Raw genomic sequence first — 42,069 nt, forward strand, 5'->3', positions numbered from 1 at the left:
GCCCGGATTGGCACCTGGAAGTGCGGCTTCTTTCGTCGTCCGGGACAGGTAGGGCGCATAACGCCAACGGCGTTATCCGCCGTTTATCCCGCGCAGCGGTTATTCGCCCCACGCCTGGATCGGCGCGTGGAAGAGGGGTGTTATGCGCCGCCGTACGTTCAGTCCTGGCGGCTGGTGACTTCCAGCAGGTGGTAGCCGAACTGGGTCTTCACCGGGCCCTGGACCACGTTCAACGGCGCGCTGAAGACCACCTGGTCGAACTCGCGGACCATCTGGCCGGGGCCGAACGAGCCCAGGTTGCCGCCGTCGCGGCCGGAGGGGCAGGTGGAATGCTCGCGGGCGACTTCGGCGAAATCCGCACCACCTTCGATGGCGGTTTTCAGTTCGTTGCACTTGGCTTCGCTGGAAACCAGGATGTGGCGGGCAGTGGCTCGGGCCATGGGGAAATACTCCTAGGGTGAAACGGCAGAGCCTAGCAGACATCGACGCCAGCACCGACAGCCCACGATCGGAGGAGGCGCTCGACAAGCGTGGCGCGGGCTGCTTGACTCGCCGCCTTTGCGAATCCGGGAACGCCCTCCGATGAGCCAGACCTTCCACGGCAGTTGCCTGTGCGGCGCGCTGCACTACCGACTGTCCTCGCCCCCGCGCGCACTCTCTCACTGCCACTGCGGCCAGTGTCGCAAGGCCCATGGCGCGGCATTCGCCAGCTATGGCAGCGTCCCCGTCGCGGACCTGCACATCGACCGCGGCGCCGACCTGCTCGCCGCGTTCCGCTCCTCACCCGCCGTGCTCCGGCGCTTCTGCTCGCGCTGCGGCTCGCCGCTGTTCTGGTCGAGGAGCGAAGGCGAGTTCGCCGACTGGGTATCGGTCGCCCTCGGCAGCCTGGACACGCCCTTCCCGGCGGCGAAACAGAAGCATGTCCAGGTCGCATCGATGGCCTGCTGGTGCAGGATCGCCGACGACTGGCCGCGTTTCGACTGAAGTCCGCCCGCGATCCGCCGGCCGGTGCCTGTTTTTTCGCCGGCAAGGCCCGGGCCTGGGGTACCATGCCGCGCCCTTCGCCGCCGGTCCTTGCCGCCCATGTCCGCCACCGCGCTGTACACCGACCTGTCCCACTATTACGACCTGATGTGCGCCGACATCGACTACCAGGCGCAGAGCCACTGCGTGCGTCGCCTGCACCAGTTGTTCGGCAACCAGGGCCGGCGGCACCTGGACCTGGCCTGCGGTACCGGCCCTCACGTGCGGCACTTCCTCGATTTCGGCTATCGCAGCGCCGGCCTGGACATCAACCAGCCGATGCTCGACCTCGCCCGACAGCGCTGCCCCGAAGCGCACTTCAGCCGGCAGGACATGGCCGGCTTCCAGGTGGACGAGCCGCTGGACCTGATCACCTGTTTCCTCTATTCGATCCACTACAACGCAGGGCTGGAGCGCTTGCGCGCATGCCTGGCCAGCGTGCATGGCGCACTGGCGGATGGCGGCGTGTTCTGTTTCAACACGGTGGACAAGGGGCAGATCGACAATCGCGCGTTCGTCCGCCATTCCGTGGAGCATCGAGGCAGCCGCTTCACCTTCGGTTCCGGCTGGTACTACAGCGGCGAGGGCGAGCGCCAGGCGCTGCGCCTCGGTATCGAGAAAACCACGGACGGAACGACCCAGACCTGGGAGGACGAACACCCCATGGTCGCCCTCGGCTTCGCCGAGCTGCAGCACCTGTTGCAGACGCATTTCGAGGTGCAGGTCTTCGAACACGACTACGAACGGATCACGCCCTGGGCCGGCAGCTCCGGGAATGCCCTGTTCGTCTGCGTGAAGCGCTAGCCTCCGGAGATCCTGGCGCAAACGTGACGATCAGGCTGGCACGGGCGGGGCAGCGTTTCACAGGGGTCTGCGGAGGATTCTTCGTCGCTTTCGGCACGCTGCGTCCGACCCGCTAGAGGCCTGCCTGGCCGACGATCCGTGCGCGCCTTCTCGGCTAGACCAAGGTCGCAAAGACCCCGCCGGCCATCTGTGACACCTTCGCGCGCTTTTTTACCCCCCGCTGTCGAGAGTCACCGCATGTCCTCCCCGTTTTCCCCCCGTTCGCCCCGCACCCTTCGCGGCCTGGGCGCCCTCGCCCTGTGCGGCGGATTCGTCGCCCCGGCCCCTGCCGCCTTCCTCGAGGACGGCAGCGCGCGCCTGGAAGCGCGCACCGTCTACTTCAACCGCGACTTCCGCGACGGCAGCTCGGCCAACCCGCAGGGCGCCTCCAAGCGCGAGGAAGCCGCGCAGGGCTTCATCCTCGACCTGCGCTCGGGCTATACCGAGGGCGCGCTGGGCTTCGGCGTGGATACCCTGGCGATGCTCGGGATCAAGCTCGACTCCAGCCCCGCGGACAGCAACAGCGGCCTGCTGCCTTCCAGCGGCCACGATCCGCGTCGCTCGGTCGACCAGTACGCCAAGGCCGGCGTTGCCGGCAAGATGCGCTTCTCGCAGACACAGTTCAGGTACGGGGCGATGCTGCCGGACATGCCGTTGCTGAAATACAACGACGGACGCCTGCTGCCGACCCTGTTCCACGGCGCCCAGCTGACCAGCGAGGAGATCGCCGGGCTCAGGTTCTCCGCCACCCGCCTGGAGCGCTACACCGCGCGGGACTCCAGCGACGCCCAGGACATCCGCCTGCACTGCAAGAACAAACGCTACGCCTGCGACACCACCGGCAACCGCTTCGACGCCTACCAACTCGACTACCAGGTCAACGACGGCCTGCTGCTGCAATACGCCCAGGGCGGCCTGCGCAACGTCTATCGCCAGCGCTACCTCGGTGCCGTGGGCAAGCGGCAGGTCGGCGCCGGCAAGCTGAGCGCCGACCTGCGCTGGTTCGACAGCGAGGACGCCGGCGCGGCCCGCGCCGGCAAGATCGACAACCGCGCCCTCAGCCTGCTGCTCGCCTACGCCCAGGGCGGCCACACGCTCAGCGCCGGCTGGCAGCGGATGAACGGCGCCAGCTCGATGCCCTACCTCGACGGCAGCAATCCGTACCTGGCCAACTACCTGCAGGTGAACGACTTCGCCAACCCCGAGGAACGCTCCTGGCAACTGCGCTACGACTTCGACCTGCACAGCATCGGCGTGCCCGGCCTGAGCTTCATGACCCGCTACGTCAACGGCGACCATATCCGCCTGGCCAACGGCGACGAGGGCAAGGAATGGGAGCGCGACATCGAGCTGAAGTACATCGTGCAGAGCGGCCGCTTCAAGGACCTCAGCCTGCGCCTGCGCAACGCCACCTACCGCACCGACTTCGAGCGCTCGGCGCGCGACGTGGACGAGGTGCGCCTGATCGCCAGCTACAACCTGTCGCTGTTCTGAGCCGTCGCGCCGGAACGCACGCCGGCGCGACGCTCCGGCGGTTCAGACCGCCAGGGCGCGTTCGCGCAGCTCGACGTTGAGGATGCGGTCGTTCTCCGAGTAATCCACCGGGCAATCGATCACATGCACCCCGGGCGTGCCCAGGCAGCGCTCCAGCAGCGGCAGGAAGCCCTCGGCGCTGTCGACCCGGTGGCCGTGGGCGCCGTAGGCCTCGGCGTAGTGCACGAAGTCCGGGTTGCCGTAGTCCAGCCCGAAGTCGGCGAAGCCCATGTTCGATTGCTTCCAGCGGATCATCCCGTAGCCGTTGTCGCGCAGGATGATCACCGTCAGGTTCATCTTCAGCCGCACCGCGGTTTCCAGTTCCTGGCTGTTCATCATGAAGCCGCCATCGCCGCACACCGCGACGATCGGCCGGTCCGGGTAGACCAGGTGCGCGGCCATCGCCGAGGGCAGGCCAGCGCCCATGGTGGCGAGGGCGTTGTCCAGCAGCACGGTGTTGGGCATGTGTGCCTTGTAGTTGCGGGCGAACCAGATCTTGTACATGCCGTTGTCCAGGGCGACGATGCCCTGCGACGGCAACGCCCGGCGCACGTCGGCCACCAGGCGCTGCGGATAGAGCGGGAAGCGCGGGTCGTCGGCGCCTTCGGCGACCTGCGCCTCGTTGGCCTCGCGGATCGCCAGCAGGCGGGTGAAGTCCCAGTGCGCGGTATCGTCCAGCGCCTCGCCGATCTGCCAGATGGCGTTGGCGATGTCGCCCACCACTTCGATCTGCGGGAAATACACCGGGTCCACCTCGGCGGAACGGAAGTTCACGTGGATCACCTCGGTACCGCCGCGAACCATGAAGAACGGCGGCTTCTCGATCACGTCGTGGCCGACGTTGACGATCAGGTCGGCCGCCTCCACCGCGCGATGCACGAAGTCGCCGGCGGACAGCGCTGCGTTGCCGAGGAAGCGCGGGTGACGCTCGTCGACCACGCCCTTGCCCATCTGGGTGGTGACGAAGGGAATGCCGGTCTTGTCGATCAGTTGCTTGAGGACCTTGGCGGTCATCTTGCGGTTGGCCCCGGCGCCGATCACCAGGATCGGGCTGCGCGCGGCGCGCAGCTTCTCCACCGCGGCGCAGATCGCCTTGTATTCCGCCAGCGGCCGGCGGCTCAGGCTCGGCGGGATGGGCAGGCTGTCGGTCTGCTCGGCGGCGATGTCCTCCGGCAGCTCCAGGTGCACCGCGCCGGGCTTCTCTTCCTCGGCCAGGCGGAACGCCTCGCGGACCCGCGAGGGAATGTTGTCGGCGGAGGCCAGTTGGTGGGTGTACTTGGTCAGCGGCTGCATCATGCCGACCACGTCGAGGATCTGGAAGCGGCCCTGCTTGGACTTCTTGATCGGCTTCTGCCCGGTGATCATCAGCATCGGCATGCCGCCCAGGTAGGCGTAGGCGCCGGCGGTGACCAGGTTGGTGGCGCCCGGGCCGAGGGTCGACAGGCTGACCCCGGTCTTGCCGGTGAGGCGCCCGTAGGTGGCGGCCATGAAGCCGGCCGATTGTTCGTGGCGGGTGAGCACCAGCCGGATCTGCGACTTGCGCAGGGACTCCAGCAGGTCGAGATTCTCCTCGCCGGGAATTCCGAAGACGTACTGCACGCCCTCGTTTTCCAGGCATTGCACAACCACATCGGCTGCCTTGGCCATCTGCGTTCTACCTCGGGTGGTGGCGGTTCTGACCGCTCGAACACTGCGCCCCTCGCGTCTCGCTGTCCAGCCCCTCCCGGCCGGCGGAAGGCTCTGGCGCCGGCTTCGCCGGCAAGCGAACGGCGCTCCCGCCATTAGCGCAGCTGAACCCGACCACCTGATCATCAGCACAGCTAATAATTCATTCGCTGATTTCATGGTGAGGGCGGAGCCCGGATGGTAGAAATCCACCTACCGCTTTACGCGCCGGCCAAGCCGAATGCCCCGCCCCCTCCATCTCACCGAACCCTGAAGACGACCATGCCCGAGCACGCCCCGATCCTCCCCGTCATCGCCGCCGAGGTGGCCGCCCTCGCCCCCGGTTTCCGCGCCCTAAGCCTCACCGTCGAGGCGGCGCCGATCGTTCGTCCGGAAATCGCCGACCGCGCCGTAGAGCGCGCCTGCCAGGCGCTGGCGCGTGGCGAACCGGACTGGGCCGAGGCGCACCTGGCAGCCTGGGCCGAGGCGTTCCGCCGCTTCGGCGCCAAGCCGCAGCGTACCCCCTGCTCCGCCGAAGCCCTGCGCAAACGCGCGCTGCGCGACGGCGGGCTGCCGAGCATCGACCCGGTGGTGGACCTGTACAACGCCATCAGCGTGCAATTCGCCATTCCGGTAGGCGGCGAGAACCTCGCCGCCTATGCCGGCACGCCGCGCCTGGTGGTCGCCGACGGCAGCGAGACCTTCGACACCCTGAAGAACGGCGAGGCGGTCGACGAATCCCCCGACCCCGGCGAGGTGGTCTGGCGCGACGACCTCGGCGTCACCTGCCGCCGCTGGAACTGGCGCCAGGGCGTGCGCACCCGCCTGGATGCCAGCGCCCGGTGCATGTGGTTCATCCTCGAGAGCCTGCCGGAAATGCCGCTGGCGGCCCTGCACGAAGCGGGCGGCCTGCTGCTCGACGAATTGCGCCTGATGATGCCCGGCATGCGCGCCGACTCGCGCCTGCTGTGCGTGGCGACGGAACCCACCGACAGCGTATAAGGGCCGAGTCCCCGAGGAGAACAGAACATGTACCTGCCTTCGCATTTCGAAGAGTCCGACCCGCAGGCGCTGCACGCGCTGATCCGGGACTATCCGCTGGGCCTGCTGGTCAGCCACGGCGAAGCGGGCCTGGACGCCAACCACCTGCCGTTCGAGCTGAGCCCGGAAAAGGGCGCGCAAGGCACCCTGGAAGCCCATGTCGCGCGCAACAACCCGGTTTGGAGCGAGCTGCGCGACGGCGACGAGGTGCTGGTGGTGTTCCGCGCCGGCGATGCCTACATCTCGCCGCAGTGGTACCCGAGCAAGCAGGAGCACCACCGCCAGGTGCCGACCTGGAACTACCGGGTGGTCCACGCCCACGGCCGGGTGCGGATCCGCGACGACGAACGCTATGTGCGCGGACTGGTGGCGCGCCTGACCCGCACCCACGAGGCGACCCAGGAAACGCCCTGGAAAATGACCGACGGCCCCGCCGACTACATCGACGAGATGCTCCGGCTGATCGTCGGCATCGAAATCGAGATCACCCGCCTGGTCGGCAAGTTCAAGCTCAGCCAGAACAAGGAAGCCCGCGATATCCGCGGCGCCAGCGCAGCGCTGCTGGCGCGCGGCGAACAGGCGATCGGCGCGGCCATGGACGATTGCGCCGCCCGGCGCGACGGCTGAGGTTCAGGCCTCGCCCGGCTGCGGCCGGTGGTGGACGAACTCGACCACCGTGCCGTCCGGCAGCAGCGCATTGAAGCAGGCGCCGGTGGGCGCGCGCGCCGGCCCGAAGATGATCTGCGCGCCGGCAGCCAGCAACCGCCGGTGATAGGGCTCGATGTCGTCCACCAGCAGGGTGCCAGTGGTGCTGCGGAACGGCGCCAGCGCCTCGTCGCTGCCCTCCAGCAGGAGGAAGGCGCCGACCGCGGCGAGTGTCAGGCGTTTCTCGGGAAAGTCGAAGCGCATGTCGTGGGCGACGCCCTGCAGGTCTTCGTAGAAAGCGATGGCCGCATCGATGCTGCCCGGTTCCAGGTAGACACGGATGAACACCCGCGGCTCGGCGAAACCGGACGAGTCGTTGACGCGACGCCAGAGAAAAGGCTGGGACATGGCGCAGGACCTCCGCAGGCCAGGGCGAAAGGTCCGTTCTAGCATGCCGGCCGCGTCCGGCGAAACGCCCTCATTTCGTCGAGCGGACGTTGCCGTAGCGCACTTCTTTCGACGGTGGGTAGCCGTAGAAGGCGGTGTAGCACTTGCTGAAGTGGCTGGGCGAGACGAAGCCGCAGGCGACCAGGACCTCCAGCATGGTCAGGTCGGAATGTTGCAGCAGGCGCCGGCACTCGGTGATCCGCAACTCCAGGTAGTAGCGCACCGGCGTGGTTCCGAGCTGCTGCTGGAACAATCGCTCGATCTGCCGCCGCGAGCGCCCCACGTAGTGGGCGAGCTGCTCCTGGCTGAGCGGTTCCTCGATATTCGCCGCCATCAGGTTGATCACTTCGCGCAGCGGCTCGCTCATCTTCTCGTGCAGGGCGGGGCGCACCCGCCGGTAGCGCGACTCCTCGAAGGCGAGGATATCCACCACCGCCTCCACCAGGTCGCGCCCGTGGCGCCGGGCGATCCACTCCAGCGCCAGGTTGAAGGCGCCGGTGGGGCTGGCCGCGGTCAGGCGGTCGCGGTCGACCATATAGCTGTCGCTGGTCACCTGGCTGTTGCGGGCGATCTCGGCGAGGGCGGCGCGGTGCTCGGGATGGATGCAGCAGCGGTAGCCATCCAGCAGGCCGGCGTCGCCGAGGAACCAGGCACCGTTCCACAGCCCGGCCAGGGCGACGCCGCGCGACGCCACGTCCTGCAACGCTTCCCGCAGCGCGGCGGACGAGCGCAGGGGCGTGCGCAAACCGCCGCAGACCACCAGCAGGTCGAGTCCTTGCAACGCCGCCGAGGCGAGCGCCAGGTCCGGGCAGATCAGCAACCCGAGGTCGCTGGTCACCGGCTCGCCGCTCAGGCTGAAGTTGCTCACCGCGAAGGACTCGCTGCGGATCAGGTTGGCGGTCACCAGGGTGTCCAGCGCCTGGGTGAAGGCCGGCAGGGAAAAGTGTTCGAGCAGCAGGAAGCCCACCCGCGCCCGTGCCGAGCCCCCCTCCCCGGCCCCGGTGAACCTGAGGTTCTGCCCTTGCAGGGCGGCGCTGAAACGCCTTCTTTCCATCGATTCGTGCCTCTTGTTCTTCTTGTTCCCGGCCAGCGGGCCGCGACGCCTGCCGTCACGGCGAAAACCCCGGGCGCTCCATCATATGCGCAAGCCATGTGACTTGGCGCCTCCCTGGCGCGCCGGGGGAATGTGCTCAAATACGCCCTCGGGGGGCTGCCCCTTTCACACGCCACGGCGTCAGCGGAAACAGCGCGGACGAACGGTGCGGAGACGCCCCGAAACCTGTAGACATATTGTCTAACAGAACCCTATAGTCATTATACAAACTGTAGACAAAGCCCATGACAAGTAGAAAGGCCTCCATGAAAGCCCAACCCGACGTCGACTCGAACAGCGCCGATGCCCCCTTCGACCGCAAGGCGGTGCTGGGCGATGCGCTGCGCCGGCGGATCCTGAGCATGGAACTGGCGCCCGGCGCGGTCGTCGACGAACTCGCCCTGTGCGACGAGTTCGGCCTCTCGCGCCCGCCGGTGCGCGAACTGCTGCGGCAGATCGCCGCCGAGGGCTACATCGAACTGGAAGCCAACCGTGCGCCGCGCGTCGCGGCCATGAGCCACGACTCGCTGCACGCCTTCTTTCTCGCCGCGCCGCTGATCTACATCGCCACCACGCAACTGGCGGCCACCCATGCCAGCGAAGCGGAGATCGAGACGCTCAAGGCGATCCAGGAAGATTTCCGCAAGGCCATCGAAGAGAAGCATGTGGAAAACCGCGTCATCCACAACGACGCCTTCCACCTGGAGATCGGCAGGATGGCCCACAACGACTACCTCATGCCCAGCCTGCGCCGCTTGCTGATCGACCATGCGCGGCTGGGCAAGATCTTCTACCGCCATCCGACCACCGACGACATGCAACGCGACCTGGAACTCGCCTGCGACCAGCACGACCAGATCGTCGATGCCATCCAGCGGCGCGATCCGGATGCGGCGGCGGAGATCGTCCGTGCGCATTTCGAGCTGTCGCGCCGGCGCATGGCCGAGTACGCGGCGCCGGCCGGAGTGGAGGTGGCGCTGGTCTACGAGGGTTAGCAAGCCCCCCGCGCCACGGCCCCGCCCGAGAAGCGGAGGCGGTCACGCAGGGGATGGTTACCGGGTTCCAATAACAAGAGTCAGGTCCCTGCGATGACGAAAGTAACCCACCTCCCGGCCGACGACCGTTCCTGCGGCTGGTACCACCTCAGCCCGCCGCGGCGGCCGAAGCCGGCCCACTACGGCAGGAGCGCCGCCCGCTGGGTGGTGGTCGGCGCCGGCTTCACCGGCCTCGCCGCCGCGCGCCAGCTGGCGCTGCATTTTCCGGACGAGGAGATCGTCCTGGTCGAGGCCCAGGAAGTCGGCTTCGGTACCGCCGGGCGCAACGCCGGCTTCGCCATCGACCTGCCCCACGACATCGGCGCCGACGACTACATCGGCGACATAGCGACAGCCCGGATCGCCCTGAAGCTCAATCTCGCCGGCCAGTCGCTGCTCCGCGAACAGGTGCAGCGCCATGCCATCGACTGCCAGATGAAGGCCTGCGGCAAGTACCAGGCGGCCGTCGAGGCGCGCGGCGTGGCTGTGCTCGACGCCTACCGGCGCGGCCTCGATCGGCTCGGCCAGGCCTACGAGGTGATCGAGGCGGACGACCTCCCGGGACACATCGGCACCGCCTTCTATCGCAAGGCCCTGTTCACCCCCGGTACCCTGCTGGTGCAGCCCTCGGCCCTGGTCAAGGGCCTGGCCGACAGCCTGCCGGGCAACGTCAGCCTCTACGAACACACACCGATCACCGCCGTGGAATATGGCGACAGGACCCTGCTGAGCCATCCCCACGGCAGCATCCTGGCCGACCGCCTGGTCCTCGCCAACAACGCCTTCGGCATGAGCTTCGGCTTCCTCCAGGGGCGGATGCTGCCGATCTTCACCTACGCCAGCCTGACCCGGCCGCTCGATGCCGAGGAGCAGGCCAGCCTCGGCGGGCGCCCCTACTGGGGCCTGATCCCGGCCGACCCTTACGGCACCACGGTGAGGCGTACCCCGGACAACCGCCTGCTGATCCGCAACAGCTTCAGTTTCAACCCTGACGGACGCAGCGCCGGGAAGTACCTTGAGCGCTTCGCCGTACGCCATCGCGCCTCGTTCCGCCAGCGCTTCCCGATGCTCCCGGAAGTCGGCTTCGACTACACCTGGGGCGGCTCGCTGGCGCTGTCGAGGAACCACATGGGGCACTTCGGCGAGCTGGCGCCCAACGTCTATGGCGCCCTGTGCTGCAACGGCCTGGGGGTAACCCGCGGGACCGTCACCGGGAAGCTGCTGGCCGACTGGCTGGCGGGCGAACGCAACGAGCTGATCGACTTCCTGCTGCGCGCGCCCGGTCCCAGCGGCAATCCACCCGAACCACTCCTTTCCCTTGGCGTGAACCTCAACCTGAGGTGGGGGCAGTATCGAGCAGGTAGAGAAAGCTAGGCATCCCTAGGAACGCGCCCGCGGGCGCCGACTTCGATTCAGACGGCCATTGAAGACCGGAGCTGGAGAGCGTTCCAGCCTCGCGGATTCGCTCGGCCCGAATTCACCGGCAGCGGTTAGAACCAGGAGACAATAATGACAAATCCTACGACCTCGATCGAAGACGTACCCCTCAACGCCTTCCACCGGCTGTTGACCCTGCGCTCCGGCGGCGGCTCCTTCGTCGACGGCTACGTGCTGAGCATCATCGGCGTGGCGATGCTGCAGATGACCGCGGCATTGCAACTAAACAGTTTCTGGCAGGGCATGATCGCCGCCTCGGCGCTGGTCGGCATCTTCTTCGGCGGTTTCCTCGGCGGCTGGCTGACCGACCGCCTGGGCCGCCGCAGGCTGTTCTTCGTCGGCCCCAGCCTGTTCGTCCTCGCTTCCCTGGCGCAGTACGGGGTCGACTCGGCGGCGGCGCTGTTCGTCCTGCGCTTCCTGATCGGCGTGGCGGTGGGCATCGAGTACCCGGTCGCCACCGCCTTGCTGGTGGAGTTCCTGCCGAAGAAGTATCGCGGACCGCGCCTGGCCACCCTGACCATCCTCTGGTTCGCCGGCGCCGCCTTCGCCTACCTGGTCGGCGACCTGATCCTGCGCAGCGGCGGCGAGGACGCCTGGCGCCTGGTACTGGCCAGCACCGCGGCGATCGGTGCCGTGCTGTTCCTGCTACGCATCGGCACCCCCGAGTCGCCGCGCTGGCTGCTGAGCAAGGGCCGCGACGCGGACGCAGAGCGGGTCATCCGCCAGGTCTACGGAGAAGCCTTCTCGCTGGAGAACCTGCCCGAACAGGCGCTGGAACGGAAGGTCACCATCTGGCACCTGCTCTACGCCGGCTACGGCAAGCGCATGCTCTTCGTCACCCTGTTCTGGACCTGCTCGGTGATCCCCGTGTTCGCCGTCTACGCCTTCGCGCCCAAGGTGCTGCTGGCGCTGAACCTGAAGGGCGACTGGGCCTCCTACGGTTCGGTGGCGATCACCCTGCTGTTCGTCATCGGCTGCATCATCGCCACCCGCCTGATCAACCGCATCGGCCGGCGCTGCATGCTGCTGCACAGCTTCCTCTGGTCCGGCCTGGCGCTGCTCGGGCTGGGCGTCTTCCACGCCGGCTCGGAGGCGACCATCCTCGGCCTGTTCGGTGCCTACGCGCTGTTCATCGGCGGCGCCCAGGTGCTGCAACTGGTCTACCCGAACGAACTGTTCCCCACCGAGATCCGCGCCTTCGCGGTCGGCGTCGGCACCTCGTTATCGCGCGTCGGCGCCGCGGTGGGCACCTACCTGGTGCCGCTTTCCCTGGAAACCCTGGGTACCGCCCAGACCATGTACGCCGCCGCGCTGGTGACCCTGCTCGGGCTGCTCGTGACCTGGGCCCTGGCGCCGGAAACCCGTTCGCTGAACCTGCAGCAGGCGGCTTCGCTCACCTGAACCACCCGCCGCGGCAGCGTCCGCCGGGTGCGCCGCGGCCCAGCATCCCACAGGAGGAACCCCCGTGAAATTCGAAGGTATCTATACCCCCGCCATCACCCCGCTGAGCGCCGACGGCAGCATCGACACCCAGGCCTTCACCGAGGTCCTGGAGTTTCTCGTCGAGTCGAAGGTGCACGGCATCGTGATCGGCGGCTCCACCGGCGAGTACTACGCGCACACCGCCGAGGAACGCCTGGCCCTCGCCGCCCACGCCAGCGAAGTCATCGCCGGGCGCCTGCCGCTGGTGGTGGGAACCGGCGCGATCCGCACCGAGGACTCGCTGGCCTACGCCGAAGCCGCCCGCGCCATCGGCGCCGACGCCATCCTGGTCGGCTCGCCGCCCTACGCGCTGCCGACCTCGCGGGAGATCGCCGAGCACGTGCTGGCGGTGGATCGCGCCGCCGGCCTGCCGATCATGCTCTACAACTATCCGGCGCGGATGGGCGTGGAGATGGACGAGGCGTTCTTCGCCGCCGTCGCCGGCTGCCGCAACATCGTCGCGATCAAGGAAAGCTCCGGCTCCACCGCGCAATTGCACCGCCTGGCCTGCCGCCACCCGCGGATCGCCTTGTCCTGCGGCTGGGACGACCAGGCCCTGGAGTTCTTCGCCTGGGGCGCGCGCAGTTGGGTCTGCGCCGGCTCCAACTTCATCCCTGGCGAACACCTCGCCCTGTACCAGGCCTGCGTGGTCGAGAACGACTTCGCCAAGGGCCGGCGCATCATGGCGGCGATGATGCCGCTGATGGACTTTCTCGAAAGCGGTCACTTCGTCCAGTCGATCAAGCACGGCTGCGAGCTGGCCGGCCTGCGCACCGGCGGCGTACGTGCGCCGCTGAAGGCGCTGGACGAGGCCGGCAAGGCGGCACTGGCGGAGATCGTCGCCAGGCTCAAGGGCGAGGTCGCGCGGATCGTCGAGGGTGGCCGCCATGACTGAGCTGCTGAGCCGGGAGGAATACGCGGCCATCGCCGCGACGCTGGACCTTCCCCAGCGCGCCTTCATCGACGGAGGGTTCCGCGATGCCTGCGGCGGCCGCACCTTCGCCTCGACCAACCCGGCCACCGGCGAGCTGCTGGCGCAGGTCGCCGCCTGCGACGCGGAGGACGTCGGGCACGCCGTGGCCAGCGCGCGGCGGGCGTTCGAGGACGGCCGCTGGCGCTCGCGCACGCCCGCCGAGCGCAAGGCGGCGCTGCTGCGCCTGGCCGAGCTGCTGGAAGAGCACCTGCTGGAACTGGCGGTGATGGAGAGCCTCGACAGCGGCAAGCCGATCCGCGAATGCCAGCACACCGACCTGCCGGAAACCATCAATACCCTGCGCTGGCATGCCGAACTGATCGACAAGATCTACGACAGCACCGCCCCGGTCGGTTCGGCGGCGCTGGCCATGGTGGTACGCGAGCCGATCGGCGTGGTCGGCCTGGTGCTGCCGTGGAACTTCCCGCTGCTGATGCTCGCCTGGAAGATCGGCCCGGCGCTGGCGGCAGGCTGCTCCGTAGTGGTCAAGCCGGCCCCCGAGACCAGCCTGACCGCCCTGCGCGTCGCCGAACTGGCCAGCCAGGCGGGGATCCCCGCCGGGGTGTTCAACGTGGTCCCCGGCGGCGGCCGCGAGGCCGGCGAACCGCTGGGCCGCCACCCGGACGTGGCGATGGTCAGCTTCACCGGCTCCACCGCGACCGGCCGCCTGTTCCTCAAGTACGCCGCCGAGTCCAACCTCAAGCGGGTGGTACTGGAGTGCGGCGGCAAGAACCCGGCGGTGGTGATGAACGATGTCGAGGACCTCGACCTGGTGGCGCAACACGTGGTCAACGGCGCGTTCTGGAACATGGGCGAGAACTGCTCGGCGTCCTCGCGGCTGATCGTCCATGCCGAGGTCCGCGAGGCGCTGCTCGAACGCATCGGCGCGCAGCTCCGCGAGTGGCGCATGGGCGACCCGCTGGATCCGCGTAATCGCCTCGGCGCGCTGGTCAGCCCGGCGCACTTCGAGAAGGTCCGCGCGTACCTCGACCAGGCCAGGACGGAGCGGTTGGCGGTGCGCTTCGGCGGCGCCACCGAGGCTGGCATCTTCGTCGAGCCGACCGTGGTCGATGGCGTCTCGCCGCACAGCCGGCTGTTCCGCGAGGAAATCTTCGGCCCGCTGCTCTCGGTCACCTCTTTCGACGACATCGACGAAGCCATCGCCCTGGCCAACGACACCGTCTACGGCCTCGCCGCCTCGGCCTACACCGGCAGCCTGCGCCACGCACTGCGCCTGTCGCGAGAGATCCGCGCGGGGATCGTCACCGTCAACTGCTTCGGCGAGGGCGACGCCTCGACGCCCTTCGGCGGCTACAAGGAGTCAGGCTTCGGCGGTCGCGACAAGTCGGTCTGGGCACACGACCAGTACACAGAGTTGAAGACCATCTGGATCGACGCTTCCTGAAGCTGTCCGGCCCGCAAGGGCCGGCACTCCCGCCTGGCGGCGAGACCGGACAACCAGGCCGGACAGGCGACCAAGTGCAGACAACACCCATTCTGCATAACGTTCCGTCGCTATGCTGCTGCCTCCACCCTTCCCTTTTCCGCCAGGAACGACACGGAGACTCATCCATGACGGACAACCATATCGATGTACTGATCAACGGCTGCGGCATCGGCGGGGCGATGCTCGCCTACCTGCTCGGCCGCCAGGGCCACCGCGTGGTGGTAGTGGAGCAGGCACGGCGCGAACGCGCGATCAACGGCGCCGACCTGCTCAAGCCGGCCGGCATCCGGGTGGTCGAGGCGGCCGGGTTGTTGGCCGAGGTGACCCGTCGCGGTGGGCGGGTCCGCCATGAGCTGGAGGTCTATCACGACGGCGAGCTGCTTCGCTATTTCAACTATTCCAGCGTCGACGCGCGCGGCTATTTCATCCTCATGCCCTGCGAGTCGCTGCGCCGCCTGGTACTGGAAAAAATCGACGGCGAAGCGACCGTCGAGATGCTGTTCGAGACCCGCATCGAAGCGGTGCAGCGCGACGAGCGCCACGCGATCGACCAGGTGCGCCTGAACGACGGCCGCGTGCTGCGTCCGCGGGTGGTGGTGGGAGCCGACGGTATCGCCTCCTACGTGCGCCGCCGGCTGCTCGATATCGATGTGGAACGCCGCCCCTACCCGTCGCCGATGCTGGTCGGCACCTTCGCCCTGGCGCCCTGCGTGGCCGAGCGCAACCGCCTGTACGTGGACTCGCAGGGCGGGCTGGCCTACTTCTATCCGATCGGTTTCGACCGCGCGCGACTGGTGGTGAGCTTCCCCAGGGAGGAGGCGCGCGAGCTGATGGCCGACACCCGCGGCGAGTCGCTGCGCCGGCGCTTGCAACGCTTCGTCGGCGACGAGAGCGCCGAGGCGATCGCCGCCGTCACCGGCACTTCGCGCTTCAAGGGCATCCCCATCGGCTACCTGAACCTGGACCGCTACTGGGCGGACAACGTGGCGATGCTCGGCGACGCCATCCACAACGTGCATCCGATCACCGGCCAGGGCATGAACCTGGCCATCGAGGACGCCAGCGCCCTGGCCGACGCCCTCGACCTGGCCTTGCGCGACGCCTGCGCGCTGGAGGATGCCCTGGCCGGCTACCAGGCCGAGCGCTTCCCGGTGAACCAGGCGATCGTCTCCTATGGCCATGCGCTGGCCACCAGCCTGGAGGATCGCCAGCGCTTCGCCGGGGTCTTCGACACCGCCCTGCAGGGCAGCAGCCGTACGCCGGAAGCCCTGGGCGGCGAGCGCTCCTACCAGCCGGTGCGGTCGCCGGCGCCGCTCGGCTGAACCCGCCAGCGCGGCCGGAGCGTAGCGTCCGGCCGCGCGCCTAGAGCAGGTCGCGGCGCAACTGCGGGAATACCTTGGCCACCTTGTTCAGCAGGTAGTCGCCGTACTCGCCGTGGAAAGCGTGGACGTTGGCCTGGTCCCAGCGACGGGCGCTGTCATCCTGTTCCGGCACCTCGGGCAGCCCTTCGATGGGCTGCACGCGGGCATGGAAGTTCGGATCGAAGAACAGCGGGAACGACAGGCGGTCTCGCCCCGAAGTGTTGCGTGCCACCCGGTGCGGCGTGCTGCGGTAGAGGCCGCCGGTCATGCGTTCGAGCATGTCTCCGAGGTTGCAGACGAACGAGCCCGGTATCGGCGGAGCCTCCAGCCAGCCCTGTGGGGTGCGCACCTGCAGGCCGCCGATGGCGTCCTGGTGGAGCAGCGTGAGCAGGCCGTAGTCGGTGTGTTCGCCGACGCCCCACTGCACGTCGAGGCCCTCCGGCACTGGCTGGCTCGGATAATTGAACAGGCGGAAGAGGATCAGCGGATCGCCGGTATAGCGCGCGGCGAAGTAGTCGGCTTCCAGTCCCAGACCGAGGGCGATGCCCTCCATCAGCCGGTGGCCGACGCGGGTGGTTGCGTCCAGGTACTCCAGCAGCGTCTCGCGCAGGCCGGGCACCTCGGGGAACAGGTTGGCGCCATGCAGCGGCGTCCCGGCGCGCACTTCGGGATGCTCAGCGTCCAGTTCGCTGCCCAGGTACAAGCCTTCCTTCCAGTCCGGGCGGTTGGAGGTCAGTTCGCCGCCAAGAGGGAAATAGCCGCGCCAGGCGCGCCCGCCAAGCTCCATGCGCCAGCGCAGCTTGCTCGTCTCGTCGAGGGCGAAGAACTGCCGCGCCAGGCGCTCCAGGCGCTCGACCAGTTGCGCCTCGACGCCGTGCCCGACCACGTAGAAGAAGCCCTGCTCGCGGCAGGCGCGGTCGATTCGCACGGCGACCGACCGTCGCGCCGCCGGGTCGCTGCCGGCAAGGGCGGCGATATCGATGATCGGCAGACTCGGAGTGCTCATGGCGTTCCTCACAGGGGTTGGGCGAAGGGGGTGCGGATGTCGGCGAGGAACTTCCGCGCACGCGGGTGCTGCGGGCGGTTGAAGAAATCGTCGGGGCTGGCGCGCTCCAGCACCCGGCCGGCGTCCATGAACAGCACGCGGTCGGCGACGTCGTGGGCGAAGCCCATCTCATGCGTTACCACCACCATGGTCATGCCGTCGCGGGCCAGGTCGCGCATCACCAGCAGCACCTCGCCGACCATCTCCGGGTCGAGGGCGCTGGTCGGTTCGTCGAACAGCATCAGCGGCGGCTCCATCGCCAGCGCGCGGGCGATCGCCACGCGCTGCTGCTGGCCGCCGGAAAGCCGTGCGGGGAACGCCGCCGCTTTGTCCGCCAGGCCGACCCGCTCCAGCAGCGCCATGGCCTGGCGGCGTGCCTCCGCGGGTTTCAGGCCGCGCAAACGGAGCGGCGCCAGGGTGCAGTTGTCCAGCACGTTCAGGTGCGGGAACAGATTGAACTGCTGGAACACGAAGCCGATGTGCGAGCGGAAGCGATTGAGGTCCAGGCCGGGAGCGTGGATGTCCTGGCCATCGATCAGGATGCGCCCGCCCTGGATCGGTTCCAGGCGGTTCAGGGTACGGATCAGGGTGGATTTTCCGGAGCCCGAGGGTCCGCAGACCACCACCACCTCACCGCGGCCGACCTGTTCGTCGACATCCGCCAGGGCGTGGTAGGCACCGTACCATTTGTTGACCTTTTCCAGCCGGATCATCGGGCCTCCTTGGGATTGCCACGCTGCGCCTGGCGGCGTTCGAGCCAGAAGGCGAAACGCGACAGGCCGAAGCACAGGATGAAATAGGTGAGGCCGAGGATCAGGTAGACCTGGGTCGGCAGGGTGAACACCTGGGTATTGATCTGCGAGGCGATGAAGCTGACTTCGGCCAGGCCGATGATGTAGCCCAGGGAGGTCTCCTTGATCGTCGAGACGAATTGGTTGACCAACGACGGCAGCATGTTGCGCAGCGCCTGCGGGAGGATCACCAGGCGCATGCTCGCCAGGTAGCCCAGGCCGAGCGAACGCGCCGCCTCGAACTGGCCACGGTCGAGGCCCTGGATGCCGGCGCGGACGATCTCGGCCAGGTACACCGCGTCGAACAGCACAAGCGCCAGCAGCATGGTGGTGAACTGGTCGGTGCGCTGGCCGGTGAGGGTCGGCAGGAAGAAATAGGCCCAGAAGATCACCATCAGCAACGGCACCCCGCGCACCACGAAGACCAGCGCGGTGACCGGCCAGCGCAGCCAGCGCCAGGGGCTGACCCGCGCCAGGCCGAGCAGGATGCCCAGCGGCAGCGCCAGCAGCAGCGCCAGCGAGGCCAGGACCAGGGTCAGGGCCAGCCCGCCCAACGGCCCGTTGGGGTACTGGCCGACGAGGAAGTACAGCCAGTAGCTATCGATCAGTTCCAGGGTGGTCATCGCCGTTCGACTCCCGGATAGCGCTGCTGGTACCAGGCGGCGGCGCCGGTGATCAGCAGCGATACGCTGAGATAGGCCACGGTGGCGAAGGCAAAGGACTCGAAGCTGCGGAAGGTCGAACTCTCCACCTGGCCGGCCTGGTACATCAGCTCGGCGACGCCGATCACCGTGGCGATGCTGGTGTTCTTCCACAGGTTGAGGGTTTGCGAGATCAGCGGCGGTACGGTGATCCGCAAGGCCTGCGGGAGGATCACCAGGCGCATGCTCGCCAGGTAGCCGAAGCCCAGCGCGCGGGCGGCCTCCAGTTGCACCGTGGGCACCGCGCGGATGCCGCTGCGCATGTCCTCGCTCATGAACGCGGCGGTGTACAGGGTCAGCGCGACGATAGCGCTGGCGGCCTCGATGTTGCCGGCGTAGAGCCAGGCCTTGAGGTCCTCGGGTAGCCATTCCGGCGCGGCGAAGTACCAGAACAGCATGTGCGCCAGCAGCGGTACGTTGCGGATGCTCTCGACATAGGCGAAACCGAGCCATTGCAGGGCGCGCAACGGCGCCAGGCGCAGCAGCGCCACCAGCATCGCCAGCGGCACGGCGAAGACCAGGGTGACGGCGGCCAGCTTCAGCGACAGCAGCAGGCCGGCGACCAGCATCTCATGGTACTGGCCGCGCAGCAGCAGGGAGAAATCGAACTCGAACATGGGAAAGGCGCACGCTGTCCGCGAGGACTCACAGGGGACGGGCGGCGACGCGCATGGTCGCCGTCACGCAGAGACGTCAGGCGCTCACTCGGGGATCCGGTCGGAATCGATCTTGAAGTGGCGCTCGCTGAGGTTGGACTTGGTGCCCGGCCCGTACCACTTGAGGTACAGCTGCTCCGCCGCGCCGCTGCGCTCCAGGCCGGCGAGGGTCGAGTCGACCAGTTGCTTGAGTTGCGGATTGCCCTTGCGGAAGGCGATGGCCAGGGCCTCGGTACTCAGGTTCTCCGGCAGGATGGCGTAGCCGCCGGCCGCCGCGCCGAGCTTGCCGAAATCGTTGACCAGTGCCGACTCGTCGTCGACGAAGGCCTGACCCTTGCCCTGCTGCAACGCCAGCAGCGCCTGCTGGCTGGTCTCGAAGGTGACCACCTGGGCGTTGGGCAACGCCTTGCGGATGTTCGGCTCCTGGGTGCCGCCCTTGACCGTCAGCACCTTCTTGCCGTCGAGGTCATGCAGCGAGGCGAAGCCGGCGTTCTTCTTCACCAGGGCCTTCTGCCCGGTGACGATGATCGAATAGGAGAAATCCACCAGCGCCTCGCGCTCCTTGTTGTGGGTCAGCGAGGCGGCGAGCAGGTCCACGTGGCCCTGCTGCAACTCCGGGATACGCGCCGCCACGGAAATCTGCTTGAACACCGGCTTGACCCCGATGGCCTTGGCGATCTCGGTACCAAGATCGACCTCGTAGCCGATGATCTGACGGGTCTTCGGGTCGATGAAGCTGTTCGGCTCGTCGGTGCCAAGGGTGCCGATGACGATCTCGCCCTTTTTGCGGATGTCGGCCAGGTCGTCGGCATGGGCAGCGCTGCCGATCAGGGTGAACACAGCCGCCACGGCTGCGCCAAGCAGGCGAATCTTCATGATGGGTATCTCGCGGAGGAATGGGGTTCGACGTCGGGCGCCGGGTGGGCCGCAGTCTATTAATAACCAAACATCCGGTGAAATATGGTTTTCATATAACCATATGAGATATCAAACTATGCCACTTCCCGCCCTGCGCCAGGGCCCGCGCGCGCTCAGGTGCCCTCGCGCAAGCGCAGCGGGTCCACCAGCCCGGCGGCGATGGCCATGCCCACCAGCTCCGGCAGGGTCTGGGCCTGCATGCGCTTCATCACCCGCGCGCGGTAGAGGTCGACGGTCTTCACGCTGACTTCCAGTTGCTCGGCCACCTCGCGGCTGGTATGGCCGCGCACCAGCGGCAAGAGCACGTCGCGCTCGCGCGGGGTGAGGCTGTCCAGGCGTTCGCGCAACCCGGCGTCGAGATCGCGGTGCCGGCGCCGACGGGCGTGGCGATCGAGGGCCTGCTGCACGCTGTCGAGCAGCAATTGTTCGTTGTAGGGTTTCTCGATGAAATCCACCGCACCGGCCTTGAAGGCGCGCACCACGATGGGCACGTCGGCATGGCCGCTGACGAAGATCACCGGCAGGTCGATGCCGCGCGCCAGCAGTTCGTCCTGCACGTTCAGCCCGCCCATGCCGGGCATCCGCACGTCGAGCAGGACGCAGGCATGGCGGCCGCCCTCGCAGGCATCGAGGAAGTCCCGGCCCTGGGTGAAGGGCCGTGCCTTGAGGCCGACCGATTCCAGCAGCCAGACCGTCGATTCGAGCATGCCCTGGTCGTCGTCGACCACGTAGACCAGCGCTTCGTCAGGCATAGCCATCGTTACCCTCCCGTGGCGCCGGCGGCGAGCGGCAGCCGGCAGTTCATGAGCAACCCGCCATCCGCCGGCAGCTCGGCTTCGAGGGTGCCGCCGAAGCCCTCGACGATGCTGCGGCTCATCGACAGGCCCAGGCCCAGCCCTTCCGGCTTGCTGGTGTAGAACGGCGTGAAAATGTGTTCCAGCTGATCCGCCGGCACTCCCGGTCCCTGGTCGCGAACCCACAGGCAGAGCAGCCCGCCGGGCTCGACGCGGCTACCGATGACGACCCGCGACGGCGAGCCGGGATGCGCCTCGCGGTTGGCTTCGATGGCGTTGCGCAGCAGATTGAGGAACACCTGTTCGAGCAGCACGCGGTCGGCATACAGCGGCGGCGGATTGTCGGTCATCGCTTCTTCCACCGCCACTTGCCAGTGCCCGGCTTCCCACGCGCAGAGGCCGATGGCCTCGCGTGCCACCTGGTTGAGGTCGAGCGCCTGCAGGCGCCGCTGGCCCTTGCGCAGGAAGGCGCGCAGGCGCTTGATCACCTCCGCCGCGTGGCCGGCGTGCTCGCCGATCCGCGCCAGCCCCTCGGCCACCCGCCCGGCGGCCTCGGGCTGGCTGCCGAGGACGGCCAGGTAACGCTGGCTGGCGCTGGCGTAGTTCATCACCGCCGCCAGCGGCTGGTTGATCTCGTGGGCGATGCCCGAGGCCAGTTCGCCGAGAGTGACCAGCCGCGCAGTGTGCGCCAGTTCGTCCTGGTGACGGCGCTGCTGGGCCTCGCGCAGTTCGCGTTCGGCCATGTCGCGGGCCACCAGCGAGTAATAGCGCTCCTCGCCGCGGCCGCGATGGGCCAGCAACACCAGCGAGACTGGCAGCGACGGACGCCCGTCCTGCGGTTGCAGGCGCCCCTCGCGGCTCCAAACGCCGCCATCGCGCGCCTGTCGCCAACCCTCTTCGGCCAGCCGCGCCGGAGTGTCGCCGGCCAGCAGGCGTTCCAGCGCCGGCGCCTCCTGCCCGTCGGCGATGCCGAGGGCGGCACGTGCCGAAGGATTGAGGTAGGTGACGCGGCCGCCATGCTCGACGAACAGCACCAGGTCGGTGTTCGCCTCGACCACTTCGGCCAGGCGCCGGCGGTTCTCCTCCGCCTCGACCCGCCGGGTGACATCGCGGGACACGCTGACCACCTCCACCACCGCCCCGGTGTAGGTCTCGCGGATCGCCCGGCTGGCGGTCTCGAACCAGCGGTAGCGGCCGTCGCGGTGGCGGATACGGTAGGTGATGGTCAGGTAGCCGTCCTGCTCCAGCGCTTCGCGCGCGCGCAGCGCCACCTGGCCGCGGTCCTGGGGGTGGAACAACGCCTGCGCCGGACGCCCGCGCAGTTCCTCCGGCCAGTAGCCGAGCAGGGTCCAGGAGGCCGGCGAGGCGTCGAGGAAAATGCCGTCGAGGGTATGCCGGGAAATCAGGTCGGTGGTGTTCTCGGTGATCAGCCGGTACAGCCGGCTGGCCCGCGCCGCCTCGCGCTCGCCGCGCAGGCTGGCGGTTGCGTCGCGGCAGCGCGCCAGCACCCGGGCCTCGGCGCTGTCGGGAATGAACTGCCAGAGCAGGATGCGTCCGTCGCACTCCGCCTCCACCTCGCCGAGGGCCCGCGCCTGCCCCAGGCTGGCGCGCACCAGTTGCCCATGGTTGGCCGGGAGGTAAGCGCGCCAGGCCTCGCGCGGCCGCTCGCCAAGCAAGGCAAGGAAGGCCTGGTTGAATTCCACCGCCTGCGCCTCGCCGTCGAGCAGCAGCGCCGGCTGCGGGTCGGCCGCGAGGAACGGCGCAGCGCGGGTGACGCCACGGGCGGCGGCGAGCAACGGTGCGAGGAGCAGGCCGAGCCAGTCCAGCGCAGCGCTCTGCGGCGTATCGCTGGCCACCAGCAGCAGGCCTTCGTCGCCGGCCTGCAGGTCGAGGGCGAAGGCCATGCCATGCTCCACGCCGGCACGCCGCAAGCGCGCGCCGAGCCAGGACGCGGAACGCCGCAATTCGTCCAGAGCCAGCCGGCCGTCGCGCACCAGCCGCTCGCGCAACGCCAGGTCGCTGGCCCGGTTCGGCTCGCCGGCGCCCGGCGGCAGCGCCGGCGACGGCGGCACCGGGGTATAGGTCTGCGCCTGCGGCTGCCAGGCCAGGTACCAGGCCTGGCGCGTGCCCGGATGTTCGAGCAGCAAGCGGCGCAGCGCACCGACCCGCTCGACCAGCGGCGCGCCCTCGCGCAGCAGGCGCAGGAGGCTGTTGAGGGCAGGCGAAGCGGGAAGCGGACTCATGGGCGGAAGATGATCCTGGGAACTTATATGGTATTTATACTATAAGCTTATGGTTTAACTTCCATATATTTTTCATCGTTGCTATAAATCGCCCCAACCCAAGGAGCGCTTCGCCTGGTCCTTGGAAGCTGTTCACGATCTGCCGAGCCAGAGAAACCAGCCGTTTTCGACGCAGTCTCTCCGCGCGCGGCAGATCGTGACCCTTACCCAGAACAGAGCTAACAATCAGCCACGGGGTACTCTTCATGTCGATCTTCGAACAGGGTCTCGCGCCCGCCGCCGTCAACCACATCGCCCTGACGCCGCTGAGCTTCATCGAGCGCACCGCCAGCGTCTATCCGCACTACCCCGCGGTGATCCACGGCAACATCCGCCGCGACTGGGCGCAGACCTACCAACGCTGCCGACGCCTGGCCTCGGCCCTGGCCGGGCGCGGCATCGGCCAGGGCGACACGGTGGCGGTGATGCTGCCGAACATCCCCGAGATGCTCGAGGCGCACTATGGCGTGCCGATGATCGGCGCGGTGCTGAACACCCTCAACGTACGCCTCGACGCCGAAGCCATCGCCTTCATGCTGCAACACGGCGAAGCCAAGGTGCTGATCACCGACTACGAATTCCACGAGGTGATCCATGCCGCCATCGGTATGCTCGACCACCCGCCGCTGGTGGTCGACGTCAACGACCCCGAGTATGGCGAAGGCCGCCCGGTTGGCGAACTGGACTACGAGGCGCTGCTCGCCGAGGGCGACCCGCAGTTCGCCTGGGAATGGCCCCGGGACGAGTGGCAGGCGATCTCGCTGAACTACACCTCGGGCACCACCGGCAACCCCAAGGGCGTGGTCTACCATCACCGCGGCGCCTACCTGAACGCGCTGGGCAACCAGATGACCTGGTCCATGGGCCAGCACCCGGTGTACCTCTGGACCCTGCCGATGTTCCACTGCAACGGCTGGTGCTATCCGTGGACGGTGACCGCGCTGGCCGGCGTCCACGTCTGCCTGCGGCGGGTCGATCCGCAAAAGGTCCTCACCCTGATCCGCGAGCACCAGGTCAGCCACCTGTGCGGCGCGCCCATCGTGCTCAACGCCCTGATCAACATGCCCGACTCGGCCAAGGCCGCCATCGACCACCCGGTGCATGCCATGGTCGCCGGCGCCGCGCCACCGGCCAAGGTGATCGGCGCGGTGGAAGAGATGGGCATCCGCGTCACCCATGTCTACGGCCTCACCGAGGTCTACGGCCCGGTCACGGTCTGCGCCTGGCACGGCGAGTGGGACGACCTGCCGCTGGAGCGACGCGCCGCGATCAAGTCGCGCCAGGGCGTGCGCTACCCGACCCTCGAAGGGGTGATGGTGGCCGACCCGAAGACCCTCGAGCCGGTGCCGCGCGACGGCCAGTCCATCGGCGAGATATTCATGCGCGGCAATACCGTGATGAAGGGCTACCTGAAGAATCCCAGCGCCACCGAGGAAGCCTTCGCCGGCGGCTGGTTCCATACCGGCGACCTGGCGGTCTGCCATCCGGACGGCTACATCGAGATCCGCGACCGGCTCAAGGACATCATCATCTCCGGCGGCGAAAACATCTCCACCATCGAACTGGAGGGCGTGCTCTACCGCCACCCGGCGGTGCTGGAGGCGGCGGTGGTGGCGCGGCCCGACGAAAAGTGGGGGGAAACGCCCTGTGCGTTCATTACCCTGAAGAGCGATCATCAGGGGCTCGCCGAGAGCGAGATCGTCGCGTTCTGTCGCGAACACCTGGCCGCGTTCAAGATTCCGCGTACCGTGGTGTTCTCGGAACTGCCGAAGACCTCCACCGGCAAGATCCAGAAATACGTGCTGCGCGAGTGGGCCGCCGCCCTCTGAGCGCCGCCAGCCGAATTGCCCGTGCAGCGGCCGTGCCACGGCGGCCGTAGGCAGGATGCGCACGGGCAACCCTGTACCTGCGGCCGTCCCGCCGGCCGTTCACCGACGAGGTGTGCAATGCCTGAATACAACGCCCCGCTGCGCGACATGCGCTTCCTGCTCAACGACGTGTTCGACGCCCCCGCCCTGTGGCAGCGCCTGCCGCGACTGGCCGAGCGGATCGACGCCGACACCGCCGACGCCATCCTCGAGGAAGCGGCCAAGGTCACCGGCGGCCTGCTCGCGCCGCTCAACCGCAGTGGCGACGAAGAAGGCGCGCAGTGGCAGGACGGCGCCGTGCGCACCCCGGCCGGCTTCCGCGAGGCCTACGCGACCTACGCCGAGGGCGGCTGGGTCGGCCTCACCGGCAATCCGGCCCATGGCGGCATGGGCATGCCGAAGATGCTGGCAGTGCAGTTCGAGGAGATGATGTACGCGGCCAACGCCAGCTTCAGCCTCTACTCGACCCTTTCCGCCGGCGCCTGCCTGGCCCTCGATGCGCACGGCAGCGAGGAGCTGAAGAACAGGTACCTGCCGAACATGTACGCCGGCACCTGGGCCGGCTCCATGTGCCTGACCGAACCGCACGCCGGCACCGACCTGGGCATCATCCGCACCAAGGCCGAGCCGCAGGCCGACGGTTCATACAGGATCAGCGGGACGAAGATCTTCATCACCGGCGGCGAGCAGGACCTCACCGAGAACATCATCCACCTGGTGCTGGCCAAGCTGCCCGACGCGCCGGCCGGTTCGCGCGGCATCTCGCTGTTCCTGGTGCCGAAGTTCCTGGTCGGCGACGACGGCGCGCTCGGCGCACGCAACGCGGTGCACTGCGGCTCCATCGAGCACAAGATGGGGATCAAGGCCTCGGCCACCTGCGTGATGAACTTCGACGGCGCCAGTGGCTGGCTGGTCGGCGAAGTCAACAAGGGCCTGGCGGCGATGTTCACCATGATGAACTACGAGCGCCTGTCCATCGGCATCCAGGGCATCGGCTGCGCCGAGATGTCCTACCAGAGCGCCGTCGCCTACGCCCGCGAGCGCCTGCAAAGCCGCGCGCCGACCGGCCCGGTGGCCAGGGACAAGGCCGCCGACCCGATCATCGTGCACCCCGACGTGCGCCGCATGCTGCTCACCATGAAGGCGCTGACCGAGGGCGGCCGCGCCTTTTCCACCTATGTCGGGCAGCAGCTCGACCTGGCCAAGTACGCCGAGGACCAGGAAGAACGCAGCCAGGCCGAAGCCCTGGTGGCCCTGTTGACCCCGGTGGCCAAGGCCTTCTTCACCGATACCGGCCTGGAGAGCTGCGTGCTCGGCCAGCAGGTGTTCGGCGGCCACGGCTACATCCGCGAATGGGGCCAGGAGCAACTGGTGCGCGACGTACGCATCGCGCAGATCTACGAAGGCACCAACGGCATCCAGGCGCTCGACCTGATGGGCCGCAAGGTGGTCGCCAACGGCGGGCTGTTCCTCTCCATCTTCAGCCGCGAGGTGCGAGCCTTCGCCGCCGGCGCCAACGCCGAACTGGCGGAGTTCGTCACCCCGCTGCTGACCGCCCTGGACCTGCTGGACAACCTCACCCAGGGCATCGTCGCCCGCGCCGGCAACGACCCGCGCGAGATCGGCGCAGCCTCGGTGGAATACCTGCATCTGTTCGGCTATACCGCCTACGCCTACCTCTGGGCGCGCATGGCCGCCGCCGCGCAGCGCCAGCGCGAGGTCGACCCGGCGTTCCACGACGGCAAGCTGGCCACTGCGCGCTTCTACTTCGCCCGCATCCTGCCCCGCGTGCACTCCCTCGCCGCCGCCGTCGAAGCCGGCAGCGAAAGCCTGTACGGCCTGGAGGCGGAACAGTTCTGAAGCTTCCGTCGCGCGGCCCGTGGGCCGCGTGTTTTTTCCGGGACAGCATGCAACGCGCTGTCCGCCGACAGCCCGCGATAACGGCGGATAACCGCGAAGCGGTTATTCGCCCTACGACTCCCGGGAAGCCGGCCAGGCATTCTTGAAAAACGACGCAACCGCCGGTTATTCGCTAGACCAGGAACAAGGACATATCCATGCGAACCCTCACCACCCTCCTCGGCAACAGCCAGAAACTCGACGGCGGCGCCATGTTCGGCAATGCCCCGCGCGCGCTCTGGTCACGCTGGATGCAGCCCGATGCGGAGAACCGCATCGACCTCGGCTGCCGTGCCCTGCTGGTGCGCGACGGCGAGCGCAACGTACTGGTGGAGACCGGCATCGGCGCGTTCTTCCCGCCCGCCCTGCGCCAGCGCTACGGCGTCCAGGAAGAGCGCCACGTACTGCTCGACAGCCTCGCCGCGGTCGGCCTGGACGACGCCGACATCGACGTGGTGCTGCTCACCCACCTGCACTTCGACCACGCCGGCGGCCTGCTCGCCGCCTGGGAAGAAGGCCAGCCGGCGCGCCTGCTGTTCCCCAACGCGCATTTCGTCAGCGGCCGCCGCCACTGGCAGCGCGCGCGCCAGCCGCACCCGCGCGACCGAGCCTCGTTCGTGCCGGAACTGCTCGACCTGCTGCAGGCCAGCGGACGCCTGGAGCTGCTCGACGACGGCGAGCGCTCGGCGCATCTGGGCGAGGGCTGGCGTTTCCATTTCAGCGAAGGCCATACCCCGGGCCAGATGCTCCCGGAGATCGCCATGCCCGACGGCCCGGTGGTATTCAGCGGCGACCTGATCCCCGGCGCACCCTGGGTACACCTACCGCTGACCATGGGCTACGACCGCTTCCCGGAAGGCCTGATCGAGGAAAAGGAACGCCTGCTGGACAGCCTCATCGCCCGCAACGGCCGACTGGTCTTCACCCATGATCCGTGCGTCGCCATGGGCCGGGTGCGACGCGACGAACAGGAGCGCTACAGCCTCTACGACACCCTCGAGCGGGTCGAGAACCTCGAGGCCTGAGCGAAAGGCGCGGCCCGCCCCGGCGGCGGGCCGCGGGAATCAGGAACGCGCCTTGCGCGCGCCCTTGCAGCGCTCGATGCCGAGCCGGCAGATCCGCTCGCAGAGTTCGGCGAAACCGATCCCGGCCGCCGCCGCGGCCTGCGGCAGCAGGCTGGTGGCGGTCATGCCCGGCAGGGTATTGACCTCCAGGCACCAGAGCCGGCCCTGTTCGTCGAGGCGGAAGTCGGTGCGGCTGTAGCCGCTCAGCTTCAGCGCCCGGTGTACCTTCAGCGCCAGACGCTGGGCCTCGGCGGCGATCGCCGGCGGCAGGTCGGCGGGAAACACCTCGCGCACCGCGCCGGCCTGGTACTTGTGCTCGTAGTCGAAGACCTCCTGGCCGCCGAGGAGAATCTCGCCCACCGGCAGCGCCTGGTCGTCGAGCACCCCGACGGTGACCTCGCGGCCGGCGACGAAGCGCTCCAGCATCACCTGGTCGCCATAGCGCCCGGCCAGCTCGATGGCCGGCTGCAATTCGGCCTGGGAATGCACGATGGACAGCCCCACGGTGGAGCCCTGGCTGTTCGGCTTGACCACCAGGGGGAAGCCCAGTTGCTCGCGCACCGCCTCTTCCGAGGCCGGCGCCATCAGCCAACTGGCGGTCTCCACCCCGGCGGCGAGGAACAGGCGCTTGGCCACGTCCTTGTCCATCGCCATGGCGCTGGCCAGGTGGCCGCTGCCGGTATAGGCGAAACCACCGGCATCCAGCAGCGCCTGCAGGGTGCCGTCCTCGCCGGTGCCGCCGTGCAGGGCGAGGAAGAACACGTCGACCCCAGCCAGTTCGCCGGCGCTCAGCAGGCTCTGCTTGCCGCTGCGGATGATCGCCAGCGAGTCGGAGTCCGGCGGGACCTCCTTGACCTTGCTCGCCAGCAGGTGGCGCTCTTCCTCCGCGCCGAGCAGGCCGCTGGCGGTATCCACCGCCAGCACCTGGTGGCCGGCGCTGCGCAACGCCTGGATCACCTGCGCGCCGCTGGCGATGGAGACGTCCCGTTCCTCACTGCTGCCGCCGAAGAGAACGGCGACCTTCAACTTGTCCTGTCCCATGTTCCACCTGTCGTTCCAGTGCTGGAGGCAGAAAAGCACAACACAGGGGTAACTGAACAGAGACAGTCATCGTCGCGCGCAGCGAACGGCCTCCCTCAGCCGCGCAGTTCCTCGACCAGCGTGCGCAGCAGTTCGGCGGCCGGCAGCTCCCGCGCCAGCGCCGCGCCCTGGCCGGCCCACTGGGCGGCGAAATCATGGTTGCCGCGAGCCAGAGCGGCGGTCTGCAACGCTTTGGTCGCGTCGTAGACGAACGGATAGTCCGGCAAGGGCGGCACTCCAGGCGCGGCGGCATCGAAGAACATCCGGTTGGGCAGGCCGCGGGCGCTGCGCCCGGACATGGTCACGGTCAGCGCGGTGCGCGCCGCGCGCGGCCCCTTCAGCGCCTCGCGGTAGGCGGCGTTGGCCGAGGACTCCGGACAGAGGACGAAGGCGGTGCCCATCTGCACGGCGCTCGCGCCCAGCTCCAGGGCGGCGCGGATGCCCCGTCCGTCCATGATCCCGCCGGCAGCCACCACCGGTAGCGAACCGCGCGCCGCCAGCAGGCGGACCAGCGCCAGGGTGCCGATGGCGGCGTCGCCGCGCTCCGGCTCGAACACCCCGCGATGGCCACCGGCCTCGATGCCCTGGGCGACCACCGCATCGGCGCCGGCGGCCTCCACCAGGGCTGCTTCCTCCGGCGTGGTGGCACAGACCAGTACGCGGATGCCCGCCGCCTGCAACGCGCGAACCTGGTCGCGGGGCGGCGCGCCGAAATGGAAGCTGACCGCCGCCGGCCGCTCGTCCAGCAGCATCGGCAGCAGGGTCGGGTCTTCGAGGAAGCTCAGGTAGATGTTGTTCAGGCGCGCCGGCGGCTCGGCGCCGAACTCGGCGAACAGCGGCTTCAGGTAGTCCAGCCAGGCGCGCTCGCGGGCCGGGTCGGCCTGCCCCGGGCGGTGGCAGAACAGATTGACGTTGAACGGCTTGTCGGTCAGCCCGCGCACCTCGCGGATCAGCGCCCGGCCCTTCTCGGCGGCGCTACCGGTGATGGCGATCGAACCGAGCCCGCCGGCGTTGGATACGGCGGCGGCCAGCGCCGGCGTGGAGACGCCGAGCATGGGTGCCTGGATGATCGGCTGCTGGATACCGAGCAGGCGCGTGAAGCGGTCAGTCATGGCGATTCCCTCTCCCGGTCGGACGACACCGCGTCGGCCGACGCTTGACCAATATATCTTCATAAAAGAATATTTTTAACAATTCATTCTCATAAAGAGATAGATCGATGGACCTTTCCTCCCTCGAAATCTTCCGCGCAGTCGCCCACGAAGCCAGCGTCACCCGCGCCGCTCAGCAGTTGCAGCGAGCGCAGTCGAACGTCACCACGCGGATCCGCCAGCTCGAGGAGGACCTGGGCGTCGAACTGTTCCTGCGCGACGGCAAGCGCATGAGCCTGACCGAACGCGGCAGCGAATTCCTCGCCTACGCCGAGCAGTTGCTGGCTCTCGCCGACGAGGCGCGTCAATCGATGCATCCCGCCGAGCCCGGCGGGCGCCTGCGCCTGGGCAGCATGGAAAGCACCGCGGCCAGCCGCCTGCCGGCGCTGCTGGCGAGCTATCACAAGGCCTGTCCGCGGGTCGCCCTGGAAGTCTCCACCGGCACCAGTCGCGCGTTGTTCGATGGGGTGCGGGCGCGGCGCCTGGACTGTGCGCTGGTGGCCGCCGGCCCGGGCTGGGCCGGCGAACTCGATGGCAGCGGCCTGCGCGGCGAGCCGCTGTTCCGCGAGGAACTGCTGATGATCCTGCCGGCCGAACACCCGCCGGTCCACGACGTCGCCGAGGTGCGCCTGCGCACCCTGGCCGGCTTCGCCCGTGGCTGCACCTACCGGCAACTGGCCGAGGACAGCCTGGGCACGCCGCTGACGGTGCAGGAAGTCGGCTCCTACCATGCGATCCTCGCCTGCGTCGCCGCCGGCGCCTGTGTCGGCGTGCTGCCGCGCTCGGTGCTGCAACTGCTCGGCACGCCGCCGCTGCGCAGCCTGCCCCTTGCCGAAGTAGACACCTGGCTGGTCTGGCGCGAAGGCTACGCGACCGCCGCCTTCGAACGCTGGCGCGGCGTGCTGGGCCAGGCCGGCGACTGAGCGGCCAGGGGCGAACCCAACGGCCTGGCTCCGGTCCAACCCCGAGCCATCAGAACAATAGCGAGCCAAGGAGTTGCCCATGAGAAGACTGCCCACCCTCTGCCTGCTGGCCCTCGCGCCGCTCACCGGCGTGGCGCCCCAGGCCCAGGCCGCCAGCCTCTACAACCTGCTGGTGGGGACCTATACCGAAGGCTCCAGCGAAGGCATCCAGGTATACCGCTTCGACGGCGCCGACGGCTCGGTGAAAGGCCCGCTGCGCGTGGCCCATACCAGCAACCCCTCGTACCTGACCTTCGCCCCGGACCAACGCACTCTGTTCGTGGTCAACGAGAACGGACGGGGCGGCAAGGGCGATACCGTCGGTCGCGCCACGTCCTACCGTTTCGATCCGATCAGCGGCCGCCTGCAACAGATCAGCCAGGTCCAGACCCTCGGCGATCATCCGACCTACAGCAGCCTCAGCCACGACGGTCGCTACCTGTTCGTCGCCAACTACTCGGTACAGCCGGAAGGCTCGGTGGCGGTACTGCCGGTGCGCGCGGACGGCTCGCTGGCGCCGGTGGTGCAGGTGGAGTCGCACCAGGCCAGCAAGGTGCATCCGCGCCAGGTTTCCGGTCATGTGCACTCGGTGGTGTCCTCGCCCGACGGCCAGTACCTGTTCGCCCCCGACCTCGGCGCCGACAAGGTATTCGTCTACCGCTACGCCCCGGAACAGGCCGAACGTCCGCTGCAGGCGGCCGATCCGGCATTCGTCCCGACCCCGCCCGGCAGCGGCCCGCGCCATCTGATCTTCAGCGCCGACGGGCGTTTCGCCTACCTGACCCTGGAACTGAGCGGCCAGGTGATGGTGTTCGCCCATGAGGGCAATGGCCGCCTGCGTCAGTTGCAGACCCACGACCTGGCGCCTGCCGGCTTCCAGGGCAAAGTCGGCGCCGGCGCCCTGCACCTGTCCGCCGACGGCCGCTTCCTCGGCGTGCTCAATCGCGGCGACGACAACCAACTGGTGACCTTCGCCGTCGACCCGGCCAGCGGCCAGTTGCGTTTCGTCGAACGGCGCTCGGTGGAAGGCACCGAGCCGCGCGAATTCGCCTTCTCGCCCGGCGGGCGCTTCGTCCTCGTGGCCAACCAGAACAGCGACCAGTTGCGGGTGTTCGCCCGCGATCCGCAGAGCGGCCAGGTGGGCAAGACGCTGCAAAGCGTCGAGGTGGGGTCGCCGAGCGATCTGCGCTTCGTGGCGGTGCCGTGACCTTGCGCTCGGCCATCCGCCGATACGCCGCTGGGCCGGCGGATCGGCGCTAAGCGGTCATCCGCACTACGGAGCCAGACCCGAAGCCCGCCCTGGCTCCAAGGCCCACAGGCATGGAGCTTCCGCCCACATACGGCAAGTCCTGTAGGGCGAATAACGCGAGGGGCGTTATCCGCCGCTGTCCCGGAGAACCGGCGGATAACCGCAAGCGGTTATTCGCCCTACGGAACCAGGATCCGCCACGTAGAGGTTTGCCATGCTTGCCCTCCAGACGATGGGGTAGCTAACTCGCCCCGGCAGGAGGTCGAATCGTCGCGCAGCGGGTCGAGCGACAGTGATGCCGCGAAGGCGTCTCGCTCCAGGGGGAACCGTCGCGACGGGTTGCCCGCAAGCTACACCCAGCCCCTCCCCCAATAGTCCCCGCGACCAATCGTCAGCCCCTCACCCCACCGTCCCGCGACACCAACGAATCCACCTGCAACCCACGCCCAGCAAGGCCTATAGCGCTAATCACAGACGCCCTTGACCTCAACTTAACTTGAGGTTTTATAGTCCCCGCTGCGGTCATACCGCCCCGTTTCCCCAGGACCACGAACCGCCCCCACGGCCGCTTCGCGGCGCCGGATGGCGACCAGCACAAGGAACGACCCATGCAGCGCTTCATCGATAACTCGCTCGAAAGCAACTGGCTCTGGCTGACCGCCCGGATCTGCCTGGCCCTGATGTTCGTCGCCTCGGGACTGGCGAAGCTGTTCGACTATCAGGCCAGCCTGGAGGAAATGCGCGCCGCCGGCCTGGAGCCGGCCTGGCTGTTCAACATCGCCACCGCCGTGACCCTGCTGGCCGGCTCCGCGCTGGTCCTGCTGGACCGCAAGCTATGGCTCGGCGCCGGGGCGCTGGCGGTGTTCCTGCTGCTGACCATCCTCATCGTCCACACCTTCTGGAGCAAGACCGGCGTCGAAGCCAAGCTGGCGATGTTCTTCGCCCTCGAACACATCGCGGTGATCGGCGGCCTGATCGCCACGGCCATCGCCAGCGCGCAACGCCAGCGGCTGCGCCAGGACGTCTCCGTGGCCGCCACCTACCAGAAGGCCTGAGGCGATCATGCAGAAACCCGTCCTGATCGCCAGTGCCGCGCTCATCTGCGCGGCGGTTATCGGCATCGCCGTCTACGCCACCGGCTCGGCGAAGAAAGACGCCGGCGGTTTCGCCGGCTACCCGCCGGTGAAGGTCGCCCTCGCCTCGGTGGAGCGGCGGGTGGTGCCGCGCGTCTTCGATGGCGTCGGCGAGCTGGAGGCCGGTCGCCAGGTCCAGGTGGCCGCCGAAGCGGCAGGACGGATCACCCGCATCGCCTTCGAATCGGGCCAGCAGGTGCAGCAAGGGCAGTTGCTGGTGCAACTCAACGACGCGGTGGAACAGGCCGAGCTGATCCGTCTCAAGGCGCAGTTGCGTAATGCCGAGATCCTCCATGCCCGTGCGCGCAAGCTGGTAGAGCGCAACGTCGCCTCGCAGGAACAGCTGGACAACGCCGTCGCCGCCCGCGACATGGCGCTCGGCGCGGTGCGCCAGACCCAGGCGCTGATCGACCAGAAGGCGATCCGCGCGCCCTTCTCCGGCCAGCTCGGCATCCGCCGCGTGCACCTCGGCCAGTACCTCGGCGTCGCCGAGCCGGTGGCCAGCCTGGTGGATGCGCGGACCCTGAAAAGCAATTTCTCCCTGGACGAAAGCACCAGCCCCGAGCTGAAGCTCGGCCAGCCCCTCGAGGTCCTGGTCGACGCCTATCCGGGGCGCAGCTTCCCGGCGCGCATCAGCGCCATCGACCCGCTGATCGGCAAGTCGCGCACGGTGCAGGTCCAGGCCTTGCTGGACAACCCCGAAGGCCTGCTCGCCGCCGGCATGTTCGCCAGCATCCGGGTCTCGCGCAAAGCCGACGCGCCGTCGCTGAGCGTGCCGGAAACCGCGGTCACCTATACCGCCTACGGCGACACCGTGTTCGTCGCCCACCAGGAAGGCGACCGGCCGCTCAGCGCCAAGCGCGTCTCGGTGCGGATCGGCGAGCGCTGGGACGGTCGCGTGGAAATCCTCCAGGGCCTCGCCGAGGGCGACCGGGTAGTGACTTCCGGACAGATCAACCTGAGCGACGGGATGGCCGTGGAACCGGTCAAGGAAGACACCCTGAGCAGCGCCGCGCCCCCCGTGCCGGTCGCCGGCCGCTGAAGGAACCCCGCGATGACCTTTACCGACCTGTTCGTCCGCCGGCCGGTGCTGGCGCTGGTGGTCAGCACGCTGATCCTGCTGCTCGGCCTGTTCTCCCTGGGCAAGCTGCCGATCCGCCAGTACCCGCTGCTGGAAAGCTCGACCATCACCGTCACCACCGAGTACCCCGGCGCCTCCGCCGATCTCATGCAAGGCTTCGTCACCCAGCCGATCGCCCAGGCGGTGTCGTCGGTGGAGGGCATCGACTACCTTTCCTCGACCTCGGTGCAGGGGCGTAGCGTGGTGACCATCCGCATGCTGCTCAACCGCGATTCGACCCAGGCGATGACCGAGACCATGGCCAAGGTCAACTCGGTGCGCTACAAGCTGCCCGAGCGTGCCTACGACTCGGTGATCGAACGCTCTTCCGGCGAGACCACCGCGGTGGCCTACGTCGGCTTTTCCAGCGAGACCCTGCCGATCCCGGCGTTGACCGACTACCTGTCGCGGGTGGTCGAGCCGATGTTCTCTTCCATCGACGGCGTGGCCAAGGTCCAGACCTTTGGCGGCCAGCGCCTGGCCATGCGCCTCTGGCTCGACGCCGACCGCCTCGCCGGGCGCGGCCTGACCGCCTCCGACGTGGCCGAGGCGATCCGCCGCAACAACTACCAGGCGGCGCCGGGGATGGTGAAGGGGCAGTACGTGCTGTCCAACGTGCGGGTCAACACCGACCTGACCAACGTCGACGACTTCCGCGAAATGGTCATCCGCAACGATGGCAACGGCCTGGTGCGCCTGCGCGACGTCGGTACCGTCGAACTGGGCGCCGCCGCCACCGAGACCAGCGCACTGATGGACGGCGACCCGGCGGTGCACCTGGGGTTGTTCCCGACGCCCACCGGCAACCCGCTGGTGATCGTCGACGGCATCCGCAAGCTGCTGCCGGAGATCCAGAAGACCCTGCCGCCGGATGTCCGCGTCGACCTCGCCTACGAGACTTCGCGCTTCATCCAGGCCTCCATCGACGAGGTGGTGCGGACCCTGGTGGAAGCGCTGCTGATCGTGGTGCTGGTGATCTACCTCTGCCTCGGCTCGCTGCGCAGCGTGCTGATCCCGGTGGCGACCATTCCCCTGTCGATGCTCGGCGCCGCCGCGCTGATGCTGGCCTTCGGCTTCAGCGTCAACCTGCTGACCCTGCTGGCGATGGTGCTGGCCATCGGGCTGGTGGTGGACGACGCCATCGTGGTGGTGGAGAACGTCCACCGCCACATCGAGGAAGGCAAGTCGCCGGTGGCGGCGGCGCTGATCGGCGCCCGCGAAGTGGCCGGCCCGGTGATCGCCATGACCATCACCCTGGCTGCCGTGTACACCCCCATCGGCCTGATGGGCGGCCTCACCGGCGCACTGTTCCGCGAGTTCGCCCTGACCCTGGCGGGCGCGGTGATCGTGTCCGGGGTGGTGGCGCTGACCCTGTCGCCGGTGATGAGTTCGCTGCTGCTCCAGGCACACCAGAACGAGGGGCGCATGGGCCGCGCCGCCGAGTGGTTCTTCGGCGGCCTGACGCGGCGCTACGGGCAGGTCCTGGAGTTCTCCCTGGGCCACCGCTGGCTGACCGGCGGCCTGGCATTGCTGGTGTGCATCAGCCTGCCGCTGCTGTATTCGATGCCCAAGCGCGAACTGGCGCCGACCGAGGACCAGGCCGCGGTGCTCACCGCGATCAAGGCGCCGCAGCACGCCAACCTCGACTACGTCGAACTGTTCGCGCGCAAGCTCGACCAGGTCTACACCAGCATCCCGGAAACCGTGAGCACCTGGATCATCAACGGCACCGACGGACCGGCGGCGAGCTTCGGCGGGATCAACCTGGCGGCCTGGGAAAAACGCGAGCGCGACGCCTCGGCGATCCAGTCCGAGCTGCAAGGCAAGGTCGGCGACGTCGAGGGCAGCAGCATCTTCGCCTTCCAGTTGGCCGCCCTGCCCGGCTCCACCGGCGGCCTGCCGGTGCAGATGGTGCTGCGCAGCCCGCAGGACTATCCGGTGCTCTACCGGACCATGGAAGAGATCAAGCAGAAGGCCCGACAGAGCGGGCTGTTCGTGGTGGTCGACAGCGACCTCGACTACAACAACCCGGTGGTCCAGGTCCGCATCGACCGCGCCAAGGCCAACAGCCTGGGCATCCGCATGCAGGACATCGGCGAGTCGCTGGCGGTGCTGGTGGGCGAGAACTACGTCAACCGCTTCGGCATGGAGGGCCGCTCCTACGACGTGATCCCACAGAGCCTGCGCGACCAGCGTTTCACTCCGCAAGCGCTGGCACGACAGTTCGTGCGCACCCAGGACGGCAACCTGGTGCCGCTGTCGACGGTGGTCCGGGTGGAGCTTCAGGTCGAACCGAACAAGCTGATCCAGTTCGACCAGCAGAACGCCGCGACCCTCCAGGCGATCCCCGCGCCCGGCGTCTCCATGGGCCAGGCGGTGGCCTTCCTCGACGACGTGGCGCGCGGCCTGCCGGCCGGCTTCAGCCACGACTGGCAATCCGACTCGCGGCAATACACCCAGGAAGGCAACACCCTGGTGTTCGCCTTCCTCGCCGCCCTGGTGGTGATCTACCTGGTGCTCGCCGCGCAGTACGAGAGCCTGGCCGACCCGCTGATCATCCTGATCACCGTGCCGCTGTCGATCTGCGGCGCGCTGCTGCCGCTGGCGCTGGGCTACGCGACGATGAACATCTATACGCAGATCGGCCTGGTCACCCTGATCGGCCTGATCAGCAAGCACGGCATCCTCATGGTCGAGTTCGCCAACGAACTGCAACTCCACGAGCGCCTCGACCGCCGCGCGGCGATCCTGCGCGCCGCGCAGATCCGCCTGCGGCCGGTGCTGATGACCACCGCGGCAATGGTCTTCGGCCTGGTGCCGCTGCTCTTCGCCAGCGGCGCCGGCGCCGCCAGCCGCTTCGGCCTGGGCGTGGTGATCGTCTCCGGGATGCTGGTCGGCACCCTCTTCACCCTGTTCGTGCTGCCCACCGTCTATACCCTGCTGGCGCGCAACCACGCGGAAGTCGACAAGAGCCCGCGCAGCCGGCAACTGGCCGAGGCCGATCTGCTGGTGAACAAGGCATGAAGCGCTCCTACCCGAACCTTTCGCGCCTGGCGCTGGCCCTGGCGGTCGGCACCGGCCTGGCCGCCTGCAGCGTCGGCCCCGACTACCAGCGTCCGCAGTCGCCGCCGCCACGCGTCGCCAGCGAGCACCTCGGCGAATTCTCCGGCGAGCGGCGGGAAGCGCCCTGGTGGAGCTTCTTCGACGATCCGCAACTGGTGCGCCTGGTCGACCAGGCGCTGGCGCGCAACCACGACATCCGCGAGGCCCGCGCCAACCTGCGCAGCGCCCGCGCGCTGTTCGACGATCGCTGGCTCGACCAGTTGCCGCAGGTCACCAGCCAGGCCGGCTACAACCGCAGCATCGAACAACAGCTGGACTACGACGGCGAGCCGCGCCGGCGCCTGGCGGAGAGCTACCGCGCCGGCTTCGACGCGCAGTGGGAAATCGACCTGTTCGGTCGCCTCGGCCGACTTTCCGACGCCGCCCTGGCCCGCGCCGAAGCGGCCGACGCCGACCTCCGGCTGGTACGCCTGAGCATCGCCGCCGACACCGCCCGCGCCTACTTCGAGATCCAGGGCTACCAGCGCCGGCTGGACGTGGCGCGCGCCCAGGTGCGCAGTTGGCGCGACACCCTGGAGCTGACCCGCAGCAGCCTGCAACTGGGCAGCGGCCTGCCGGAGGACGTGGAGAACGCCCAGGCCAACCTGCTGCGCAGCGAAGCGGCGATTCCGCCACTGACGACCGCGCTGGAGAGCGCCCGCTATCGCCTCGACGTGCTGCGCGGCGAGGCACCCGGCAGCGGCGCGCCGATCCTCGACGGCGGCGCCGCCGCGCCATTGGCGAAGAACCTGCCGCTGGGCGACGTCGACCGCCTGATCCTCCAGCGCCCCGACGTAGTCAGCGCCGAGCGGCAACTGGCAGCGAGCACCGAAGACGTCGGCGCGGCCACCGCCGAACTCTATCCGCGCCTCGACCTGGGCGGCTTCATCGGTTTCTTCGCCCTGCGCAGCGGCGACCTCGGCAGCGCCTCGCGCGCCTTCGAACTGGCGCCCAGCGTCAGTTGGCCGGCGTTCCGCCTGGGCAACGTGCGGGCCCGCCTGCGCGCCGTCGAGGCGCAGTCCGACGCCGCGCTGGCGCGCTACCAGCGCTCTCTGCTGCTGGCCCAGGAGGACGTCGGCAACGCGCTCAACCAACTGGCCGAACACCAGCGTCGGCTGGTCGCCCTGTTCCAGTCCGCGACCCATGGCGCGAACGCCCTGGAGATCGCCAACGAACGCTACCGCGCCGGCGCCGGCAGCTACCTGGCGGTGCTGGAGAACCAGCGCGCGCTGTACCAGATCCGCGAGGAACTGGCGCAGGCGGAGACCGCCTCGTTCGTCAACGTCATCGCGCTCTACAAGGCGCTCGGCTGGGGCAGCGGCGACCTGGCGCCGGGCGCCGGCCAACTGGCCGCCGGCGAAACCGCCGGGGCCAACCGTTGAGAGTTCCGATTCAGGCCCTGGCAGCGACGATCATGCGGGTTTCCATCGGCAGGTCGACGATCCGCTCCACCGCGAAGCCGCCGCGCCCGAGCAGGTCGACCACCTCCTCGGTGGTGCGGTGGCGGCCAGCGCAGGCCATGAACAGGTGCACGTCCCAGAGCACCGACATCGGCGACGGCTCGCTGGCCGAGATGGTTCGCTCGATCACCACCACCCGGCCGTCGCCGGCCATCGCCTCGCGGCAATTGCCGAGCAATCTCAGGCTGGCGGCTTCGTCCAGATCGCCGATGATCCGCGACAGCAGGTAGATATCGCCGTTGGACGGCACCTCTTGCAGCATGTCGCCGCCCACCAGGCTGACGCGCTCCCCTGCCAACAGGCTGGAGAGGTTGTCGCGGGCCACGCCGAGGGAACCCTCGCGGTCGAGCATCACGCCCCGGGCGCTGGGCTCGGCCTGCAGGATGGCCTTGGTCAATTCGCCGGAACCGCCACCGACGTCGACGAAGCTACGCCCGCGGAAATCCAGGAGCCTGGGGATCTCGTGGAAGGCCAGGTTGCTCGCCTTCATCGCCAGCAGGAAGCGCCGGCCGGCATCCGGGCAGCGCTTCAGGTAGCTGTAGAAGTCTTCGCCGAACGCCAGCTCGAAGCCTGGGGTACCGCTGAGCAGCGCCTCGCAGGCGGGCGTCCAGGCGGCGTGGAACTCCTCGCCGTAGAACAGCACCATGTCGCGGAAGGAGCCCTCGACATCCCTCAGCAGGTGGCTGGTGGGGGTATTGGCGTAGCCGTCGCGGGTATCGCCCTGGAAGATCTCGAAGGCCACCAGCAGGCGCATCAGTCGATGGATGCGCTCGGCATCGGAACCGACCGCGGCGGCCAGCGTCTCGTCGCTGTCGATCCCGCTCTCGATCAGATCGGCCAGCCCGAGGCGCGTAGCGACGTAGACGCAACGGGACTTCCATTCCCCGGTAACAACTTGTATCAAATTACGCGCAGCAGCAAGATTCGAATTATTCATCTTTTATTCTCTCTCGTTACACATTTCCGTAACCCGAGAAGTACCCAAGCGCTCTATTTCGCACTTCTTGCCCGCTCGGCGAGAAATACCGCAGAACACCCCGGTTCATTCGGAACTTTGAGAAAAAATGCGCTCATCCCCCGGATCAGCGCTCCCTGGATCTCGTTGCGGAAACAACCCTGGAACTTTCCAACTGCCTGTTCCAGAGCCTTTTCCTGCGTACCGAAAGAATAAAATTACAACTTGGCTACAACCTCCGGCATTGCAGGAAGCATCAGCTTAGCAATCCCGCATACCCTGTCTGGCACCTACCAGATCTTGTAGTTGAGCCGGTACGAGCGTTCTGTGTTTTATGCAATCCACATCAGCGACCAGGGATGCTGGCTATTTGAAACACTTCACGGAATGACGCTGAAAGTCTTCGCGACCTCGTCTGTCGCACCTTAACGAAAGCATTGCGAATCCATTACCGACAGGTTTCCAAAAGAAACCCGGGATGAAACTCCTATTGCCTTTCGAAAATTGGAAACGACAGGCGAACATATGTAACGCGAAATTTCACCCTACGTATAAACAATGCGCCCAGCGAATATCGCTCCCTTACCGAGCGACGAACTCCTGCGCGCCAGCGAATAACCGATGCCGCGAGGGAAAAGTTTCTCCGGCATACCTGGAGAGCCCTCTCGGAGGCGGCGCATGAACGGTCAGCGGTACAGGGAAACACCCCTCGACATCGAGCGTCTGCGGCGCCTGAATCGCGCCACGGTGGAGCGCTACATGGCAATGAAGGGGGCCGAACGGTTACAGCGGCACAGCCTGTTCGTCGAGGACGGCTGCGCCGGCAACTGGACCACGGAAAGCGGCGAACCCCTGGTTTTCCGGGGCCATGAGAGCCTCAGGCGGCTCGCCGAGTGGCTCGAGCGCTGCTTCCCCGACTGGGAGTGGCACAACGTGCGGATCTTCGAGACCGAGGATCCGAACCACTTCTGGGTCGAGTGCGACGGGCGCGGCAAGGCGCTGGTCCCGGGGTATCCGCAGGGCTATTGCGAGAACCACTACATCCATTCCTTCGAACTCGAGAACGGCCGGATAAAACGTAATCGCGAGTTCATGAACCCGATACAGAAACTGCATGCATTGGGAATAGCCGTTCCGCAAATAAAACGTGACGGTATTCCCACTTGAATGACATCTACCGCCAAGGAGCATTGACGATGCCTGATACGACAAATCCAATCGGTTTCACCGATGCCAACGAACTTCGCGAAAAGAATCGCGCCACCGTCGAGAAGTACATGAATACCAAAGGCCAGGATCGCCTGCGCCGCCATGAACTTTTCGTCGAGGACGGCTGTGGTGGTTTATGGACCACCGATACCGGCTCGCCCATCGTCATTCGTGGCAAAGACAAACTTGCGGAACATGCCGTCTGGTCATTGAAGTGCTTTCCCGATTGGGAGTGGTACAACATAAATATATTCGGAACCGACGACCCCAATCATTTCTGGGTCGAATGCGACGGTCACGGCAAGATTCTTTTCCCCGGATATCCCGAAGGTTATTACGAAAACCACTTCCTGCATTCCTTCGAACTTGAAGACGGCAAGATCAAGCGCAACCGCGAATTCATGAACGTCTTCCAGCAATTGCGCGCCTTGAGCATTCCGGTCCCGGAAATAAAACGCGAAGGCATTCCCACTTGATCGAAACGATATCTCCTGCCGAAGGGGGACCCACCATGGACGATCTATTGCAACGCGTACGGCGCTGCGAAGCGCTGCAGCAACCCGAATGGGGCGATCCGTCGCGCCTGCGCGACGTGCAGGCGTACCT

General features: G+C 67.9%; 37 protein-coding genes. 23 read left to right on the forward strand and 14 right to left on the reverse strand.

Features of this window, described 5'->3' with window-relative positions; translation table 11 throughout:
* Nucleotides 1–158 precede the first annotated feature (158 nt).
* Nucleotides 159–440 carry a peptidylprolyl isomerase gene (locus HMPREF1224_RS23560; RefSeq protein WP_003093561.1) on the reverse strand — a complete coding sequence of 94 codons (282 nt, stop codon included), beginning with the start codon at nt 438–440 and terminating at the stop codon, nt 159–161.
* Between the two features lie 142 nt (nt 441–582).
* On the opposite strand from HMPREF1224_RS23560, the gene HMPREF1224_RS23565 reads away from it, so the two are divergent.
* From HMPREF1224_RS23565 to HMPREF1224_RS23575, 3 genes are all read left to right on the forward strand, one after another.
* Nucleotides 583–984 (forward strand): GFA family protein, encoded by a 402-nt coding sequence (locus tag HMPREF1224_RS23565; protein ID WP_003101352.1) that lies wholly within the window; start codon nt 583–585, stop codon nt 982–984.
* Nucleotides 985–1,083: 99 nt separating this feature from the next.
* Nucleotides 1,084–1,827: a class I SAM-dependent methyltransferase EftM gene (gene eftM, locus HMPREF1224_RS23570; RefSeq protein ID WP_003101353.1), complete on the forward strand. Its 744-nt coding sequence runs from the start codon at nt 1,084–1,086 to the stop codon at nt 1,825–1,827.
* Between the two features lie 237 nt (nt 1,828–2,064).
* On the forward strand, nt 2,065–3,360 hold the full coding sequence (locus tag HMPREF1224_RS23575) for an OprD family porin (RefSeq protein WP_010793453.1): 1,296 nt from the start codon (nt 2,065–2,067) through the stop codon (nt 3,358–3,360).
* 42 nt (nt 3,361–3,402) lie between these two features.
* Here the strand turns inward: HMPREF1224_RS23575 and HMPREF1224_RS23580 are convergent, their stop codons facing one another.
* Nucleotides 3,403–5,046: an acetolactate synthase large subunit gene (locus tag HMPREF1224_RS23580; RefSeq protein ID WP_003101357.1), complete on the reverse strand. Its 1,644-nt coding sequence runs from the start codon at nt 5,044–5,046 to the stop codon at nt 3,403–3,405.
* Between the two features lie 300 nt (nt 5,047–5,346).
* Between HMPREF1224_RS23580 and HMPREF1224_RS23585 the strand changes: the two genes are divergently transcribed.
* A complete protein-coding gene (locus tag HMPREF1224_RS23585) occupies nt 5,347–6,066 on the forward strand; it encodes a B3/B4 domain-containing protein (protein ID WP_031628427.1) in 720 nt (239 codons plus the stop codon).
* Nucleotides 6,067–6,093: 27 nt separating this feature from the next.
* Nucleotides 6,094–6,732 (forward strand): FMN-binding negative transcriptional regulator, encoded by a 639-nt coding sequence (locus HMPREF1224_RS23590; RefSeq protein ID WP_003101360.1) that lies wholly within the window; start codon nt 6,094–6,096, stop codon nt 6,730–6,732.
* A gap of 3 nt (nt 6,733–6,735) precedes the next feature.
* On the opposite strand, the gene HMPREF1224_RS23595 is transcribed toward HMPREF1224_RS23590, so the two are convergent.
* Both HMPREF1224_RS23595 and HMPREF1224_RS23600 read right to left on the reverse strand, forming a co-directional pair.
* Nucleotides 6,736–7,203, reverse strand: coding sequence for a VOC family protein (locus tag HMPREF1224_RS23595; protein ID WP_003118992.1), 468 nt, complete (start codon nt 7,201–7,203; stop codon nt 6,736–6,738).
* Between the two features lie 25 nt (nt 7,204–7,228).
* Nucleotides 7,229–8,251 carry a GlxA family transcriptional regulator gene (locus tag HMPREF1224_RS23600; protein WP_003118991.1) on the reverse strand — a complete coding sequence of 341 codons (1,023 nt, stop codon included), beginning with the start codon at nt 8,249–8,251 and terminating at the stop codon, nt 7,229–7,231.
* A 305-nt stretch (nt 8,252–8,556) separates the two neighbouring features.
* On the opposite strand from HMPREF1224_RS23600, the gene HMPREF1224_RS23605 reads away from it, so the two are divergent.
* From HMPREF1224_RS23605 to pqsL, 6 genes are all read left to right on the forward strand, one after another.
* Nucleotides 8,557–9,285 carry a GntR family transcriptional regulator gene (locus HMPREF1224_RS23605; protein WP_010793455.1) on the forward strand — a complete coding sequence of 243 codons (729 nt, stop codon included), beginning with the start codon at nt 8,557–8,559 and terminating at the stop codon, nt 9,283–9,285.
* Nucleotides 9,286–9,378: 93 nt separating this feature from the next.
* On the forward strand, nt 9,379–10,698 hold the full coding sequence (locus HMPREF1224_RS23610; protein ID WP_003093583.1) for an NAD(P)/FAD-dependent oxidoreductase: 1,320 nt from the start codon (nt 9,379–9,381) through the stop codon (nt 10,696–10,698).
* Between the two features lie 135 nt (nt 10,699–10,833).
* Nucleotides 10,834–12,162, forward strand: a complete 1,329-nt coding sequence (locus tag HMPREF1224_RS23615; protein WP_003159279.1) for an MFS transporter — start codon at nt 10,834–10,836, stop codon at nt 12,160–12,162.
* A 64-nt stretch (nt 12,163–12,226) separates the two neighbouring features.
* Nucleotides 12,227–13,138, forward strand: a complete 912-nt coding sequence (locus HMPREF1224_RS23620; RefSeq protein ID WP_010793456.1) for a dihydrodipicolinate synthase family protein — start codon at nt 12,227–12,229, stop codon at nt 13,136–13,138.
* A complete protein-coding gene (locus HMPREF1224_RS23625) occupies nt 13,131–14,621 on the forward strand; it encodes an aldehyde dehydrogenase (protein WP_003101377.1) in 1,491 nt (496 codons plus the stop codon). The genes HMPREF1224_RS23620 and HMPREF1224_RS23625 overlap by 8 nt, the downstream gene beginning before the upstream one ends.
* A gap of 167 nt (nt 14,622–14,788) precedes the next feature.
* On the forward strand, nt 14,789–15,985 hold the full coding sequence (gene pqsL / locus HMPREF1224_RS23630) for an FAD-dependent monooxygenase PqsL (protein ID WP_003101379.1): 1,197 nt from the start codon (nt 14,789–14,791) through the stop codon (nt 15,983–15,985).
* A gap of 40 nt (nt 15,986–16,025) precedes the next feature.
* Here the strand turns inward: pqsL and HMPREF1224_RS23635 are convergent, their stop codons facing one another.
* The 7 genes from HMPREF1224_RS23635 to bfiS all read right to left on the reverse strand — a co-directional run bounded on the left by HMPREF1224_RS23635 (nt 16,026) and on the right by bfiS (nt 23,172).
* Nucleotides 16,026–17,030 (reverse strand): isopenicillin N synthase family dioxygenase, encoded by a 1,005-nt coding sequence (locus HMPREF1224_RS23635; protein ID WP_003101381.1) that lies wholly within the window; start codon nt 17,028–17,030, stop codon nt 16,026–16,028.
* A gap of 8 nt (nt 17,031–17,038) precedes the next feature.
* Complete coding sequence (locus HMPREF1224_RS23640) at nt 17,039–17,782, reverse strand: amino acid ABC transporter ATP-binding protein (RefSeq protein ID WP_003144541.1); 744 nt, start codon at nt 17,780–17,782, stop codon at nt 17,039–17,041.
* Nucleotides 17,779–18,483: an amino acid ABC transporter permease gene (locus HMPREF1224_RS23645; protein WP_010793457.1), complete on the reverse strand. Its 705-nt coding sequence runs from the start codon at nt 18,481–18,483 to the stop codon at nt 17,779–17,781. The genes HMPREF1224_RS23640 and HMPREF1224_RS23645 overlap by 4 nt, the downstream gene beginning before the upstream one ends.
* Nucleotides 18,480–19,178, reverse strand: a complete 699-nt coding sequence (locus tag HMPREF1224_RS23650; protein WP_010793458.1) for an amino acid ABC transporter permease — start codon at nt 19,176–19,178, stop codon at nt 18,480–18,482. The genes HMPREF1224_RS23645 and HMPREF1224_RS23650 overlap by 4 nt, the downstream gene beginning before the upstream one ends.
* Nucleotides 19,179–19,262: 84 nt before the next feature.
* Nucleotides 19,263–20,093 (reverse strand): ABC transporter substrate-binding protein, encoded by an 831-nt coding sequence (locus HMPREF1224_RS23655; RefSeq protein WP_003118170.1) that lies wholly within the window; start codon nt 20,091–20,093, stop codon nt 19,263–19,265.
* Nucleotides 20,094–20,248: 155 nt separating this feature from the next.
* Nucleotides 20,249–20,893 carry a two-component system response regulator BfiR gene (gene bfiR, locus HMPREF1224_RS23660; RefSeq protein WP_003118983.1) on the reverse strand — a complete coding sequence of 215 codons (645 nt, stop codon included), beginning with the start codon at nt 20,891–20,893 and terminating at the stop codon, nt 20,249–20,251.
* Between the two features lie 2 nt (nt 20,894–20,895).
* A complete protein-coding gene (gene bfiS / locus HMPREF1224_RS23665; protein ID WP_010793459.1) occupies nt 20,896–23,172 on the reverse strand; it encodes a two-component system sensor histidine kinase BfiS in 2,277 nt (758 codons plus the stop codon).
* A gap of 245 nt (nt 23,173–23,417) precedes the next feature.
* On the opposite strand from bfiS, the gene HMPREF1224_RS23670 reads away from it, so the two are divergent.
* From HMPREF1224_RS23670 to HMPREF1224_RS23680, 3 genes are all read left to right on the forward strand, one after another.
* Nucleotides 23,418–25,040, forward strand: a complete 1,623-nt coding sequence (locus HMPREF1224_RS23670) for an acyl-CoA synthetase (RefSeq protein ID WP_003093598.1) — start codon at nt 23,418–23,420, stop codon at nt 25,038–25,040.
* Between the two features lie 117 nt (nt 25,041–25,157).
* The gene (locus HMPREF1224_RS23675; protein WP_003114720.1) at nt 25,158–26,939 is read left to right on the forward strand and encodes an acyl-CoA dehydrogenase C-terminal domain-containing protein; all 1,782 of its coding nucleotides are present in this window, start codon (nt 25,158–25,160) and stop codon (nt 26,937–26,939) included.
* A 197-nt stretch (nt 26,940–27,136) separates the two neighbouring features.
* Nucleotides 27,137–28,003 (forward strand): MBL fold metallo-hydrolase, encoded by an 867-nt coding sequence (locus tag HMPREF1224_RS23680; protein ID WP_003093600.1) that lies wholly within the window; start codon nt 27,137–27,139, stop codon nt 28,001–28,003.
* A 39-nt stretch (nt 28,004–28,042) separates the two neighbouring features.
* Here the strand turns inward: HMPREF1224_RS23680 and HMPREF1224_RS23685 are convergent, their stop codons facing one another.
* Nucleotides 28,043–29,083 (reverse strand): D-alanine--D-alanine ligase, encoded by a 1,041-nt coding sequence (locus HMPREF1224_RS23685; protein WP_010793460.1) that lies wholly within the window; start codon nt 29,081–29,083, stop codon nt 28,043–28,045.
* 95 nt (nt 29,084–29,178) lie between these two features.
* Nucleotides 29,179–30,234, reverse strand: coding sequence for a nitronate monooxygenase (nmoA, locus tag HMPREF1224_RS23690; protein ID WP_010793461.1), 1,056 nt, complete (start codon nt 30,232–30,234; stop codon nt 29,179–29,181).
* A gap of 107 nt (nt 30,235–30,341) precedes the next feature.
* Between nmoA and nmoR the strand changes: the two genes are divergently transcribed.
* The 6 genes from nmoR to opmD all read left to right on the forward strand — a co-directional run bounded on the left by nmoR (nt 30,342) and on the right by opmD (nt 39,221).
* Nucleotides 30,342–31,196, forward strand: coding sequence for a LysR family transcriptional regulator NmoR (nmoR, locus tag HMPREF1224_RS23695; protein ID WP_003104733.1), 855 nt, complete (start codon nt 30,342–30,344; stop codon nt 31,194–31,196).
* 79 nt (nt 31,197–31,275) lie between these two features.
* Entirely contained in the window at nt 31,276–32,442 is a 1,167-nt protein-coding gene (ppgL, locus tag HMPREF1224_RS23700) for a gluconolactonase PpgL (protein WP_003093604.1), read from the forward strand.
* A gap of 650 nt (nt 32,443–33,092) precedes the next feature.
* The gene (gene mexG, locus HMPREF1224_RS23705; protein WP_003093607.1) at nt 33,093–33,539 is read left to right on the forward strand and encodes a multidrug efflux RND transporter inhibitory subunit MexG; all 447 of its coding nucleotides are present in this window, start codon (nt 33,093–33,095) and stop codon (nt 33,537–33,539) included.
* A 7-nt stretch (nt 33,540–33,546) separates the two neighbouring features.
* Nucleotides 33,547–34,659: a multidrug efflux RND transporter periplasmic adaptor MexH gene (gene mexH / locus HMPREF1224_RS23710; RefSeq protein WP_003093609.1), complete on the forward strand. Its 1,113-nt coding sequence runs from the start codon at nt 33,547–33,549 to the stop codon at nt 34,657–34,659.
* A gap of 12 nt (nt 34,660–34,671) precedes the next feature.
* Entirely contained in the window at nt 34,672–37,761 is a 3,090-nt protein-coding gene (gene mexI / locus HMPREF1224_RS23715; protein ID WP_010793462.1) for a multidrug efflux RND transporter permease MexI, read from the forward strand.
* Entirely contained in the window at nt 37,758–39,221 is a 1,464-nt protein-coding gene (gene opmD, locus HMPREF1224_RS23720; protein WP_010793463.1) for a multidrug efflux transporter outer membrane subunit OpmD, read from the forward strand. The genes mexI and opmD overlap by 4 nt, the downstream gene beginning before the upstream one ends.
* Before the next feature lie 10 nt (nt 39,222–39,231).
* Here the strand turns inward: opmD and phzM are convergent, their stop codons facing one another.
* Entirely contained in the window at nt 39,232–40,236 is a 1,005-nt protein-coding gene (phzM, locus tag HMPREF1224_RS23725; RefSeq protein ID WP_003093617.1) for a phenazine-1-carboxylate N-methyltransferase PhzM, read from the reverse strand.
* A 696-nt stretch (nt 40,237–40,932) separates the two neighbouring features.
* Between phzM and phzA the strand changes: the two genes are divergently transcribed.
* The 3 genes from phzA to HMPREF1224_RS46205 form a co-directional block, all read left to right on the forward strand.
* Nucleotides 40,933–41,421, forward strand: a complete 489-nt coding sequence (gene phzA, locus HMPREF1224_RS23730; RefSeq protein ID WP_010793464.1) for a phenazine biosynthesis protein PhzA — start codon at nt 40,933–40,935, stop codon at nt 41,419–41,421.
* 29 nt (nt 41,422–41,450) lie between these two features.
* Nucleotides 41,451–41,939: a phenazine biosynthesis protein PhzB gene (gene phzB, locus HMPREF1224_RS23735; RefSeq protein ID WP_003123955.1), complete on the forward strand. Its 489-nt coding sequence runs from the start codon at nt 41,451–41,453 to the stop codon at nt 41,937–41,939.
* A gap of 35 nt (nt 41,940–41,974) precedes the next feature.
* Nucleotides 41,975–42,069, forward strand: a 95-nt coding sequence (locus HMPREF1224_RS46205; RefSeq protein WP_010792363.1) for a hypothetical protein, incomplete at its 3' end; no start/stop codon positions are given.

This window comes from Pseudomonas sp. P179 (genome assembly GCF_000478485.2).
Taxonomy (GTDB): Bacteria; Pseudomonadota; Gammaproteobacteria; order Pseudomonadales; family Pseudomonadaceae; genus Pseudomonas; species Pseudomonas aeruginosa.

Excerpts from the sequence above, each read along its gene's own strand:
- HMPREF1224_RS23560 (WP_003093561.1), bottom strand. The coding sequence starts at position 440 with ATGGCCCGAGCCACTGCCCGCCACATCCTGGTTTCCAGCGAAGCCAAG.
- HMPREF1224_RS23565 (WP_003101352.1), top strand. The coding sequence starts at position 583 with ATGAGCCAGACCTTCCACGGCAGTTGCCTGTGCGGCGCGCTGCACTAC.
- eftM (WP_003101353.1), top strand. The coding sequence starts at position 1,084 with ATGTCCGCCACCGCGCTGTACACCGACCTGTCCCACTATTACGACCTG.
- HMPREF1224_RS23575 (WP_010793453.1), top strand. The coding sequence starts at position 2,065 with ATGTCCTCCCCGTTTTCCCCCCGTTCGCCCCGCACCCTTCGCGGCCTG.
- HMPREF1224_RS23580 (WP_003101357.1), bottom strand. The coding sequence starts at position 5,046 with ATGGCCAAGGCAGCCGATGTGGTTGTGCAATGCCTGGAAAACGAGGGC.
- HMPREF1224_RS23585 (WP_031628427.1), top strand. The coding sequence starts at position 5,347 with ATGCCCGAGCACGCCCCGATCCTCCCCGTCATCGCCGCCGAGGTGGCC.
- HMPREF1224_RS23590 (WP_003101360.1), top strand. The coding sequence starts at position 6,094 with ATGTACCTGCCTTCGCATTTCGAAGAGTCCGACCCGCAGGCGCTGCAC.
- HMPREF1224_RS23595 (WP_003118992.1), bottom strand. The coding sequence starts at position 7,203 with ATGCTAGAACGGACCTTTCGCCCTGGCCTGCGGAGGTCCTGCGCCATG.
- HMPREF1224_RS23600 (WP_003118991.1), bottom strand. The coding sequence starts at position 8,251 with ATGGAAAGAAGGCGTTTCAGCGCCGCCCTGCAAGGGCAGAACCTCAGG.
- HMPREF1224_RS23605 (WP_010793455.1), top strand. The coding sequence starts at position 8,557 with ATGAAAGCCCAACCCGACGTCGACTCGAACAGCGCCGATGCCCCCTTC.
- HMPREF1224_RS23610 (WP_003093583.1), top strand. The coding sequence starts at position 9,379 with ATGACGAAAGTAACCCACCTCCCGGCCGACGACCGTTCCTGCGGCTGG.
- HMPREF1224_RS23615 (WP_003159279.1), top strand. The coding sequence starts at position 10,834 with ATGACAAATCCTACGACCTCGATCGAAGACGTACCCCTCAACGCCTTC.
- HMPREF1224_RS23625 (WP_003101377.1), top strand. The coding sequence starts at position 13,131 with ATGACTGAGCTGCTGAGCCGGGAGGAATACGCGGCCATCGCCGCGACG.
- pqsL (WP_003101379.1), top strand. The coding sequence starts at position 14,789 with ATGACGGACAACCATATCGATGTACTGATCAACGGCTGCGGCATCGGC.
- HMPREF1224_RS23635 (WP_003101381.1), bottom strand. The coding sequence starts at position 17,030 with ATGAGCACTCCGAGTCTGCCGATCATCGATATCGCCGCCCTTGCCGGC.
- HMPREF1224_RS23640 (WP_003144541.1), bottom strand. The coding sequence starts at position 17,782 with ATGATCCGGCTGGAAAAGGTCAACAAATGGTACGGTGCCTACCACGCC.
- HMPREF1224_RS23645 (WP_010793457.1), bottom strand. The coding sequence starts at position 18,483 with ATGACCACCCTGGAACTGATCGATAGCTACTGGCTGTACTTCCTCGTC.
- HMPREF1224_RS23650 (WP_010793458.1), bottom strand. The coding sequence starts at position 19,178 with ATGTTCGAGTTCGATTTCTCCCTGCTGCTGCGCGGCCAGTACCATGAG.
- HMPREF1224_RS23655 (WP_003118170.1), bottom strand. The coding sequence starts at position 20,093 with ATGAAGATTCGCCTGCTTGGCGCAGCCGTGGCGGCTGTGTTCACCCTG.
- bfiR (WP_003118983.1), bottom strand. The coding sequence starts at position 20,893 with ATGGCTATGCCTGACGAAGCGCTGGTCTACGTGGTCGACGACGACCAG.
- bfiS (WP_010793459.1), bottom strand. The coding sequence starts at position 23,172 with ATGAGTCCGCTTCCCGCTTCGCCTGCCCTCAACAGCCTCCTGCGCCTG.
- HMPREF1224_RS23670 (WP_003093598.1), top strand. The coding sequence starts at position 23,418 with ATGTCGATCTTCGAACAGGGTCTCGCGCCCGCCGCCGTCAACCACATC.
- HMPREF1224_RS23675 (WP_003114720.1), top strand. The coding sequence starts at position 25,158 with ATGCCTGAATACAACGCCCCGCTGCGCGACATGCGCTTCCTGCTCAAC.
- HMPREF1224_RS23680 (WP_003093600.1), top strand. The coding sequence starts at position 27,137 with ATGCGAACCCTCACCACCCTCCTCGGCAACAGCCAGAAACTCGACGGC.
- HMPREF1224_RS23685 (WP_010793460.1), bottom strand. The coding sequence starts at position 29,083 with ATGGGACAGGACAAGTTGAAGGTCGCCGTTCTCTTCGGCGGCAGCAGT.
- nmoA (WP_010793461.1), bottom strand. The coding sequence starts at position 30,234 with ATGACTGACCGCTTCACGCGCCTGCTCGGTATCCAGCAGCCGATCATC.
- nmoR (WP_003104733.1), top strand. The coding sequence starts at position 30,342 with ATGGACCTTTCCTCCCTCGAAATCTTCCGCGCAGTCGCCCACGAAGCC.
- ppgL (WP_003093604.1), top strand. The coding sequence starts at position 31,276 with ATGAGAAGACTGCCCACCCTCTGCCTGCTGGCCCTCGCGCCGCTCACC.
- mexG (WP_003093607.1), top strand. The coding sequence starts at position 33,093 with ATGCAGCGCTTCATCGATAACTCGCTCGAAAGCAACTGGCTCTGGCTG.
- mexH (WP_003093609.1), top strand. The coding sequence starts at position 33,547 with ATGCAGAAACCCGTCCTGATCGCCAGTGCCGCGCTCATCTGCGCGGCG.
- mexI (WP_010793462.1), top strand. The coding sequence starts at position 34,672 with ATGACCTTTACCGACCTGTTCGTCCGCCGGCCGGTGCTGGCGCTGGTG.
- opmD (WP_010793463.1), top strand. The coding sequence starts at position 37,758 with ATGAAGCGCTCCTACCCGAACCTTTCGCGCCTGGCGCTGGCCCTGGCG.
- phzM (WP_003093617.1), bottom strand. The coding sequence starts at position 40,236 with ATGAATAATTCGAATCTTGCTGCTGCGCGTAATTTGATACAAGTTGTT.
- phzA (WP_010793464.1), top strand. The coding sequence starts at position 40,933 with ATGAACGGTCAGCGGTACAGGGAAACACCCCTCGACATCGAGCGTCTG.
- phzB (WP_003123955.1), top strand. The coding sequence starts at position 41,451 with ATGCCTGATACGACAAATCCAATCGGTTTCACCGATGCCAACGAACTT.